Below are 57,671 nucleotides of genomic sequence, written 5' to 3' on the forward strand. Positions count from 1 at the left end.
AAAGTGAAAGCATTTCAAAAGTGGCTGAGCTGCTTTTGAAATGCTTTTTAGTATGTATAAGGGAATAAATCTCGTTAGCCTATTGAGAATCGGGTAGGTAATTAGGAAGGTTCTATCGGAGGGATTTAGAGAGGTCAGTAAGTAGTAAGACAGATGATAGTAAGAGACCTCATGCTAATAAGAAAAATATAGAACGTAGTAATAGAGTGGAATAAGGGGAGGGATGTTTACATATAGTAGACGGGGGATAATTCATATAGTAGTTAAAACAACAAGTTACTATAATAAAAAAATAAATATTTAGAAAATTTACAAAAATACTTTACAAAATCTTAAAAAATAGTAGAATATTAATTAATAAGAATTTTCTGATAACAAAAGTTAGTAGAGAAATTCTAAATGTTAATATCGTACATATAATTGGGGAGGGTACAAAAAATGAAGAGAAAAAAGATGAAAAAATTGACAGCGGTCGTAGCACCAGTTTTAGTAATGAGTATGGCATTAACAGCTTGCTCTGGATCAGGAGATAAAGAGAAGGCAAGCACAACACCAAAAAGCGGTGAAAAAGAAGGTGGAAAATTAGCAGCTAAGCAAGTATTGAATCTAACAGAAGCCCAAGAAATTCCATCTATGGATTCTTCGAAAGCGACAGACCAAGTATCGTTTCTTGCTTTAAATAACGTAATGGAAGGTTTATATCGACTTGATAAAGATAATAAGGCAGCTCCAGGGGTTGCTGAATCATATAAAAAGAGTGATGATGGTAAAAAGTATACATTTACATTAAATAAAAATGCAAAATGGTCAAATGGAGACCCTGTAACGGCGAAGGATTTCGTGTTTGCTTGGAAACGTGCGGTAGATAAAAATACAGCAGCGGAATATGCATACATTATGTTTGATTTAAAGAACGCAAAAGCAATTAATGATGGGAAAGCACCACTTGATACGTTAGGTGTAAAAGCTGTAGATGATTACACATTAGAGGTAGAATTAGAAAATCCAGTTCCTTACTTTGTAGAATTAACTTCATTCGGAACATTCTATCCGTTAAATGAAAAATTCGTAAAAGAAAAAGGTGAAAAATTCGGTTTAGAAGCAGATACAACGTTATACAACGGACCATTTACATTAACAGACTGGAAACATGAAGAAGGATGGAAATTAAAGAAAAATGCACAATATTGGGATAATAAAACAGTTAAGTTAGATGAAATCAACTTTAACGTAGTAAAAGATAGCGGTACACGTGTAAACTTATATGAAAGCGGACAAATCGATCGTGCGGGACTTACATCTGAAATGGTTGACAAATATAAATCAAATCCAGACTTTTATACACAAAAAACACCATCAACGTTCTTCTTACGTTTAAACCAAAAACGTGGTGGGCAAGATACAGTATTAAAGAACAAAGATTTACGTTTAGCGATTGCAAAGGCATATGATAAAAAAGGCTTAACGAACGTTATTTTAAATGACGGATCTACACCAGCAGATTACTTAGTACCAAAAGAATTTGCTAAGAGTCCAGATGGAAAAGACTTCCGTAAAGAAAATGGAGATATTTTAAAAACAGATGTGAAAAAAGCAAAAGAGCATTGGGAAAAAGCGAAAAAAGAACTTGGAAAAGAGCAAGTAACGATTGAGCTATTAAACTACGATAGCGATAATGCGAAGAAAGTAGGAGAATTCTTAAAAGGAGAACTTGAGAAAAACTTACCAGGGTTAACAGTGAACTTGAAAAATCAACCGTTTAAACAAAAATTAAAATTAGAATCAGATTTAGATTATGATTTATCTTACGCTGGTTGGGGCCCTGACTACTTAGATCCAATGACATTCATTGATATGTTCGTTACAAATGGTCCTCATAACCAAACTGGATATTCAAATCCAAAATATGATGAAATTGTAGAAAAAGGTAAAGGCGAGCTATTAACGAAAACGAAAGAACGTTGGGATAGCTTACTAAAAGCTGAGAAAATATTACTTGATGATGCTGTAATTGCACCATTATATCAACGTGGTGATGCTATCGTTCAAAGACAGAAAGTAAAAGGTATTGTTCACCATCCAGTTGGTGGAGACTACAGCTATAAATGGGCATATATTACAGAGGATAAGTAAGATGAGGGGCGTACAATACGCCCTTTTTTCTATGCACTTTTCTTCCGTGCTCGAATATATAAAATAAAAAAGGGAGAATCCCATGAAACGAAACACATACATCGATTTCCTAGCTTATTACGGAATAGGAAGTGCTCATCCTGGTGGCTTTACGTTAACAAAACAATTGTTAGCACAACTGCCTTTTAAATATGGAGCGAATGTCCTTGAGATAGGTTGCGGTACGGGGAAAACAGCGGCGTATATGACGAGGGAATTTGGCTATAAAGTAACAACGGTTGAAAAGAATGAAATTATGATTCAAAAGGCAAAAGATAGATGGTTGTTTGAAGGGTTAGATATACAATTAATTGAAGGAAATGTAGAGAATTTACCGTGTTTGAATAACTCATTTGAGTTCGTACTTGGAGAATCAATCATCGCTTTTACAGACAAAGAAAGGGTTATCTCGGAGTGTTATCGTGTATTACAGCAGGACGGTAAGCTTGTTGTCATTGAAATGATTATTGATAGGCACATTGATAAGGGTGAGGAAGAAAAAATCGCCCAATTATATGGCATGAAAGAACTGTTAACTGAGAAGGAGTGGGTACAATTATTTCAGAAAGCAAATTTTAAAAGAATTACAATTGCGGGTGGTGGCACGATTGCAGAAACAATCTCTGGCTATGTAGAAGAGCCAGAATGGAATGTATCCTCACATATTCCGAATGAGTTATATGAGGCGTGGGCACAGCATGAAAATGTACGGCTTATGTACCAACACATTTTAGGGCATCGTATTTTTATATGTGAAAAATAAAGAAAAAGAGTTGGCTAAAGGTAGCCAACTCTTTACTATGTTAAATGAAAAATAATGCAGCTAATGTAATTCCGAAGATGAAACCAAATCCGAGTTCAACACCCCAGCCACAACCGCCGCCTCCCCAGCCGCCGCAACCACAACTACTACAACCACGACCACCACATCCGCAGCTGCTGAATCCACCACCGCATCCGAATCCACAACTATCACACCTGCTAAGGCCTCCACAAAGGTCACAACCACCGTTTGCATAAGCGTCGTAGTATCCGAACCCTGAATCAAAAGATGAGCGCTGTTGCACCGGTTCGATCCATACAGAGTTTTGTGTCACATCGATTATTTTACCTAAATGTATACGGCCATCACGGTCTTCAATCCGAACAACTTTTCCGAAATAACGTTGGCATGTATCATAACATTTTTGTCTATGCATATTCTTTCCTCCTTCCGCATTACAGTAATACGATATGTAAGGGGGACAAGTGCGGCTTGTACGAATGCCCTATCTATCATAATTGTTATAGGAAAGGGGAAATATAAGAAGAGGATATATAAGGAGGAAAAGGCATGAAATCTACAGATCAGTTTCAGACATACGAAGTACCATGGGAAGATTTTATTGAAGCGTTACGAGAGGAAATGAAGAAGCAAGTAGGGACAGATATTATTGATACAGTAGTTTGCAATTTAGAAGATGGTTTTGAAGTGTATACATATGTGCAGGGGGATTTAGATTTTGAATATAAGGAAGCGCTTGAGAGAAAATACGGAAGTGATGCGAAGACACCTAATGTGTTAACGATAATGTTATTAGCTAGTATTTATAATACAAGTGAAGAGAATATACGCTTGCATGCGGATAATAAAGAGAATCCGATTGTTGAAGTGTATGTAAAGCAATGAAACACGCTGTGGAAGGCGTGTTTTTTATTTGTATGATAAAATGTTAGAAAATTGAGAAAGAAGGTGAAGGATTGGGAATTAAACATCTTAATTTAACAGTTACAGATGTAACAGCAGCTAGAGAGTTTTTAGAGAAGTATTTTGGTCTAATTTGTAGTGGAACAAGAGGGAATGCCTTTGCAGTTATGCGTGATAATGATGGATTTATACTAACTTTAATGAAAGGAAAAGAAGTTCAGTATCCAAAAACATTTCATGTAGGATTTCCACAAGAAAGTGAAGAACAAGTAGATAAGATAAATCGAAGATTGAAGGAAGATGGATTTTTGGTCGAGCCTCCTAAGCATGCCCATGCGTATACGTTTTACGTTGAAGCACCTGGTGGATTTACAATAGAAGTGATGTGTTAAGTCAAAAATCAAACTTTTTGTTATGTGTTTTTAAAATAAAAAGTAGGAAAATTCTGTTTTAAGTGTGGAGCTTAAAACAGAATTTTTTACTTATAGTATGGGATAGAAAACGCTAGAAGGAATAATATTCAGTTCTTATAACTGTTTACATAATAAAATTATGCTGGGTTCGTTGTCCTAAAATACAAGTCATATATCTTGTTTCCTCTCATAAATTTAAACATAGGAATTTGTCTACAAAGGTGGCGAAGCCTCATCATGAAAATCCGAATTTGTGCCACGTTCATGTTGTTTCTATTTATATGTTTACCTTTATCAGCTTTTGCAAAAGGAGAGGAGGCAAAGGAAAGGGTCGTTTCACTTGTATATGACGATTCGGGCAGCATGAGAAATAACGATCGCTGGAAATATGCCAATTATGCTTTGCAAAGTTTAGTTGCGCTATTGGATGAAAAAGATAAATTTTCTTACGTTCCAATGAGTAAGCCGAATGAGCCATTAAACATTTCGTTAACGAAGGATAAAAGGCAAACAGAAATTGAGGGAATTGGAGCATGGAAAACGTATTTAAATACTCCATTTAGCGCGGTAGAAACGGCGATGCAATCTATAAAAAAGGAAGCAGATATAGATGGAAAACGTGAATTTTGGCTTATTGTATTAACTGACGGGGCATTTAATGATTTAGAGAAAGATAAGGTTGGCGGAAAAGAACAAATTTTGCGGAAATTAGCCCAGTTTAAGAAAGAAATGGATGCAAAAAAGATATCGTTACATCCAGTCTTAATTACGATGGAAGAAGATTTAGGACAACAAGAAAAAGAACAACTAAATACGTTCAAGGAAATATGGAAGAAAGAGATAAATGGTGTTACGATGCCGTCAAGCGGAGAAGATGGCATTGTAAAAAGTGTAAATCAAGTGGCAGCATTAGTTGCAAATCGTGATCCATTCTCCTCTGTTGAATCGATTGTAAAAACGAAAGTAGTGGGGAAAAGAGTAGAGATTACAACACCGTTTCCGTTAAAGCGTATGACGCTTGTACGACAATCGCCTTCTCTGCCCGATTATCAGGTCACACAAATTTCTAAACCATTACAATTGCAATCTTCTTTTTCCATACATGCACCAGGAGAAGCAAAATTGTTCGGAAATATAGTTCATATAAGTACGGAAAATGAGGAAGTTATTAAACCAGGAACTTATACGATAGAAGTGGACCAGGACATTGAGAAAGAAGGACTACAAGTACTAGTTGAACCAGCGCTTAATTATACGGTTTCTACTTATGCCAAAGATGATAGTAGTCAAAAAAATGTAGAGAAAATGTATGAAGGTGTTACTGCTGTTATTGAAGCAAAGCCTACGGAGTTGCCAGTTCAGTCTTCTTACTTTCAGGCAGAATTAGAAATAGAAGGAAAACAGTACCCGATGAAGTGGGACGATAAAAGGCATGTGTTTTATTACGAAACGAAGCTTGGTAAAGGGTTAGTACGCGGGAAAGTTCATATGAACATAAAGGGATTTTACAGACAGACGAAAGAATTTAAAATCGAAGTAACGGAAAAACCAAAATTATCACTACAAACGATTACGAAAGATTATGAAGAAAAAGTAACAAATTTAGAGAATAGTAAACCGTTTATTATACAACCACAGTTAGATGGTAAGCCGATGACAGAAGAGGCTGTAAAGAAACTATTAAAATCTACTGGTGTCACATCTAAACAATCAATCAACTATGAAATAAAGCAACATGGAAATCAAATCTATGTTTATCCTCGTCCTTATTACTCCGACACATTTAATTTTACAGATACCGGCACCGTAGAAGCTACCATCGTAATGCAGGATTCAAAGTTACAAGAAGTAAAGAAAAACATAACATTCCATATTCAAGATGCTCCGTTTTATGAAAAATATGCGCTTATTTTTAAGTTTGTCATTCCTATCACTTTATTACTACTAGTAGTAGGAATCATTGTTTTAGGATGGATTGTTCGGCCAAGATTTCACCGGAAAGCACTACTGTATTATGAATGGGATCAAGAGGTAGCGAAAGATTGGCTATATCAATCTGAACCAGAATTACTTCGAAATAAATGGTGGAACCATTATTTTGGTATCCCATTTAGAGCAGAAAGAAAAACAGTGCAATCCGTTACGTTTATAGCGAAGAAAGGTTCGAAATCTGTCTTTGTAGCGAAAGAATCACAAGTAGTTGGAATGATTATTGATGGGATGTTTATAACAAAAGATGAAGTAGGACTGGAACATAAGACACTATATCCAAATGAACTTTTACTAATTGATAGAGGATATGGTAAGGAGATTTACAAGTACGAATGTGAATAGTAGATAGGGAAAAGAAGGGGATGGAGTATGGATTCTCTTTCCCTTTTTTCAAACAAGCAAGAATAGGAAGGTGGTTCACATGACATTACAAGTTCCAACAATATTAATTGGTTTAGGTGGAATCGGTAGTACTGTGACGCATCAAATATATGAAAAATTACCTGAAGAGCGCCGGAAAAAGGTAGCAATGCATGTATTTGATACAGATGTGAATACATTGAGTAAATTTGATCATATTCGAAAGTTTAAGACACAAACGAGTTCTAGTAAAACGCCCAGGGAGTATATTGCAGGAGATCCAACAATCCCAGAGTGGTTTCCGATGGATCCGACTATACTTGATAAACCATTAACAGAAGGAGCAGGACAGTTACGCGTCATTTCACGTTTAGCGTTACGTGCTGCGATGAAAGAAGATAAATTAACGTCCTTTTGGCAAGAAATTGAGAAAATTTTTCCGGTTACAAGTGATCAAACAGAATATGGTGTGCGTGTCATTATAGTAACATCACTAGCAGGCGGAACAGGTTCGGGGATGTTTCTGCAAATTGCATTATATTTACGTGAAATGCTTCGGAAGAAATTGCAGCATCATAACATTTTAATACGCGGTGCATTTTTAATGCCGGATGTTTTAGTAAAGACGAGAACAGTTAGTGCGAAAGAGTTTGAAACGGTGCAAGCGAACGGCTATGCATCGTTAAAAGAATTACATGCTATTACGCTCGGTTCTACTGGAGAATTATCAAAACGCGGCGGTGTAACAATTGAATTAGAGTATCGCCCTGATCAAGTAGATGAAGACGGAAGAACGAATCATACAATTAAACAACATCATTTACCGTACAATTATTGTTTCTTATACGATTATGAAAACCTACATGGACACCATTTACACAATTTATCAGATTATATGGAACAGATGGCAAATACAATTTATTTACAGTTATTTAGCCCGATGTCCACAAGTCATTTTGCACAAGAAGACAATCAAATTCAGCAATTAGCAGAATCAAGCGGAAAAGGACGATATTGCGGGGCAGGAACGGCAAAACTCATTTATCCGTATGAGCATGTGTTAAAATATTGTGCTTTAAAATGGGCTGTGCAAGGTTTAGATGAATCGTGGCTTCATTTAGATCAACTGTTTCAAGAGAAGAAGCAAAGATATGACCAAGATGTAAAACGTGGGATGCAGCGTGAAAAGCCGGAGAGAGGTAAAAGTTATTTAGAGGACTTGGAACATCTTGCTACCCGTCCAGAGCAAGCTCATATTTTCTATAGACAAATGTACAATGAAACACGTGAAGGAGCAGAGGGTGGTAAGCTCGGAGTTGCGAAATCAAAACTGTTTTTAGAAGCTGTAGAAAGTTATGTACAACGAACGGTGCAAAAAGATGAGGAATTAAATCGTTTGCAACATGAGTGTAAAATTTCAGCTGCGAAACTGAAAATGATGGAACAAATGAAAGGTGAAGTGGCAAGAGTGGATCATGCGGTTCGCTTATATGCATATGCGATTCCGAGCCGTGTACATGAACATGTAACGACACTTTTATATGACATGATTGAATCAGACCGCTTTTCACCAAGTGGTTCTGAAGGGCAGTCCTATCAATTAAATACATGGTTTTTAAAGAAAACAGATCCAGTTCATCCAGTAGCAGCACGTTTTATGTTATATGAAATTCGAAAACAGTTAGTGGAAAAAATGAATCGATTACATGAAAATAATGAACAAAAGCGTAATGTAATTCAAAACTACGATAAAAAATTTAATGTAGGTAATATCGATGGCACGGTAACGGCTGTACGCCGAGTAGAAATTGCTCAACAACAAGGCTGGTTTGGAAAAATGATTAATAATCAGCAACGTTTATTCAAAAGAGAATTTGAAGACATCGTAACGCAATATGTACACAAATTAAATGAATATCGAAAAGAAATGCTATTAGAACTTGTATATCAATCGCTATATCAAGCAGTTAATAAAATGATTCAATATTGGGAAAGGTTTTTTGATAATTTACATGAAACACATGAAAATTTATTATTTGAAATCCAAAAGCGCAGTAAGGAATTTGAAGGAAAAACAAACCCGACGAATGTATATGTATTAGCTGAGGAACAGCTGCAAGAAAAGATATGGCAAGATATGCAGCAACATTTAAATTTAGGTGTACTGCCGAAAGATATATCAGCGGAAATTTATATGAGTTTGTACGGGGAATATTGTCGTGATGCGAAAACAGAAGAGATTCAGTCGAAAAAGGTAGAGGATTTCTATCGCGAACATATACTGAGCTATTGTTATGACGAACTGCAAGTACGCTATCGTGATAAATTAGAATTGAATATTATTGAAGCGTTGCGAAAAGAAGCAGATTATAAGAAACGTGATCGCGATGAATACGTGCGTGAAAAAATTGAAGACCTGTTCCATTTAGCAAGTCCGTTCATTCCGAAAGTTGCTCATCATAGGGAATTACAATATTGGGGTATACATCCTTCTTTAAAGAAAGAGCTGCAAGAGGAATTAATTCAAGAAATGTTTAAAGAAAAAGATACAGTACATGAAGCCTTTTCGCCATTTGAAGTGATCTGTTATCGAGCGCATTACGGCTTATCGCTGCAGGACTTTCCTAAATTATCATCAGGACATATTTCAAACGGATTTATGAATGATAAAGGTGACTATTTCCAATCGTATTATCGCCGTGTAAACAAATTAAATAGTAAAAAATCTAGTTTAACGCCGCATTTAGATAAGTATTGGCACTTACCAGCCTTTATGCCAGATTTAAACGCGACTCAAACAAAATTAGATTATGATAAATGTAATCGTGCATTACTATACGCATATATGTATCGCTGGATTAGTTTAGTTGCTGTTGATGGACAGTTTGTGTATCAATATAACGGTGTGGGACGTAGCTTTTTAATTCAGTCGATGGGAAAAAATATTTCAAGCGAAAGTTATAAATTACACAGAGCATTGCTTCATAATCCGTTTATTTATGAAAACATCTTGTCACGATTTGAAGAAGAGCAAGAAAAGGCGATGATACAAGGTGGACATTTATATACACATCCGTTCGTATTAGGAGCCCAAGATGTAAGATGGCTTAGAAAAGAACATGTCCACAATCTTTTAGACATGATTTTAATGTATGACCGTGAAGCGAAGTATGATCCGACGTTAGAAGAAACATCAGATGAATTATTAAGACTATTCCTTGATGAAATCGAGTTGTATTTCCAGAACTATTACGGCACAGGTGCTGATATGGTTGCAAAGAAAGAGAAAGAAATGTTTATTAAACAATTGTGGGATCGCTCGCATGCGAAAGGATATGTAGATCCAAATAGCGCTCCGTATAAAAAATGGCAAAATTTATTAAGTATTCAAGATGAAGAAGAAACGCCAAAAACGAATGTATAGTGAATGAAAAGGGAATCCTTAAAAGTGGCAATACAACTTTAGAAAAGAGGGATTCTGATGCCGTTTTTAGGAAGTGTATATCAAATATTTGGGTTATATCCGGAACTTTATTATGGGATGATTTCAGCAGAGTTGCAAGAGGAAGCTCAGAAGGAGCATCTTGAAAATAGTAGTGCAGAAGCTGAAGTGGAAGAATAAAAAAAGTGCAGATGAAAATCTGCACTTTTTTGTTAGTATTAAAATGGTGAAATAACCTCAAGTGAATTATTATTTTTGAATAATAATTCATTTGAGGTTATTATGATTTTCATTACATTGTATGTAATGAAAATTGTATGAAAATCAATGTAATAAAATGCATATGAATATTAAGGTGGAAAACAACAATGTTTTTGAGAAAATAATTATGTATAAAAATAACATTTGATACATAATCAGCCGATTATTTTTGAGTGATTTATTATTGACAATATAATTAATTGTATGATAAATTCAATCAGCATTCTTAATGGTTTTTTGGTATGGTTAATATTTTGAAAATTCAATACGGTATAAAGAGATTGATTTTTCTGTTTTTATTGAGACGGGTTACTAAGTCTATAGGGGAAGTGAACTATGTATATTTTTATTTTTAAAATAGAACAGTAATAAAGAATGTAACAAGTAAGAGATAAACTTGAAAAAGAGGTTTCAAAGAATGAGTCTTTTCATAAAGAAAGCAATGGATGAAGAAAAGAAAAAAGTATTGAATCAAACTTTAGGAGCGATTGATTTAACTCTTTTAGGTATTGGAGCAATTATTGGTACAGGTATTTTCGTATTAACTGGTATTGTAGCAGCGAAACATGCTGGTCCGGCGATTGTATTATCTTTTGTATTAGCGGCAATTATATGTGCATGTGTAGCTTTCTGTTATGCTGAATTTGCATCTACAGTTCCAGTTTCGGGAAGTGTATATTCATATACATATATGACACTAGGTGAGATTTTTGCATTTATAGTTGGCTGGTGTGTTATGCTGGAGTATTTATTAGCGACTTCTGCGGTTGCAGCAGGCTGGTCAGCATATTTTCAGTCATTGCTACTAGGTTTTAATATTCACATTCCTACGGTTTTTGCTTCGGCACCAGGAATGGGGAAGGGTGGAATCATTGATTTACCAGCAGTTCTTATTATTTTAGTTGTTACATTTTTATTAAGCCGTGGTGCAAAAGAAAGTGCACGAATTAATAATATAATGGTTATTATTAAACTGGCTGTTATTGTAGGATTTATTGTTGTAGGGACACAATATGTAAGACCAGAGAATTGGCAACCATTTCTACCGTTTGGTTTTCACGGTGTTGTAGGGGGCGCTGCTACTGTATTTTTTGCTTTTTTAGGATTTGATGCAGTTGCAACAGCCGCAGAGGAAGTGAAGCGTCCACAACGTAACGTGCCAATTGGGCTACTTGTTTCCTTGTTCATTTGTACCGTTCTATATGTAGGTGTTTCATTCGTGCTAACTGGAATGGTTCCGTTTATGGAATTAAATGTTGCTGATCCGGTTGCATATGCGTTGCGCACTGTAGGAGAAGATAGAATTGCTGGGTTGTTATCGGTGGGAGCGATAGCAGGGCTAACAACAGTTCTGTTAGTAGCTATGTTTGCATTTGTTCGTGTATCTTACTCGATGAGTCGAGATGGACTGTTACCAAAAAGACTTTCAAGTGTCCATAAACGTTTACAAACTCCATTTTTTAGTACGTGGGTTACAGGTATACTAGCAGCTTTATTAGCGGGATTAGTGGATTTGAATTTATTAGCTAATTTAGTGAATATGGGAACGATAACAGCATTTGTGTTTGTATCTATAGCTGTCATTGTATTAAGAAAGACACATCCTAATATGAAGAGGCCATTCCGTGCCCCTCTAGTACCTTTTTTACCTATCGTTTCAATAGTAAGTTGTATATATTTGGCATTGAACCTTTCTAAGCTTACTTTAATTAGTTTTGTGGCATGGATTATAATAGGGGTTTTCATATATTTTGTATATGCTAAAAAACATAGTAATGTTAGAAATAGAAATAAAGTATAGTCCATTGAAATAATACTTGTAATGGAAATGAAAACACGCTACTTATTCATATAAGAACAAGTAGCGTGTTTTTTCTATTTAATAATCCCATTTTCTAAAATTTTAATAGTTGGTGCCACTTTCACATTAGCTTTTGAAAAGGCACTCGGCCAATCATCTTCGACTTGTTTCCATTCTTTATATTGAAACGCTCTCGCATAATCACCAAATCCGAATGGATCAAGTTGCTGTTTTTGAATGTTGTGGATTAAATTGTTCAAATCTTTGTTTAGTTGTTTTGTAATAAGAGAAGTTAATTTCTTTCTATCTTTGTCTATATCCATATTGAATGTAAGTTCAGAGACAGCAATTTTCAAATCCATTTTAACATGAAATTTGAAGTGGTTATCGCTATAATCTGTATGGATATCACGATCCATGCTAAGAACATTTATTGTTACGAAATCGCCGCCATCGGTATCTTTTAAATCACTATTACTTTCAACTGAAGTAGAAGGGATTTTCAATGTAAGCGAAACCGGTGTATTCGCTTTCTTTTGTAACAAAAGAAGAAGGGCGCTTTCATAACGATTTAATGACATTTTATAAATTCCGCGAGAAGTTAATAGCGCGGAACCAGTAACGATAACATCCTTTTTACCTTTTTTTATTTCTGAAATAGCAGGTGTTATACCTTTATTAAACGTTTGCCTGTGAAATTCATGGAATGTCGTAAAAACGGTCCGATTGTACAGTTTGTTCGTATTAATTAAATCTGTTAAATACTCGGGAAGGGCAGGCTTATCTTTAAAGTTATTATATATAACTGAAGAAATTGGACCGTCTACTGCAACCATGCGCATGTTTCCAGTGTTTTTAGGATCACGATACCAAACATCAAGGTAAGGCATAGCCCCTTCTTGTTTTAAAAAATTTGTGCTAAATAAAATGAGCTGTAACTTTTCTGTAGATACTAAACCGCCACTTGAACTATTAAACGTTGCTTTTGCTTCTCGAGGTGTACGTACTTTAGCTTCATGTGTTTCGTACTTTTTTTCTACGTCTTCATTAAAAATAGGATTTACGTGGTACACAATTAATTTTCCTTTTGCTTTTGCATCAAAGCCGTAAATTAATGAAATCGATTGTTTTTCTAAGTCGAGTCGATCTCCACAGCCTGTTAAAAAGGTTATGAGAAAGTAAAGTATAGTGAAATGAATAAAGCGCCTCATTTAAACTCTTCTCCTTTTCCAATGCTGATAAAGTGTCATGTATAAGAGAAATACGACCGGGAATAGAAAAACGATAAAATAACTTGCAGTTCCCCAAAATTCTCGCAACGCACTTATTTGGTAAGAGGAAGGGATATAAAAGAATAAGATGAAGATACACCCGAATAATAAACCATAAATAGGTAATGAACTCCTTTTTTTGTTAAGTAATTGATTGATTCCATCTGAAGCAGTAAAAATATAAGGAATGCAAGAATCAAAAATAATAAAGAGATAAAATGACAAAAAGATAATTTCAAATCGCTCAAGAAATGAGAAGTGAAATGGTGTAACGAGAGAAAGGGTAGGCCATAAAAACTTAGTTATACCATCTGGGCTAAAATAAAGGAAAGAAACGAACGTCACTTGCAGGTAAACGAATAAAGTAATCATATTTGCAATAACAATCCCTTTTTTTGCAGATGATTTATTACTGAGGTAAGGATAAAGGACGAATGCAAACTCAAATCCGAGAAAGGCAATAATAGTTGATTTTACTGTGTTGAAAACTGGTATCCATCCCTCTTTAAGGAGAGGAAGAAGATAGATCCAATGCCCATCTTTAAGTGGGATAAATAATAGTAATGGCATCCAGAGTGTAAATAAGACAGTAAAAACAGCATAGCGGCTAATAATAAGAACACCTTTACATGCGAGCATTACCATTGGAATAGATAATAGCATCATGATTAAAAACATTGGAGATCTAGGCAAAATCCAAATGTGAATAACGTATAAGAGGGAAAAAATTAAAGAAACCGCTGCAAGAACAGCATATAAAATCCAAAAAATCATTCCTACTCTTCCTAACCATTTTCCAAGATAACGAGTTAGCACATCAAGTAAATGGTAACCAGGATGCTTCTCCATGATTTTTACAATACATAGACTGACTAAAGTAGTGATAGCGCATCCTATAATAATAGACATCCAGCCATCTGTATTCGCCCCTTGGGCCACTTCACGTGGCAGTGTAAGTACACCGAATCCTACTTGAACACCACTAATCGTTAAAATGTATTGAAATAAACTAATCTCCCTCTTTACACGCTTTGTCACTTATCTTCCTCCTTTTCTTCTATATCCGGTTGTCGATTTTCTTGTTTTAAGTTAAGGGATAGTGGTCGTTTCTTCATTAGTTTCCATGGCAAACGCACAAGAACGTCTTTTAAATCCGTAGCAAATGATGGAGAAAAAGGACTACCGTAAGGAACACCAAGTGAGTCCATAGAAAGAATATGGATGATGATAACTGACATTCCAACCATAATTCCAATGACTCCGAATAAAGAAGCGATTATCATCATTGGAAAGCGAAGAATCCGAACTCCTGCTGACATTTCCAGATTGGGAATGATAAAAGAAGCGACTGCGGTAATAGATACGACGATAACCATAACATTACTTACGATTCCTGCTTGAACTGCAGCTTGTCCAATGACAATCCCTCCTACGACGCCAATTGTTTGTCCGACGGGACCGGGAAGTCGAACTGCAGCTTCGCGTAGCATTTCAAGTACTAATTCCATCAAAAGTGCTTCTAATATAGGCGGAAAAGGAATTTTGGCTCGAGATTCTCCAATTGTTAACAATAATTTAAGTGGAATTACTTCATAATGAAAGGAAATCATAGCAATATAAAGAGCAGGAGCAAATATTGCAATAAATAGTCCAGTGAAACGAAGGAGTCGTATAAAAGATGGAATCATAGGTCTGAAGCTGTAATCATCTATCGTCTGAAAAAAGAATGAAAAGGTCATAGGTCCTATTAATACGCCTGGTGAGCGATCTACAATAACGGCAATTCGCCCATCTAGAATATGATGTGCTGTTGTGTCAGGACGTTCAGTTATTGATAATTGCGGAAAGAGAGTAAAGGAATTATCTTCAACAAATCCTTCTAATTCACCAGTAGTAAGAATCGCATCAACTTTTACTGACTCGATACGGGATGCCATTTCTTTTACGACATTTTCGTTCGCAACATCTGCTAGATAAAGCAAAAAAACCTTTGAAGTAGCTCGTTCACCAACAGTGAATTCCTTCACTTTCAATTCGCGATTTGGAATATATCGACGAATAAGTGCAAGGCTGTCGCTCGCTACCTCATTAAATCCTTCGTGTGAGCTTTTTATGGAGCTCTCTGTTGTAGGTTCTTCAATGCTCCTTTTTGGTGCCGCTTGCGTATCAAGCTCTAAAGCGGATAGTTGCCCGTTTATAAATAAAATACTTTTGCCGTGTAAAAGAGATTGTTCAATGTCTGTCCACTGTTGAACTTTTTTAATATTTCCGATAGAAACAGAGGCTTCCCAAAAATCGTCTTCATTCCACTCTTTAAATAAGAGAGGACGAAGAATGTTTACGTTAATAACAGTTTTGTCTACAAGTCCTTCCATATATATAAGTGCAGCTTCCTGTCCGTTTTTTAATGGAAAAGTGCGTGTTATTAATTCTGGAATACCGCTAAACAGTTTGGACAAGTGCTTTAAATTAAGGGAAAGGGAAGAAGAGATAGATTTATTTAATGTGTGATTAGCTTGCTCTTGGGTAGAAAAAGATTTTTCACCACGAATCCATTTATTAAAAGACCCCATTTGTTCGCTTACTCCTTGTTATGTTTTATATGGATTATTATGGATAGTTACAAGCTGACATATGCGTAGTTTAAATTTTATATTGTATATTTTTAACTTTAACGCTATAATTATAGTGTTAAAGATGGAATCGTGATATGACCTGTTATGAATCTATCGTTTTATTTATGAATAAATGGATTGGTATTTTAGCAAGATGTGCTAATAAACTACTCCACCATGATGATAGCGTGCCAAAAATGTGGTGCGTATATTTTCGTGGTGGAGTTTTTTTATTCTCAAAAAGGGGGAAAGACCATGAATGACAACATGGTTCATATTACAATTGACGGAAAAAAGTATACAGCGGAGCCTGGTTCGACGATATTGGGTGTTATTAATGAAAACGGGATTGAACATCCGCAAATTTGTTACGTGCCAGAAGTAGATCCTATTCAAACATGTGACACTTGTATTGTAGAAGTTGACGGAAAGTTAATGCGTTCTTGTTCGACGATAGCAACGGAAGGTATGAACATTGAACGTGCTTCTGTTCGCGCAAAAGAAGCACAAACAGAGGCGATGGATCGGTTACTAGAAAATCATTTATTATACTGTACAGTATGTGACAACAACAATGGGAACTGTAAACTGCATAATACAGCAGAATTAATGGAAATCGAACATCAAAAATATCCGTATGAACCGAAAGTAGATGTAAGTGAAGTTGATATGACGCATCCGTTTTATCGCTATGATCCTAATCAATGTATTGCATGCGGTCAATGCGTTGAGGTGTGTCAAAACTTACAAGTAAATGAAACGTTATCGATAGACTGGGAAGCGGAACGCCCACGAGTTATTTGGGATAAAGGAGTAAATATTAATGATTCTTCATGCGTTAGCTGTGGTCAATGTGTAACGATTTGTCCTTGTAACGCTTTAATGGAGAAAACGATGCTCGGTGAAGCTGGATTTATGACGGGATTAAAACCAGATATTCTTGAACCGATGGTAGATTTAATTAAAGAAGTTGAGCCTGGGTATAGCGGTATTTTTGCGGTATCAGAAGTGGAAGCGGCCATGCGTGATACTCGTACGAAGAAAACGAAAACAGTATGTACATTTTGTGGTGTAGGTTGTTCGTTTGAAGTGTGGACGAAGGGGCGTAAAATCCTTAAAGTACAGCCATCTTCAGATGCACCAGTTAATGCAATTTCCACTTGTGTAAAAGGGAAATTTGGTTGGGATTTCGTAAATTCTAAAGAACGAATAACAAAACCTTTAATTCGTAAAAATGGAACGTTTGTTGAATCTACATGGGAAGAAGCACTGAATGTAGTTGCAAATAAATTAGGCGCTATTAAAGAAGAGTACGGTAAAGGTTCTATTGGATTTATTTCTTCCTCTAAAATTACAAATGAAGACAATTATGTAATTCAAAAATTAGCTCGACAAGTATTTGGAACGAATAATATTGATAACTGCTCACGTTATTGCCAATCACCAGCAACGGATGGTTTGTTCCGTACAATTGGTATGGGCGGTGATGCCGGAACGATTAAAGATATTGCGCAATCTGGTCTTGTTATTATTGTGGGATGTAATCCGACAGAAGGTCATCCTGTTCTAGCTACACGTATTAAACGTGCACATAAATTACACGGACAAAAGTTAATTGTAGCTGATCTTCGTAAAACCGAAATGGCAGAGCGATCAGATGTCTTTATTAGTCCAAAACAAGGAACAGATCAAGTATGGTTAATGGCTGTTACGAAATATATGATCGATCAAGGTTGGCATGATCAGGAATTTATTAATGAGAATGTAAACTTCTTTGAAGATTTCAAAGAGAGCCTAGAAGAATATACACTTGAATATGCAGAAGAAGTAACAGGTATTTCAAAAGAAACACTTATTCAAATGGCTGAAATGATTCGTGATGCAGATGGTACATGTATCCTTTGGGGTATGGGGGTAACGCAAAATACAGGTGGTTCTGATACTTCCGCTGCAATTTCAAACTTACTTCTTGCAACAGGGAACTATCGTCGTCCAGGAGCAGGTGCATACCCACTTCGAGGTCACAATAACGTACAAGGTGCTTGTGATATGGGTACTTTACCAGGATGGCTTCCAGGATATCAGCACGTTACTAACGAAATGGAACGTGTGAAATTTGAAACTGCTTACGGAGTGAAAATTGATAGTGAACCAGGTCTTAATAATATTGAAATGCTTCACGCAATTGACGAAGGAAAAATGAAAGCAATGTATCTTGTCGGAGAAGATATGGCTCTTGTAGATTCTAATGCAAATCATGTACATGAAGTGTTATCTAGCCTTGATTTCTTCGTTGTGCAAGATGTTTTCCTTTCTAAAACTGCTCAATATGCAGATGTTGTATTACCAGCAGCGCCATCTCTTGAGAAAGAAGGTACTTTCACAAATACAGAGCGCCGTGTCCAAAGATTATATCAAGTGCTTCCTACGCTAGGAGATGCGAAACCAGACTGGTGGATCGTCCAGGAGGTTGCGAATAAACTAGGGGCAAACTGGAATTATAGCCACCCAAGTGAAATCTTTGCTGAAATGGCAAGTTTATCACCATTATTCTCGCAAGCGAACTATGAAGTGCTTGAAGGATGGAACAGTTTCCATTGGGGAAGTTTTGATGGAACAAATACACCACTTCTGTTCCAAGATGGATTTAACTTCCCAGATAAAAAAGCTCGTTTTGCGATTGCTGACTGGGTACGTCCAGCTGAATTTCCAGCTGAGTTCGACCTTCACATTAACAACGGTCGTATGCTTGAGCATTTCCATGAAGGGAATATGACAAATAAATCAACAGGTATTCAAACGAAAGTACCTGGTGTTTTCGTTGAAATCTCTCCAGACCTTGCAAAAGAACGTGGCGTAAAAACAGGTTCGTTAGTTCGTCTTGTCTCTCCTTTTGGAGCATTAAAATTACGTGCACTCGTTACAGATCGTGTAAAAGCGAATGAGTTATATTTACCGATGAACTCTACAGATAACGAAACGGCAATTAATTTCTTAACAGGTCCTGCTGTGGATGTACGTACGAATACACCTGCGTATAAACAAACGAAAGTACGTATGGAAGTGTTAGAAGTTGACGGCGAAAATCCGATGCCAAAAGCGAACCCACGCAATAAAAAACGTCACCCTCAAGCTGGCATTGAGGTACATCGTAAGTGGGCACGTCCAGGGTATGTGCATTTAACGGATAAGTAGGAGGAGAAAACTATGGCTGCACCTATAAAAATGATTCAAAAACAAGAATTAACTGAGGAAGAAATAAAACAGCAAAAGTTAGATGATTTAAAAGAGCTTCTAACTAATAATGAGGAAGCTCTAAATCAGATGTTTAATATAGTAGGAGAATTAAATGACATTGGAATGCTAGAAGCTGCAAATTCAATGTTAAAAGCGAAAGAACCAATTGCGAAAATTGTTCTAGGTCAAGTAACTCGTGAGCCTGTTACAAATTTAATTAATAATATGATGGGTGCTGCAGGTGCGTTAACTGAACTTGACCCAGAACTTACGAAAAAGCTTATAGGTAGTTTATTAGTCGGACTAGAAGAAGGTAATGAACATCTAGAAAGTAATAAAAAAGTAGGGGTATTCGATCTTATGAAAGTATTGAAAGACCCAGATATTAACCGTGCTATCGGGTTTGGGCTTCATTTCTTAAAAGGTATGGGGAAAGGGTTAAAAGACGAATAAACTTCATGAAGTGAACCTTTCTGCCCAAATATTTGTACGAAATAGTTTGGGCGGAAGGCTCATTTTGGTAAAATATATAATAAAGTAAAATGAGGCTTTTGGGAGGTATAATTGTATGTCAAAAAAAGTACATGAATTTAATGATATGATACGAAAACTTCGAAAGGAACTTTTCGGAAAAGGACCAGAACGAATTCATACTGTTTTTGCGGAAAATATGGCTATAGCGACTCTTTATGGAAACTTAACACCTACTGAAAAATTTATTTCAAGTACGATGGACGGTGCGGAAATGGTTCATATGGCTAGAACGAAAATGATTCAAGAAGTGTATGCTGTGAATTCACGTGAACATTTGGAGGAACTTGTTGGAGCGAAATTAGTGAATTTGTTTTCAGATATGAAAGTAGAAGAAGATATTGCAGTTTCTGTATTTGTTTTTGATAAAAATATAACGTGAGAGAAGGATACTGATCGTGAAACCGATACAGGTAGAAAGAGAAATCTTTCGTTATGAACAAGGAGCATTTAAACATATAGAGGACAGCATTGTAACAGAGTTTCCTGTCACCATTAAAATGAACGGACAGGAGTTTGTTACAATGGTTAGTACTCCAGAATATATAGAAGATATGGTAATAGGCTTCTTAGCGTCTGAAGGAATCATTCGGAAGTATGAAGATATTGATAGTGTATGGGTGCAGGAGAAAGAAGGATTTGTGCATGTAACAACGACAAAAGTAAATCCGTATTATGAACAAATGCAAAATAAACGCTATATTACGTCTTGTTGTGGTATGAGTAGGCAAGGGTTTGTTTTTGCAAATGATGCACTAAGTGCAAAAAAAATGAAGGGTGTCCATGTACAGGTTGCTGCAGAGGATTGTTTTCGGTTAATGAAAGAAATGCAGCAATCTGCGGATACGTTTCATCATACTGGTGGGGTTCATAATGCAGCTTTATGTGATGTGAATGGTATTATTTTAAGTCGAATGGATATTGGTAGGCATAATGCATTAGACAAAATTTACGGTTATTGTTTAAGAAACGATATTTCTATAAAAGATAAAATCATTGTTTTTAGTGGTCGTATTTCTTCGGAAATATTATTGAAAGTTGCAAAAATCGGTTGTGAAATTATACTATCAAAATCAGCTCCAACTGAGTTAGCTTTGCAACTAGCGGAAGATTTAGGTATTACGACAATAGGATTTATTCGTAATCACTCCTTAAATGTATATACCCATCCAGAACGTGTTTTAAATATAAAATAAAAGTGAGGCAATGAAGATGAAATCAGTTACATTAGACAAGTTGCAACGTCCGTTAAAGGATTTACGTATTTCAGTTACTGATCGCTGTAATTTTCGCTGTCGATATTGTATGCCAGAAGAAATATTTGGTCCTGATTACTCGTTTTTGTCTAATGATAAAATTTTATCTTTTGATGAAATTGAAAGGATAACACGTATTTTCGTTTCTTTAGGTGTGAGAAAATTACGGATTACGGGCGGAGAACCGTTACTTCGAAGAGGGCTTCCAAAGCTTATTGAGCGCCTTAATAAAATTGATGGTGTAGAAGATATCGGTTTAACAACCAATGGATCGTTACTTAAAAAGTTTGCTCCTGATTTATATAAGGCGGGACTATCACGTGTAACAGTTAGCTTAGATTCCTTAGAAGAAGAGCGGTTTTTCTATTTAAATGGTAATAGGAGCAAAGTGCAAAGGGTTCTGGAAGGAATACAGGCTGCAGCTGAAGTTGGAATGAAAATTAAAATAAACATGGTCGTTCAAAAGGGAAAAAACGAACAGGACATTTTGCAGATGGCGCAATATTTTAAGGAAAATAAGCATATTCTTCGTTTTATTGAGTATATGGATGTTGGAAATTATAATGGTTGGGATTTAAAAGAGGTCGTCTCTAAACAAGAAATAGTAGATACGATTCATCAAGTTATGCCGTTAGAACGGATAGAAGCAAATTATTCTGGTGAAGTGGCTACTAGGTATCGTTATATAGGAAGCGATGAGGAAATAGGTATTATTTCATCAGTAACAGATTCTTTTTGCTCATCATGTACGAGAGCTCGTATTTCTGCAGAAGGAAAATTATATACTTGCTTATTTGCTTCTAAAGGAAATGATTTAAGAGAATTGCTTCGTTCTGAACATACAGATGAGGACATTACAGATGTAGTACGCGATATATGGAATAATAGGGAAGATCGTTATTCAGATGAACGCTTAAATCATACAAATAAGAAAACAATACCTAAAATTGAAATGTCACATATCGGTGGTTAATATATAAAGCTAGCTTCATAGTGAAAAATGGAAAATTTACAAGAGTTGTGGATTTTCTATTTTATAGTAAAAGTGATGATTGATATCTCTGTAAAAGATGTGCAGAGAAATTAAGCAGCATTCAAAAACCTTTATTTTGAGGAGGTTTTTTGAAGCTGCTTTTTTATTTGGAGAAAATGGAGGAATGGGTAATGGCATTTCATAAGCCGGAACAAATTGCTGAGCTTGTCATTGAGGCCGGTGTTCAAAAAGTAAGACAGACATTGCCAGCGATGCTTATTCTCGGTTTTTTAGGAGGAGCGTTTATTGCGATAGGTTTTTTACTTAACATTCGAGTTTTAGGGAATTTACCTGAGCGCTGGGGAAGTCTAGTGAATGTTTTAGGAGGAGCAGTATTTCCTGTTGGACTCATGCTCGTAGTATTAGCAGGAGGAGAATTAATTACGGGAAATATGATGTCACTGTCTATGGCGCTTTATGCAAAGAAAATTACATTGATAAGTGTACTGAATAACTGGGTTTGGATTACTCTTATGAATTTTATTGGGGCAATTTTCGTTGCGTATTGCTTTGGACATCTTGGCGGATTAACAGAGGGAGAGTATTTAAATAAAACGGTAGCGATAGCGGAAGGGAAGTTACATGAATCATTTGGGAGAACTTTGATTTTAGCAATTGGTTGTAATTGGCTCGTTTGTCTTGCTCTTTGGCTCGCTTACGGGACGAGTGATTTTGTCGGAAAAATCATCGGAATTTGGATTCCAATTATGGCATTTGTAGTGATTGGATTTCAGCAAGTAGTAGCAAATATGTTTGTCATTTCCGCTGTTATTTTTGCTGGTCATCTAACGTGGATGGATCTGGCTAAAAATTTTGTTCCTGTTTTTATCGGAAATGTAATTGGAGGAGCTGGGTTTGTTGGTTTTGCTTACTTTGCTTGTTATCAGAAACAACATTCTAATATGAAATAGAGTTCTTGAGAGGAAGGGTATGTAATGGCTGATCGGTATTCACGACAACAGTTGTTCAAACCAATTGGGAGTAAAGGACAAGAAAAAATTCGAAATAAACATGTGTTAATTGTAGGGGCAGGCGCATTAGGAAGTGCAAGTGCCGAAAGTTTCGTACGTGCAGGTGTTGGCAAGTTGACGATTATTGATCGTGACTACGTTGAATGGAGTAATTTACAAAGGCAACAATTGTACTCTGAACAAAATGCGAGAGAGAAAATGCCGAAAGCAATTGCTGCAAAAAATCGGCTAGAACAAATTAATTCGGAAGTACAAATACATGCTTTCGTAATGGATGCAACTTCAGAAAATATGGAAGGTCTATTAAAAAATGTAGATGTAATCATTGATGCAACAGATAATTTTGATATTCGATTTGTAATAAATGATTTATCACAAAAACATAATATTCCGTGGGTATATGGTTCTTGCGTTGGATCGTATGGTATGAGTTATACAATTATTCCACAAGAGACACCGTGTTTACATTGTATGCTTAAAAATATTCCTGTTACAGGTGTGACATGTGATACCGCTGGAATTATTAGCCCTACTGTTCAAATCGTCGCAGCATATCAAGTGGCAGAAGCACTCAAAATTTTAGTGGAAGATTTCTCAGCAATTAGAAAAACATTTTTCATGTTTGATATATGGAGTAATCAAAATCATTTTATAAAATTAGGGAAAATAAAAACAGACGCTTGTCTCTCATGCGGTTCAAATCGAACTTATCCTTATTTATCATACGAAAATCAAACGAAAGCAGCTGTTTTATGCGGAAGAAATACAGTTCAAATTAGAACAGTAGACAATAGGAAATACAATTTTGATGATATAGAAAAAGTATTACAAAAACTGGGGAAAGTAGATCGGAATCCGTATTTACTATCTTGCCAATTCGATGATTACCGCGTGGTTGTTTTTCGAGATGGTCGTGTTTTTATTCATGGTACAAATGATATTTCGAAAGCGAAACAACTATATTATCGCGTATTCGGTTAATAGAGAGGGTGTCAACAATGGAAAGAAGAGTGCCAATTACGGTTGAAGAAGCTGTTCGTAAAGTGATGGGATTTGCTGATAAAGGCTTAAAGGAGCTATTACCAATTGAATTAGCTTATGGACGTATATTAGCAGAGGATTTAGTAGCTGACCATGATGTACCGTCATTTAATCGTTCGCCATATGACGGATTTGCTATTCGAGCAGAAGATACTAATTTAGCAAGTTATGAAACGCCAATTGTATTTGAAGTAATGGGTGAAATTGGCGCAGGATCGCTATTCCATGAGAAAGTAGGTCCGTTTCAAGCAGTTCGAATTATGACGGGAGCACAAATTCCGAATGGGTGTGATGCGGTTGTTATGTTAGAGCTGACTCGTCAATATGAGAAGAATGGCAACAATTATATGGAAGTGAAGCGGTCATTCAAAACGGGCGACAATATTTCTTTTCAAGGTGAAGATGCTCGTAAAGGAACAGTTCTTGCAAAGAAGGGATCGTACATTAATCCAGGTATTTCAGCTCTTCTTGCTACATTCGGTTATAGTGAAGTACCAGTTGCGAGAAAGCCTGTAATTGGACTGTTAGCGACTGGGAGTGAATTACTGGATGTCAATGATTCATTACAGCCAGGGAAAATCCGAAACAGTAATACGTACATGATATTGTCTCAAATTCGAAGAGCGGGCGGAAGAGTAAAATATTTTGGGAAGTTTAGTGATGATTTTAATACGTGTTTTACAGCTGTGAAAGAAGCGCTTGGCCAAGTAGATATGTTAATTACAACGGGCGGTGTATCAGTAGGAGATTATGATTATTTACCAGCTATTTACGAAAAGTTAGGTGCATCTGTTCTTTTTAATAAAGTTGCAATGCGACCAGGAAGTGTTACGACTGTAGCACAATTAAATGGCAAGTTATTATTTGGTTTATCAGGAAATCCATCAGCTTGTTATGTAGGGTTTGAATTGTTTGTAAGACCTTGTATTCGAGCTTATATGTTTAGTGAAAAACCACATGCAAAAAGAGAAAAAGCATTATTAGGAGAAGATTTTCTGAAACCAAATCCATTTACGAGATTTGTACGAGCAAAACTGACATATAACGAAGGGCAATTAATTGCTTATCCGTCAGGGTTTGATAAATCTAGCTCGGTTTCTTCATTAGCAGAGACAAATATATTTATTGTACTTCCAGGTGGTACAAGGGGTTATAAAAAAGATATGTTCGTAGATATTCTCTTGCTGGAAGATAATGAAGGTAGTGAATGGCCTGGGACATTTTATAAAGTGAGAGGTGTTTCTAATGGGACAAGCACTGTTTGAAATTGTAGATATACCGATTGTAGTTGAAGAAGTAACGAATAAAGTCGCAAGAAGAGAAGCAGGTGCAATTACAACATTTATTGGTACGGTGAGAGAACTTACAAAAGGAAAACGAACGCTACATTTAGAGTACGAAGCATATAAACCGATGGCAGTAAAACAACTTACAAGAATTGGTGAAGAAATAAATGAAAAGTGGCCGGACGCAAAAGTAGCAATTACGCACCGTGTAGGGCGGCTAGAAATCATGGATATTGCGGTAGTCATTGCAGTTTCATCACCGCATCGTAAAGTAGCTTATGAAGCGAATGAATACACGATTGAACGTATAAAACGAATCGTCCCAATTTGGAAAAAAGAATTTTGGGAAGATGGAACGATGTGGATTGGAGATCAGCTTGAAAATACGGCATATCCAGAAGGAAAACCGAAGAAGGAAGAATGAGAAGATGATTACAATTTTATTGTTCGCAAATTTGCGTGAGGAAGTCGGATCGGATCGATTCGTAATTTTAGAAAAACAAGAAATGACAGTTCAGCAATTAAAAGAATGGCTCAAAGCAAGCTATTGTTTACAATCGCTTGATAGAGTGATGGTGGCAGTTAATGAAGAGTTTGTAACGAATGAAGAGATGATAAAAGCTGGAGATATAGTCGCATTCATTCCACCTGTTAGCGGAGGGTAATAAGCTTTTTCACGAGATGAAGCGCTAAGAAGATGTTGTATATAAATTCGAACACGAGAAGGGATGAGTGCTATGATTACTCAAGAACAAATAATGAACGCATTAAAACATGTAGAGGATCCGGAGCTACACAAAAGTATTGTAGAATTAAATATGGTTAGAGATATACAAATAAATGGAACAAAGGTTAAACTGGAAGTAGTGTTAACGATTCAAGGTTGTCCGTTAAAAGCAAAAATTCAACAAGACGTGGAAGAGTCTCTGCATGCAATTGGTGCATCTAAAGTAGATGTGACATTCGGTTCTATGACACAAGAAGAACGAGCTGCGCTAACAGAAAAGTTAAAGAAAAATAGTAGAACAGAAACTGGTATGCCGAGCATGCTTCGACTTGATTCAGGGGTACGATTTATTACTGTAACGAGCGGGAAAGGTGGAGTGGGAAAATCAACAGTGACAATCAATCTTGCAACTGCTTTAGCTCGTATGGGCAAAAAAGTGGGGATATTAGATGCAGATATATATGGTTTTAGCATTCCAGCTATGATGGAAACGAATCAAAAGCCAACGATGATTGATCAAACAGCAATTCCAGTCGTTAGTCACGGTGTAAAAATCATGTCGATGGGATTTTTTACGGAAGGAAATAACCCGGTTATGTGGCGCGGGCCGATGTTAAATAAATGGATTCAAAATTTCCTTGTGAATACACACTGGGGAGAATTAGATTATTTACTTCTTGATTTACCACCTGGTACAGGGGATGTTGCTATTGATGTTGCTGCAATGATCCCGCAGGCACAAGAAATTATCGTTACAACACCACACAATGTAGCTTCATTCGTAGCATCTAGAGTAGGTGTAATGGCAAAACATACGAAACACGAGATTTTAGGGATTGTAGAAAATATGGCTTATTATGAAGAACAAGATGGATCGAAAAATTATCTCTTCGGAAAAGGTGGGGGCGAAATGCTTGCAGAACAATTGCAAACAGAAGTGATCGCGCAAATACCTTTTGCAAAACGAGAAGAAAACAACGGTTCATCTGTATATGATGAAGAATCTCTTGTAGGAGAAGTGTTTACATCGTTAGCGGAGGATATTATTTATAAAGGATAAAGGAGAGATTTTTTATGGCTTGTAATATCGATCATACTATGGAAGATGTAATGAATAAGCTGGAAAGTCAGAAGAGTTTTTTACCGGAAGGGATTTTTACAGAATTGAAGGGGTTTTTGCAACGTAATCATTCGCAGGAAATATTAAACGAAATCTTTCATCTTTTAAAAAAGTATGACTTAGTTAATGAAGAAGAAAGAGAGACGAGAAATACTCAATTATTGCTGATTATAAAATAAATATTTTTTGCTTTGTTTTTTTCAGGAGGGGTAAATGTAATGGATATGAGAAAGATGGTTGAAACAATAGAGGCAACAAAAGTGACTGAAGAAGAATTATCGATTTCTCATTTACATCAAAAACTTGTGACGTTATATAGCCAAGAAAATGTTGTTCATTATACAAAGCTATTAAAATATATATTATCATTATCCGTGCAACTGAAGCTGAATCTCGTATTGAAATACTTTGGCGTGCGACCGCTTGTTGCCGCCGATGAGCGTATGCAATTTCAAGAGATATTTAAATGTTTAGCTAACAAAGATGATAATGGCGAATGGTTTCTAAATTTCGTTTCTTTATATGTAGGGTTAATCGTAGTTCTTCATTTTGATGAAAAAGAGATTGAGAGAAGTTTTTTCAATGATATGGTAGTGGGTGAAGGGAATGAAATATAAGGTTCTGCTTATAACATCTTTCTGTTTAATTGGCTATATAAATTATGAAGGTAACTAATTAATAAAAAGCGTTCTTCAGTTGTTTCCGTCGTTTTTTCATGTTACCATTAAGCGAATTTTTCATAGGGAGAGAAAGCGATGAAATGGATTTATTTTATTATTATTAACGTTATAGCTTTTAGCCTTATGGGGCTTGATAAACGAAAAGCGAAGAAAAAACAGTGGAGAACGCCAGAAAGTACGTTGTTTTTATCAGCGGCAGCTGGAGGAGCAGTTGGTGCTTGGATCGGTATGTATATGTTTCACCATAAAACTCATAAAAAGAAATTTGTTTTCGGTATACCATTACTTGTCATTATAACAGTATGTTTACTTTTTGCTGTATGAGAAATGTCGAAAGAATTGCAGATTGATTATTGGTAAAGTGAGCATGCGGGACCGTATAATGGAGAAAAATGAGAAGAGGAGAAAAAGGAAGATGGGGAGTCAATCAGCACAGCAAAAAAAAGGGATACTATATGCGGCTGGTGCGTATACGATGTGGGGAATTCTACCAATCTATTGGAAATGGGTTGAGGAAGTTCCTGCAGATGAAATATTAGCACACCGCATCGTTTGGGCGTTCGTTTTTATGTTACTTGTATTAGGTGTTACGAAAAGGTTTCGCCAGTTTATTGGGGAGTTTGTGAATCTTTTTAAACGACCTAAATTATTAATGTCATTAACAATAGCTTCGGTTTTGATTAGCGGAAACTGGTTTGTTTACATATGGGCCGTGAATCATAATCATGTCATTGAAGCAAGTCTTGGGTATTATATTAATCCGCTTATTAGTATTTTACTTGGTACAGTCGTTTTAAAGGAAAAGTTAAACTTCTGGCAATATGTTGCAGTTGGTTTAGCTGGAGTGGGGGTTATCATTTTAACAGTACGTTTCGGGGCTATCCCGTGGGTTTCTTTATCACTTGCCTTTTCATTTGGATTATACGGATTAACGAAAAAATTGTTAAACTATGATGCAACAATTGGGCTTACGATGGAAACGATGTTAGTGACGCCGTTTGCAATTATTTATCTTATTATGACTGGAGCACATGGCTTCGGTTCATTTGGATCTATTTCCATGTTATCGACGCTATTATTAATAGGAGCGGGCATTGTCACTGCTTTACCACTTTTTTATTTTGCAAAAGGAGCACAACTTATTCCGCTTTATATGGTCGGATTTTTACAATATATTGCGCCAACGATTAGTTTAATTTTAGGTGTATTCGTATTTGGTGAACATTTCACCTCTACTCATATGATTGCATTTTTCTGTATATGGGTTGCATTATTTGTATTCTCGGTAGCGAAAACAAAGTTCTTAGTGCAGAAACAACCGAAATTTATAAAAAATAAATCAGCAAAAGTATCATAATGCGTAGTATTTTCTACGCATTTTTCTTTATACTGATACTATATAGGATTTCCATTATAGCTAGTAGGGAGCTGAGAACGTGGAAACAATTTTACATAATGATCCGCTTATGGCCGCTGTAATTTCATGGTTTTTAGCACAATTAACGAAAGTAGTCTTTAAATTGGTTAAAACGGGTGAATTTGATTTTGCAAAGTTTTTCGCTTCAGGTGGGATGCCAAGTTCTCATGCTTCAACTGTTACAGCACTCGCGACAGGTGTTGGCGTTGTGGAAGGCGTGGAAAGTTCCATGTTTGCGATTGCTGCTATTTTTGCCATTATTGTTATGTATGACGCCTCAGGAGTAAGGCTTGCGGTAAGTAAACAAGCAAAAATTTTGAATGAGTTTTTTCACGGTAGACAAACAGAGTATAAGAAATTAAATGAACTTGTTGGGCATACACCGTATGAAGTAGTAGTTGGTGCTTTAGTAGGGATAATTGTCGGAGTGGGATATTGTTTATGAGCAGAACATTTTATATGTTCTGCTTTTCTTTGTTTTCATACATATTCAGCTCCCTTTTTGAATATCGTTATACGGATTTCGAAAGGGTGGGTGAGTAAGTTGTTATTATATGAAAAAGTGCATGAAGAAATAGCGAGGCGAACAACGGCCCTTCAAACGATGCAACAGCGAGATGGAACGTGGCGGTTTTGTTTTGAAGGGGCACCATTAACAGATTGCCATATGATTTTTTTATTAAAATTATTAGGTAGAGATAAAGAGATAGAACCGTTTGTAAAAAGGTTAGCATCACTTCAAACAAATGAAGGAACATGGAAATTGTATGAAGATGAGGTGGGAGGTAATTTATCAGCTACCATTCAATCTTATGCCGCCTTACTTGCATCGGAAAAATATACAAAAGAAGATGCGAATATGAAGCGAGCGGAAATGTTTATAAATGAGCGCGGTGGGGTAGCACGTGCTCATTTTATGACGAAGTTTTTATTAGCGATTCATGGAGAATATGAATATCCTTCTCTTTTTCATTTGCCAACACCAATTATGTTTCTGCAGAATGATTCCCCTCTCAGTATATTTGAATTGAGTAGCTCAGCACGTATTCATTTAATTCCAATGATGTTGTGTTTAAATAAAAGGTTTCGAGTAGGGAAAAAGTTATTGCCAAATTTAAATCACATTGCAGGCGGGGGCGGAGAATGGTTTCGAGAGGATCGGTCTCCAGTTTTTCAAACGTTAGTAAGTGACGTGAAGAAAATTATAACGTATCCACTTTCTTTGCATCATAAAGGATATGAGGAAGTAGAACGTTTTATGAAAGAGCGTATTGATGAAAATGGAACATTATATAGCTACGCAACTGCCTCGTTTTATATGATTTATGCTTTACTTGCATTAGGACATTCTATTCAATCACCAATTATTGAGAAGGCTATAATGGGAATTACATCTTATATATGGAAGATGGAGAGAGGGAGCCATTTGCAAAACTCTCCATCAACTATATGGGATACAGCTTTACTCAGTTATGCTTTGCAAGAAGCTCAAGTTCCGAAAGCAAGTAAAGTGATTCACAATGCATCAGCATATTTACTAAGAAAACAGCAAACGAAGAAAGTAGATTGGAGTGTACATGCACCGGATCTCTTCCCGGGTGGTTGGGGCTTTTCGGATGTGAATACGACGATTCCAGATATTGATGATACAACTGCTGTGTTAAGAGCATTGGCGCGAAGTAGAGGGAACGAAAATGTAGATAATGCTTGGAAGCGAGCGGTTAATTGGGTTAAAGGATTGCAAAATAATGATGGTGGTTGGGGGGCTTTTGAAAAAGGGGTAACGAGCCGTATATTAGCAAATTTACCAATCGAAAATGCAAGTGATATGATTACAGACCCTTCTACACCAGATATTACAGGAAGAGTGTTAGAATTTTTCGGAACGTATACGCAAAATGAATTGCCCGAGAAACAAAAACAAAGTGCGATAAATTGGTTAATGAATATACAAGAGGAAAATGGATCGTGGTATGGGAAATGGGGAATTTGTTATATATATGGTACGTGGGCAGTGTTGACTGGTTTACGGTCACTAGGAATACCATCTAGCGATCCATCATTGAAACGAGCAGCTTTATGGCTTGAACATATACAGCATGAAGATGGTGGCTGGGGAGAATCTTGCCAAAGTAGTGTAGAAAAAAGATTTGTTACTTTGCCATTTAGTACACCATCCCAAACAGCATGGGCGTTAGATGCCCTCATTTCTTACTATGATAAAGAAACGTCAGTTATTCGAAAAGGTATTTCATATTTGCTCTCCAACCCTTATATAAATGAAAAATATCCTACTGGAACAGGTTTACCAGGTGGGTTTTATATTCGTTATCATAGTTATGCTCATATATATCCGTTGCTTACTTTGGCTCATTATGCAAAAAAATATAGAAAATAAACCGAGAGATGTCTCTCGGTTTATTTTGTTGGGTAGTAGGTCCCTTTTGAAAAGAATAAGGGTGTGATGTACCTTATTTTTCGGTTGGTTGGCGCTTTTGACGTGCATCAGCGGCATTTGCACGTGCGTTTGCTTCTAAGTCATTGTGGTCAGCGAGTTCGCGAGAGAACTCAACATCAATGCCATCCGTTGCTTTGCTTTGTTTGAAATTCTTTTTATTCATTCGACACAATCTCCTTGCACTTTATCCCGCATAACGGGTAGTAAAACTCCAACCTTAAAACTCAGATGGAACAAAGAAGCTAGGTGGGAGATTAACTGCCCGTAAATGCCCGATTGGTGAGGGCTGATAATCAGTGGGGGATGAACAAACTTCCCACTAATTAAAGTTTCACTTTATGCGACGTTGCAAAGTTAGTTTGACACAAATAGACTTTTTTATACAAAGAGGAATTGAAAAGCAAAAAGCCGAAATATACAGTATAAGTAATAGAAATGGGGGATAGGAATGGAGTTTTTAAATGGGAAAACAGCTGTTGTAACAGGAGCTGCACAGGGAATTGGAAAAGAGATTGCAAGGGTTTATGCAAAACTAGGGGCGAAAGTATTAATTAGCGATGTAAATGAAGAGAATCTACAAAAAACGACACGTGAGTTATCAGATGAAGGATATGAAGTGTGCTCATATCGATGTGATGTGAGTAATCAAAATGAAGCGAAGTCGTTAATTGAATATGCGGTTCAAAAATTCGGTACATTACATATTTTGGTGAATAACGCCGGAATTACAAGAGATGCAATGTTACATAAAATGGAGAAGTCTGCTTGGGAACAAGTATTACAAGTGAACTTAACTGGTGTTTTTTATTGTATGCAACCAGCGCTTCTTTACATGAGACAACAAGGGTATGGACGCATTATTAATATATCTTCAATTAGTAGAGAAGGAAACATAGGTCAAGCAAATTATGCAGCTACAAAGGCAGGAGTTGTCGGTTTAACGAAAACAGCAGCGAAAGAAGTTGGAAGCTTCGGTATTACTTGTAATGCGATTTGTCCGGGTTTTATGGATACAGATATGACAAAAACGATACCAGATAAAGTGAAAGAAAAGATGGTTGGCGCTATTCCAGTTGGTAGAATTGGAACGCCAGAAGATATTGCGAACGCAGCAGCTTTTTTAGCATCAGAATACGCATCTTATATTACAGGTGAAGTATTAAATGTGAGCGGAGGACTGCAAGTTTAAAGGAATACATAATGAAAAGAACCTGACCGGATAGGTCAGGTTCTTTCTCATTAATTTAAGTTAAGCCAAACGCTCTTTACTTCTGTATAGTTATTTAATGCATAAGATCCCATTTCACGGCCAAGACCAGATTGTTTAAATCCTCCAAATGGAGATGCTGCATCAAACACGTTATAACAGTTTACCCACACTGTACCTGCACGTACTTTACTTGCAACATAGTGTGCTGTTTTAACATTTTCTGTCCACACACCAGCCGCTAAGCCGAATTGTGATTTATTTGCACGTTCAATTACTTCATCAATATCGTTAAATGGTATTGCAGAAATAACTGGACCGAAAATTTCTTCTTTTGCGATCGTCATTTCATCATTTACGTCAGCGAATACTGTAGGAGAAACGAAGTAGCCTTGATCGAATGGATTACTTCCTCCGCAAAGTACTTCAGCGCCTTCTTCAATCCCTTTTTCAATGTAGCCCATTACACGTTTTTGTTGTTCTTCAGAAACGAGAGGACCAATTGTTGTTTCAGGGTTAAGACCGACACCTTGATTTAGTTTTTTAGAATAGAGGACGAGATCAGCCATGACATTATCATACATTTTCTTCGGAACAAATAAGCGTGATCCAGCAGAGCATACTTGTCCTTGGTTAAACATAACACCAGAAAGTGCACCAGGAATCGCGCGAGATAAATCAGCATCCGGCAAGATGATATTTGGTGATTTACCGCCTAACTCAAGTGTAACGCGTTTTAATGATTCGGATGCTTGTCGCATAATTTGTTTACCGACAGGAGTAGAACCGGTAAATGCAATTTTATCAACGAGTGGATGATTAACGAGAGCTTGTCCAGCTGATTCACCGAATCCAGGTACGATATTAATAACACCTTTCGGGAATCCAGCTTCTTCAATTAATTCAGCTAAGTATAGAGCAGATAGTGGAGTTTGTTCTGCAGGTTTTAAAACGATTGTACATCCTGTAGCAAGCGCTGCTCCCATTTTCCACATTGCCATAAGAAGCGGGAAGTTCCAAGGAATAATTTGACCAACGACACCAACAGCTTCATGGCGTGTATAGTTAAAGTAATCACCGGAAACAGGAATTGTTTGACCAACGATTTTCGTAGCCCAGCCAGCGTAATAGCGCATATGCTCAATTGCAAGTGGGATGTCTGCTGCCATTGTTTCACGGATTGGCTTTCCGTTATCTAATGTTTCGAGCTGTGCAAGCTCTTCTTTATGTTCTTCCATTAAATCAGCTAACTTGTACATGAGACGGCTTCGCTCAGCAGTGCTCATACGAGACCAAGGACCTTCGTCAAAAGCCATACGAGCTGCGACTACAGCTTTATGAATATCTTCGCGACCAGCTTCAGAAACGACGGCAAGTGTTTCGCCAGTTGCTGGGTTAGGTGTTTTAAATGTTTTACCGGAAGCGCTTTCAATGAAAGATCCATTCACATATAACTTTTTTGTACCTTGAAGAAACTTCGCTACCTTTTCATGAAGATTTACAGCTAGTTGACTCATTGTATAACCCCCTTGAAAATATAATGTAAACGCAGTACGAGACGGCGCTTATTCCGAAATCAAGGATGTGGAAACTAGATGGAAAGCCTCTAATTAAAATCATAATTAATAAATACTGAAAATTCAAATTTCATTTGTGTTACAATTGTAAAAAATATGTAATGTAAGAGAAGCTTCTATATGATTATAAAAAATCCTGCTTGTTTTTGCTTTCTAGTAGGAAAAACTAGAAGAACAATGGTACAATAATACATCGTGAGAGGAGGGGTAAAAATGAAAGATTATCATGATGATCCACGCTTTCGAATAGCCCATAGAGAAGCGTTAATTGGTCTTGGACTTGCTATTATTAATTTTATAATTTGGTATGGATTTGCTTATGGGCTTGGTAGTAAAAATCCGAATGAATATACATATGTATTAGGTTTTCCCGCATGGTTTTTTTATAGCTGTATCGTTGGATTTATCGTTATGGTTATTTTACTTAGTTTAGTTGTTCGTTTTGTATTTCAAGATATTTCACTCGATGAGGAAGAAAAAAGTGAGGAATAATAGATGAATTGGTATGTAATCATTCCAATGATAATTTCGTTTATCGTTGTATTTTTAATTGGTGTATATGCTTCAAGACGCGTGCAAGCAACTGCTCATAATAAATTTTTGCAAGAATATTTTCTTGGTGGGCGTGAGCTAGGCGGTTTATTATTAGCGATGACAATGATTGCTACGTACGGTAGTGCAAGTAGCTTTATTGGTGGCCCTGGTATTGCTTACAATATGGGTCTTGGATGGGTACTGTTATCTGCGATTCAAGTTGTAACAGGGTATATCGTTTTAACGGTTATCGGTAAAAAGTTTGCAATTATCGCTAGGAAGATGGAAGCAATTACTCTTATCGATTATTTAAAAGGGAGATACAATAATAAAGCAGTTGTTATACTTTCTGCGTTATGTATTATTATCTTTTTATTTTCAGCGACAGTAGCCCAGTGGGTCGGTGGTGGACGATTAATCGAGTCACTAACGGGGCTATCGTATACAACAGCACTATTTTTATTTACTTTTTCTGTACTTGTGTACGTATTAATTGGTGGATTTCGTGCAGTTGCTCTATCAGATACATTATTAGGAATCATTATGTTAGTTGGAACAACAATCATTTTAATTGCTACTGTCATTGCTGGTGGTGGAATTGAAAAGATTATGCAGGAACTTGTTCAAATTAATCCAAAGTTAATTACACCATTCGGAGCAGATGGCAGTTTAACGAAATCATATGTTACATCATTTTGGATTTTAATTGGAATTGGCGTTGTTGGTTTGCCGCAAATTAGCGTGCGTGCCATGTCTTATAAAAATTCAAAAGCGATGCATCAAGCGTTAATAATTGGGACGATTGTTGTAGGTACAATTATGATCGGTATGCATTTAACGGGTGTATTTGCAAGAGTAGTACTTCCAGGTATAACGGTACCAGATAAAGTAATGCCGCTACTTGCGATGGAAGTGTTGCCACCTTGGTTAGCTGGAGTTTTCTTAGCTGCACCGATGGCAGCGATTATGTCTACAGTAAATTCTTTATTATTACTTGTAAGCTCGTCAATTATTAAAGATATATACGTAAATTACATAAATAAAGATGCAGCAGACAGTACGATAAAAAAAGGAAGTTTGTGGATTACTGGTATTGTAGGACTACTCGTTTATGCAGCGGCAATTAAACCACCAGATTTTTTAATATGGCTAAATTTATTTTCTTTCGGTGGATTAGAAGCTGCATTCATTTGGCCAATCGTATTAGGGTTATATTGGAGGAAAGGAAATGCTACAGGAGCGCTTGCGTCTATTTTAGTTGGGGTAGGCTCATATATGTGTATTCATCTTTTCTATCCAAATCCGTTCGGTATACATACAGTTGTCTTCCCGATTTGTTTTGCGTTTATCGCTTACATCATTGGAAGTATGAGTGCTGTAAAAAAAACAGTATAGGTTAGCTGAAGAACGTAGTCCTTATAAGACTGCGTTTTTTTGTGTGAATTTGTTCATTTTTTATTCTGTATATCCACGGTTATTCATAAATTAATAACAACTGAGGGGATGGAGTTGAGGTCGATGAAAAAAGTATTATTTTTAGGAGACCCAGGAATTGATGACTCTTTAGCAATTATGTATGGATTGTTGCATCCTGATATTGATATTGTTGGTGTAGTTACAGGATATGGAAATGTAACGCAAGAAAAGGCGACAAGTAATGCGGCATATTTATTACAGTTAGCAGGTAGGGAAGATATACCTGTTATTAATGGTGCGAAAATCCCTTTATCTGGAGATATTACAACGTATTATCCAGAAATTCATGGGGCGGAAGGTTTAGGACCAATTCGACCACCGAAAAATCTTTCTCCAAATATAAAGCCTTTTTGTGAGTTTTTTGACATTCTTGAAAAATATAAAGGAGAATTAATAATAGTCGATGCTGGTAGATCAACAACATTAGCGACAGCATTTATTTTAGAAAAGCCAATGATGAAGTATGTAAAAGAATATTATATAATGGGGGGTGCTTTCTTAATGCCAGGCAATGTTACACCAGTCGCAGAGGCGAATTTTCATGGTGATCCGATTGCGTCGCAATTAGTCATGCAAAATGCCAAGAATGTGACACTGGTGCCGCTCAATGTTACATCTGAAGCTATTATTACGCCGGAAATGGTAAAGTATATTACGAAACATTCTAAAACAAGTTTTAATAAATTAATTGAACCGATTTTTACGTATTATTATAAAGCTTATAGAAAATTAAATCCGAAAATAAAAGGAAGTCCAGTACATGACGTCGTTACAATGATGGTTGCCGCAAATCCTTCAATATTGGATTATGTGTATCGCCGTGTCGATGTAGATACAGTGGGAATAGCAAAAGGAGAAAGTATTGCAGATTTCCGTCCTCAACCTGATGCAAAAGCATTAAAAAATTGGGTGCGAATTGGTTGGTCATTACATTATAAAAAATTCCTTGAGGATTTTGTGAAAATCATGACGTAGACATAATAGGAGTATACAAGTTAAAATAATGGAGATGGTTATTTAAATAACCATCTCCATTATTTTGTTTTTTAAAGATAGAGAGAAGAGTTACACAATAGGAGAGGAATTTTACTTGAAAAAAACTATAGTATGCGCAGTGGTTGTGGGTATTTTCGTTTTGCTAATATCGGGTAACTTTTTAGTGAAAAAAGTGTGGAGTTCAAATAATGATGATGCACAGTATATTGCATCTTTTATTGAAGAACATAAAGATGAAAAAAATAGTGCGCTTCTAGTAAAGAGAAATGATAAAGTTGTCTATTCTGTAAACCCAAATGTTGTATTGCCAGTTGCTAGTACGATGAAATTAATTGTGGCGCTTGAATATACGAAACAAGTTACTGAAGGGAAAATTGATTCGTCTAGTTTCGTATCGATTAATGATGTGAATCGCTATTATGTACCGAATACAGATGGTGGTGCACAAGATAGATGGCAAAGGTATTTGGAGAAGACGGGCAAGATAACTGAAGGAGCGGTTTCTTTAGAAGAAGTGGCAAAAGGAATGGTTAAGTTTAGTTCGAATGCAAATGCTGAATACTTAATGGAATTGTTAGGATTAGATAACATCAATCGAAATTTACAAAGTTTATCACTTCCTGCACATCAACCACTATTTCCAATCGTTTCATCTTTGTATATTCCGGGATATTTGCATAAAGAATTACATGTTCCAAAATATAAAATAGAGAAAAAGTTAAAAGAAATGTCTCAAGAGCAATATCGTGAATATGCGATGGTTATTCATGAACGCTTAAAGAAGAAGGGACCATTATTACAGAAGGAAATTCCGCTTTATTTAGAGGAACGTTACGACAAAATTTGGTCAGATAGATTACCAGCAGCTTCTGCAAATGATTATATGGTATTACTTCAAAAGGCAAACCATAAAGGTGGCTTGACAGAGGCTGAAGAAAAAGTGTGGGCAAATATCGTTGAAACAGACATGAGTGCCAAAAAATACCGTAAAACATTCAGACATGCTGGGCAAAAGAATGGTTACACACCTTGGACGGTTACAAAAGCAGTTTACGCTATGGATAAACGTGGAAACTGTACGGAGATTGTGTTTTTGGCGAATAATTTAAATGAAGACGATAGTGCAGAAATACGGAAACATTTAGCAAACTTACATTTCCAAGTGTTGCAAAGTGATAAGTATGATGCGACTTTTATTAAATAAACTCGGTGCAGAGAGCACCGAGTTTATTTTTATGTACAAGCACTTTTTTTCTATCTCTGGGTATGATGGGTAGTAATACTTAGGTGAGAGGGGAAAAGGTGATGAAACAGAGTAAAGAAGAGTTTATAAAGAGTGAAGGCGCTGATTTCCCTGGAAAAACATATGTGGATTGTGTATTACAACATGTATTTAATTTTCAACGAAATTACTTATTGAAAGATATGTTTCAAGTGCATAAAGCACATATTGCGATGCTGACGGAAGAAAATTTAATGAAAAAGGAAGAAGCTAAAGTTATATTACACGCATTAAAAAAGGTAGAGGGAATTCCAGAAGAGCAATTGCTCTATACAGAGCAGCATGAAGATCTCTTTTTTTTAGTCGAACATTTAATTTCTCAAGAAGCGAAATGCGATTTTGTAAGTAATATGCATATTGGTAGAAGTAGAAATGATATGGGTGTAACGATGTATCGCATGAGTTTAAGGCGATATGTATTACGATTAATGGAACATCATTTGTTATTGCAAGAAAGTGTACTACAACTTGCTGCTGATTATAAGGAAACAATCATGCCAGCTTATACACATACACAACCGGCACAGCCAACAACATTTGGTCATTATACGTTAGCAATTTATGATACGATGCAAAGAGATTTAGAACGAATGAAAAAAACGTACCAGCTTTTAAATCAGTCTCCAATGGGGGCGGCTGCACTCTCTACAACAGGTTTCCCGATTAAACGAGAACGAGTTGCTCATCTACTTGGATTTGCAAATGTAATTGAGAACTCATATGATGCTGTTGCTGGAGCGGATTATTTATTAGAAGTTAGCTCGCTACTTATGGTAATGATGACGAATACGAGTAGATGGATTCATGACTTTTTGTTGTTAGCAACGAAAGAATATGACGGTATTACTGTTGCAAAGCCATATGTACAAATCAGTAGTATTATGCCGCAAAAACGAAATCCGGTTTCAATTGAGCACGCTCGTGCAATTACGAGTAGTGCTTTAGGAGAAGCATTTACAGTATTTCAAATGATTCATAATACACCATTTGGTGATATTGTCGATACGGAAGATGACTTGCAGCCATATTTATATAAAGGGATTGAAAAGGCAATTCGTGTTTTTTGTATGATGAATGCAGTGATCCGAACGATGAAAGTAGAAGAAGAAACGTTAAAAAGTCGTTCATATAAACATGCAATAACGATAACGGATTTCGCCGATGTTTTAACAAAAAACTATGAAATTCCATTTCGGCACGCTCATCATGCAGCAAGTGCTATTGCAAATATGTCATTGGAACAGAAAAAAGAACTACATGAATTACACTTCAAAGAGGTAAATATGTACTTGCAAGAACATTTTAAAATAAATTTATTAGAAAAAGAGTGGAAAGAAATTATATCGCCAGAAGCTTTTATTCAAAAAAGAAATGTATACGGTGGACCGAGTAAAAAAGAAATGAATCGTATGATTCAAAATCGAAAAGAGTCATTTCGAAAAGAAGAAGATGTATTTGAAAAGGAAAAACAGAGGATTTTACAAACTGAAAATGATTTGAATATATTAGTTTCTAATATTATAGAATTGTAAAAGAAGGATTTAATGAATTAATCGCCAATATTTAATTAAAATATAAATAGAGAGAAGAGATTGTCGATGATTCAATTACATGTATATGAAGAGATTCTTCATTTTAAAGAAGATGTTACACTATTTCTAGAAAAGAATGAGCAGGAAAACAATCTCATATTAGGTGTATTACAAATGGTCCAAGAACCGATATTTATGGGGATAGCGAAACAAGGAGAAGAAATTGCGGTTGTATTTCTACAAACAGAAGAGAAGAAACAAATCATTGTTGCAACTTCTGAAATTTCGGGAGTAGCTATTGAGGAACTTGCAAAAGAGTTAACGAAAGTATACCCGGATATTCCTGGATTGATCGGTAATAAGAAAATTGTACAGAAATTAGCGGAAGAGATTGCGGTATTAGAAAATAAGAAAACGAATATTACAATGGAACAAGGTGTGTATGAGCTCAACAGAGTAAAGAAGAAGTGTAATGCGGATGGACTTTTCCGGGCGGTAAATAATGATGAATTACCGTTAATAGAACAGTGGATATATCAATTTTGTGAAGACGTAAAGCTTCCTAATACGAAAGAAGAAGCAAAACAAACTGCGTATACATTAATAACTACAAATCGACTGTTTGGTTTGGAAGTGGATGGGAAACTCGTTTCTGTAGCTGCAAAAACGAGACCAACTAAAAATAATATAACAGTCAATTTCGTATATACGCCGAAAGAAGCAAGGAAAAAAGGGTATGCATCTCATTGTGTAGCAGCACTTAGTCAACGTATGTTAGATGAAGGCTACCAGACGACTACGTTATATACTGATTTAGCGAATCCGACATCTAATAAAATTTATCAAGAAATTGGTTATGAACAAATTGCGGAATCTGTGCTCATATTTTTAGAGAAGTAAAACAAAAAGGCGTGCTATTTTAGCACGCCTTTTTGTTATTCATCAATTCTAATAACCTCGCCTTGAGGGAATTCCTCAGTTTCTAGTAAGTTACGAATAGCTTTCGCAACATATTCAGGTGATAATAGCTTTCCTTCTTCTTTTAATGCAATGAAGCGGTCTAAATTTGTGAAGTCTTCTTTATTTGTTTCACGAATTTGTGCTTGCATATTTGTATCAACAACACCGGGGGCAAAAGCGACGATTTTTACTGGATACTCTTTTTCCACTTCTTCAGTTGCTACGCATTGTGTAAACATATTTACACCAGCTTTCGTCGTACAATAAGCGCCCCATCCGAAATAAGGATTTTTTCCTGCACCAGATGAAATATTTATAACGCGTTTATCTACTTTCCATTCTTTCGTATGTTTCATAAACGTAGATGTAAGAATCATAGGTGCAAGTAAATTAATGTGAACGTTCGTAATGAATTGTTCACTTTCTGCTTTTTCAATCGGCTTCATAGGTGCAACTGTACCTGCATTATTAATTAAATGAATAGAGGATACATTGTCTTCTTTAATGGATGAAATGATTTCTTTAAAGTTAGTTTCTAAGTTATGTACATCTTGAAGATCTAAGGAATGAAAAATGCAATTGCTGTTATATTGCTCTGCAAGTTTAGTAAGTTCTCTATTTTCTCTTCTAGAAATAGAGATGACAGTTGTACTTTCTTCTAACAATTGAGTGGCAATAGCCTCACCTAAACCTTGTGAAGTTCCTGTTATGATAACGTAGCGCATAGTTTTATAAACTCCTCTCGTATGTGCGGAATTTTGTTGGACAACGTACATTGCATAGTTTGTCTACATTTTATAGTATAGAGCACTTTTTACTATAAATGAAATGAGATGATTGTGTGCCTTTTATAAACCGTTTTACAACAACAGTACCTGGTGCCGTCACGTTCACTGGGAACACGTTAGGGCTTAGCCCTACATCACCTGCGCCAGGTAATATTTTTGGTACACTTGCTGTATTTACTACGGTAAATACAGCGCTGCAAGTACCAGGGTTCCCAGCAGGAACGACGGATGAATGGCAATTGAATTCTTCAAGTGCAATTTTAAATCTTCCGGCGGGGAGTAGTGTGCTATATGCAGAGTTAGTTTGGGCTGGTACTTTTCGGACTGATACGGAAGATGTTTTACCATTTTTAAATGATGATATTACATTTACAACACCATCAGGGACGTTTGCTGTTACGCCAGATCCCGCTACCGCGCAGCAAGGTTCAGTAGGAAATCAGTTTTATTATGCTCGCTCTGCTAATGTAACGAATCTTGTTAGTGCAGGTGGGGCAGGCACATATACAACAGGTGCTGTGCCCGCTGCAAGAACTTCAGCTGATCCAACAATCAGTCGTTCAGCTGGCTGGACGCTTGAGGTTGTATATCAAAATGCAAGTTTACCTCTTCGGAATTTGTCAGTTTATGCAGGCCAAGAAATTATTGATGCTTCATCCCCGCCTGTTGATGCTACTATTTCAGGATTTGCTACGCCGGCAACAGGAGCTGTTACAGGAAGAGTGCTCGTAACTGCTCAAGAAGGCGATTCTAACATTGTTGGAGATCAACTTCGCTTTGGACCGAATGCAAATGCTACAGTTGCATTATTCGGACCGAGAAACCCTGCGAATAATTTCTTCCAGTCTCAAATTTGTAATGACATTGGAGAGTTAGATACAACCGGGACATTTGGAGATTTGAATCAGCCGTTAGGGATAGCTTTAGCTGTCCGAAGACAAGGGTGGGATATTACGAATGTAAATGCCTCTGCATCATTAGTAAATAATCAAACGTCAGCAACGGTTCGATTTGTTACAAATGGAGATGGATACGCTGCAGCTGGTTTTGGTGTTCAAATTGATGCAACAGGTCCAATTATTAATCCTGTTAAATCAGTTAATAGAACAGTCGCAGGGGTAGGGGATACCCTCACTTATACGATTACGGTCCCAAATACAGGAACAGGAAGTGCAGAAAACGTTGTATTACGTGATAGTATTCCGAACGGAACGACGTTTGTTGCAGGTAGTGTTACGGTAGGGGGAGTAACACAGCCGAATGCAAACCCTGCTAATGGAATTAATTTAGGTACAATCCCAAATAACACGCAAAGAATTGTTACATTTCAAGTTCGAATAACATCATTCCCGAATCCCAATCCTATTTTAAATCGTGCAATGGTGTCATATCAATTTCGTCCTTTCGTTGGTAGTCCTCCTATTACAAGTACGTCTTCTTCAAACACAGTACAAACGACAGTGAATCAAGCAACTATAAGTATGCAGAAATCTGTAGATTTACAGACGGCAACGCTTAATGATGTATTAACGTACACAGTTAATGTCACAAATAATGGAAATGTCACTGCGAGCAATGTTATTTTTGTTGATAGTATCCCTGCTGGAACAACATTTGTCGCAAATAGCGTTACGGTAAATGGAGTAGCACGTCCAGGAGCGAATCCAGCAAGTAGTATTAATCTAGGAAGTATTAATGCTTCGCAAACGACTGTAGTGCGCTTTCAAGTTCGAGTAACATCGAACCCTCTTGTCAATCCAATTCCAAACCGTGCAAGTGCAACATTTACTTTTACCCCAGTGCCTGGTCAACAACCAGTTTCAGGGCAAGCGACAAGTAATACTGTAGTTACGACAATTAATATAGCTGATATAACAACGAGAAAAACAGTGGATAAAGCTTTTGCAACGGTTAACGACGTTCTTACGTACACGGTAACAATTCAAAATACAGGAAATGTACTTGCAACGAACGTTATTTTTCAAGACCCAATCCCAATTGGAACGACTTTTATCGCAAATAGTGTGACTGTGGACGGGGTTTCACAACCTGGGGCAAATCCAGCGAGTGGGTTTACGGTAGCTAATATATCTCCTGGCGGAAGTAGGACTGTTACATTTCAAGTACGAGTAACATCTACGCCGTCAGGAGGTACGATTCCGAATCGCGGAAATGTGTCTGCTAATTTTGTCGTTATTCCAAATCAGCCACCGATAACAATTAATAGACTAACGAATACAGTTGTGACACAAGTTAATACAGGTGGTTTGAATGTAATAAAAGAAGTGAATACAATGCAAGCAGCAGTAGGGGATACTTTAACATACACAATTGCCGTCCAAAATACAGGGAACGTTCCGTTAACAAATGTATTTTTCCAAGACCCTATTTCTTCTGCTGTTTCATTTGTTGCAAATTCTGTAACAATTAATGGAGTACAGCAAAGTGGACTAAATCCGAATACAGGATTTTCTCTTCCGAATATTCCTGCGGCTCAAACAGTTGTAGTCACATTTGACGTGTTAATTGTACAGGATCCAGAAAATGAAGATATTTTAAATCAAGCGAATGTAACAGCAAGCTTTCAAGTGAATCCGAGTGAACCACCAGTGACAATTAATGTTCCGAGTAATGTTGTGAATACGACAGTACAATCAGGAAACTTTGAAGTTGTGAAATCAGTGAATACAGATGTTGCGACGGTAGGAGATGTTTTAGTATATACAATCGAAGTTATAAATGCAGGTAGTGTACCAGCTACAAATGTATTTTTTCAAGATTCAATTCCACAAGGGACATTATTTATTGAAAATAGTGTATTGGTTAATGGTGTTTTACAAGAGGGGGCAGATCCAGGACTTGGATTCCCATTAAATGATTTACCTACTGGCGCCAGTGTTATTGTTACGTTTGAAGTATTAATTGATGAAATTCCCCAAGGAAATAATGTCGTAAATAATGCGAATGTAACTGGAGATTTCCTTGTAAATCCAACAGAGCCACCGATTACTGTAACAGTACCAAGTAATACTGTTATGACGGTCGTGAATTCTTCAGGGTTAAATGTAAGGAAAAGTGTAAGTGCTACTGAAGCCGGTGTAGGAGATACGTTAACGTATACAGTCCGTATACAAAATAGTGGAACGGTGGCAGCGACAAATGTATCATTCCTTGATCCGATTCCAGTTGGAACCACTTTTGTAGCGAATAGTGTAACAATAAACGGGACACCTCAACCAGGTTTAAACCCGACAACTGGATTTCCACTTGCTAATATTCCAGTAGGAGGTATGGTGACGGTCACTTTTCAAGTGACAATCACGAGTATACCACCAAATAGAGTTCTTCCGAATAATGCGAATGTCACTGCTGATTTCCAAGTAAGTCCTCTCCAGCCACCAATTACAATTGTAACGATTAGTAATATTGTTGTGACGCGAGTGAATGTAGGATCACTTAATGTAATGAAGAGTGTAAATACACCACAAGCCGGTGTAGGAGATACGTTAACGTATACGATTCTTATTCAAAATACAGGAACTGTTCCTGCAACGAATATTGTTTTTCAAGATCCAATTCCGTCTGGTACTGCCTTTGTATCAAATAGTGTGACGATAAATGGAGTCGTTCAGCAAGGTGCGGATCCTATGGTAGGTTTCCCAGTACCAAATATTCCGGTCGGGCAAACATCTACGATTACGTTTCAAGTTACAGTGACGAGTATTCCGAGCGGTGGAAATATAAGAAACCAATCGAACGTTACTGCAAGTTTTCTTATAAATCCAGCAAACCCTCCAATAACGACTGTTACAAATAGTAATTTTGTAGTGACGCAAGTAAACACAGCACAGTTAAATATACAAAAATCTTCATCTGTACAACAAGCAGCACTTGGAGAAACTTACACGTATTCTGTTGTCATTCGAAATAACGGTACAGTAACAGCAACGAATGTCTCTTTCCTTGATCCAATTGCTTTAGAAACACCATTTGTAGCAAATAGTGTAACGATAAATGGAACGCCTCAACCTGGATTTGATCCAAATATTGGTTTCCCGCTTCCTAATATTGCAGCTGGAACATCATTGACAGTAACGCTCCAAGTTACGGTAGTTGCACCGTCTACACGTGGAGCAGTATTAAATACAGCATCTGCTACAGCCACTTTCTTATTGAATCCTTTACAACCACCTGTAACAACAACGAATTCAAGTAATACAACGGTAGTTACAATACCGTTACCTCCTCCTGGTGAAGTAACAGCAACAAAAACAGTTGATGTTGCAACTGGGGCTGTCGGGGATGTATTAACTTATACAGTGCTAATAACGAATGTAGGAATTATCCCTGTTACAGATGTACTCTTCCAAGATGTCATTCCAGAAGGGACGACGTTTGTTGACAATAGTGTAACGATAGGTGGAGTGCAGCAACCAGGATTAAATCCAGAAATAGGATTTACAGTTACTCCATTATTAATCGCTGGTGGAAGTATTGAGGTCACATTCCAAGTGACGATTACAGAAATTCCAGATAATGAAGTCATATTAAATGATGCAGATGTTACATTTACTTCACAACCAAATCCGCAGGAACCACCGATTACGGAAACGATATTAACAAATTTAGTCGTTACGACAATTAATATAGCGTTTATTTTTCCATTGAAACTAGTAGATAAAGAAGTAGCGACGGTAGGAGAAATATTAACGTATGATGTATTGATTTTTAATTTCGGAACAGTGCCAGCGACGAATGTTCAATTTATCGATACTACTTCCGCGGGTGTAGCATTTGTACCAGGAAGTGTGAGCATAAACGGGGTACCAGCACCAGGATTAAATCCTTTCATTGGTTTTACAGTTCCAGATATACCTGTCGATGATTTTGTACTTGTCACATATCAGGAAGTGGTTACAAGCATACCAGAAGGTGGAACGATTGTTAATTTTGTAGACGTTACAGCTACATTTGCTGTAAGTGAAACAGAACCGCCTATTACGGAAACAACGACAAGTAATACGACATTAACAGAAATCAATGAATCTGGTTTGAATGTTTTAAAATCAGTAAGTCAGCCGGTTGTTGCAGTAGGCGATACAATCACATATACAACAGTAGTTCAAAATACGGGAACAGTGATAGCGACGAATGTTCAATATAGTGATGTATTACCATCCTCTATAACATTCGTACCAAATAGTGTAACGATAAACGGTGTGTTACAGCCTGGATTAGACCCTAACACTGGCTTCTCACTTCCCGATATAACTCCAGGTGAAAGTGTAGAAGTCACATTCCAAGTAACAGTTGTTAGCGTTCCGTCAAACGGAACAATTGCCAATACGGCAAATGTTACTGGAAGCTTTATTTTAGTACCAGGAGAACCACCAGTTATAGTAAATCAGCCAAGTAATACAACACTCACAACTGTAAATAGAGGACGCTTTAATGTTATTAAACAAGTAAATAGAGCCGCTACTCTAGTTGGAGATGTATTGACGTATACAGTGCAAATAACGAATACAGGAACAGTAACAGCTAACAATGTTCAGTTTATTGATACGATTTCAACAGGTGCGTCATTTTTACCAAATAGTGTAACAATAAATGGAGCCCCGCAACCAAACTTAAATCCGATTACTGGATTTGGAGTTGGAGATATTCCAGTTGGTGAAACAGTTATAGTGACGTTTCAAGCGACAGTTACAAACATCCCGTCATCAGGAACAATTACGAACGTTGCAAATATAACAGGAAGCTTTACTTTAGTGTCAGGAGAGCCACCGGTTATAGTAACAGAGCCGAGTAATACGACGATAACTAGAGTGAATAGAGGACGATTCAGCGTTATAAAATCTGTAAATAAAGAAGCGACACGATTAGGAGATACGTTAACGTATAGTGTGCAAGTTACAAATACGGGAACGGTAACAGCGACGAACGTTCAGTTTAGCGATGTTCCATCACCTAGTTTAGAATTCGTTCTTGGAAGTGTACAAATAAATGGGATTCCGCAAGTAGGTTTAGATCCATTTATAGGCTTTGCATTGCCTAATCTTGCAGTAGGGGATAGCGTATTAATTACATTTGAAGTAAATATAATCGCAGTTCCGCCTTCTAGTAGCATTATGAATACAGCAAGAGTAACGGGTGATTTCGAATTGATTCCAGGAGAACCTCCGTCTACAATTACAAATTCAAGTAATACGACAGTCACACCAGTAAATAGAGGCAGTTTAGATATGCAAAAAGAAGTAGATCATTCAATTGTTGGAGTAGGAGAAACAGTAAAGTATACGGTTCGAATATTAAATACTGGTACTGCTGATGCGATGAATATTCAATTTATCGATGTCCTATCTCCGGAAGCTGTTTTTGTACCAAATAGTGTAACTGTAAATGGAGTAGCTCGTCCGGGAGTGAATCCGCAGGTTGGATTTACGATTGTAGACATTCCAGTCGGTGAGACGGCGATTGTAACATATGAAGCTACGATTACGAGCTTTCCAGATGGTGGTACAGTAGTGAACGTTGCTGGGGCGTTAGCAGAATATATTTTAGTACCAGGGGAGCCGCCAGTTACAGTGATGGATACGAGTAATACAGTTATAGTGACGGTAAATACTGCAATCTTATTTGTTGCAAAAGGAGCAAACTTTGAAGTAGCAATGATAGGGGATGTTGTCACTTACGGAATCGCTGTTATAAATGATAGTACAGTTCCTGTGACCAACATTGTGTTAACAGATATCATTGATCCGAATACGCTATTTATAAATGGCACGGTAACGGTAAATGATGTACCTCTTCCATTTGCTAATCCGAATACCGGTATTCCGTTAGGTGATTTTCAGCCAAATGACGCAGCAATTATTAATTTCCAAGTTGTAATAACAGGAGGACAAATAAATAATTTAGTTACAAATACTGCTATAGCAAATGGGCTCGCAACTGTAAATCCGAATGAGCCGCCAGTAGTAGTTGAAGGTGATAGCAATACAGTTGTTATCCCGTTTATTCCTCAAAATGTCTCAACGACAGTCGTAAAAACGGCAAATTTACAGGCAGCAACAATTGGCGATGTTATTACGTTTACGACAGTTATTACAAATACGGGGGATACAGCAATACAAAATATTCGTTTTCAAGATATGTTAGATAGTAGTGTTCAATTTGTCCTTGGAACTGTAACGATTGATAATACGCCAGTGCCAAATGTAAACCCAGTATCAGGTTTTATTATAGGAAATTTAAATCCAGGTGAAGCACGGACAGTTTCGTTCCAAGTAGTAGTGCAGAGCGCGCCAAATGGTTCAGGAAATTATATAAATCAAGCGAGTATTCGTTTCGAACATCAAGTAGGCACAGTATTGCCACCTGTTACACAAATGGTAGAAAGTAACATAGTTGTCATTCCATTTGTTCCAACGATAGAACAAATTTGTGAAACGAATCTTAATTGCTTAAGGAAAATTCCTTTTCAATGTTCTCCGTGTAATCATTTGCAAATAAATAAAAAATAAATACAGAAAGAGCATCCGGAAAAAAGGATGCTCTTTCTGTATTTATCATGTAGATTCTTTTTCGGGTGAGGTGAAAAATTCGTCGATTTTGTCGGAGAGTAGTAATGGAATGGCTCCTTTTATAACAGAAATGTCCCAGTCCCACCATGCGAGATTCTCTAGTTTGTCAATCGTTTCTTGTGGGAAACGATATCGAACAAATTTTGCAGGATTACCAGCCACAATTGCATATGGAGGGACGTCTTTTGTAACAACACTTTTTGCACCAATAATGGCACCGTTACCAATTGTAACACCAGATAAAATGCAGGATTGATAACCAATCCATACATCATTGCCGACTACGATATCACCTTTTGAAGAAGGGTGACCAGTAATATGTGCTCCTTCATCAAAAAGTGCATTAAATGGATAAGTTGTTATCCAGTCTGCGCGATGTTCACCGCCAAGTATGAAAACGACTTCTTCTGCTAATGAACAAAACTTACCTATTTTTAATTTTGTTTCATCGTTCCAAGAAAAAATGGTTGGCCCTACTTTACTATAAGTATAATCACCAATATCATATTTATTATATTCAGGTTTTTGATTTAAATATAACATGCTTCTTCAGCCTCCTTTCTCAATTAAGTGATACGTATGGAATATTATATGCAAGATGTAGTAATGTGAACTGTATTAATAGGTGAAATGAACAAAAGGAAGTGGGATGTATGCGATACGAAATGGGTCTATATAATAAACCGTTTCAGTCAATTCAATCAGGAAAAAAAGTATATGAAGTACGCCTATACGATGAAAAACGTCAACTAATAAACAAAGGCGATGAAATCGTATTTACGAATCTTACGACAAAAGAAATGATGACGGTAAAAGTAACGGAAATAAAGCGATACGAGAGCTTTAAAGCCATGTATGAACAAATCGATAAAAAATTATTGGATTGTGAAAATGATAGTTTAGAGGAAATGTTAGAAAGTACATACAAAATATATACGAAAGAACAAGAAAAAGAGTGGGGAACAGTTGCGATTTGTATTGAGGTAATAAAATGATAAGAAATCGCGGGGCGGCTATCATTGTACAGGAAGGAAAAATCGCTCTTATAAAACGTATTCGAGAAGAGGAAACATATTATGTTTTTCCGGGCGGAGGGATTGAGGAAGGTGAAACGCCTGAAGAAGCAATGAAAAGAGAGGTATACGAAGAATTAGGGGTACATATAAAAGTGGAGCACCTCATTGCAAAGGTAAAATATAAAGGAAATGAATATTATTATGCTGCCTATATTACAGGCGGAGTGTTCGGAAGCGGAACAGCTGAGGAATTTCAGTGGGAAGGTAGAGGAAGTTATATTCCGTTATGGCTACCGATAAACGAGTTGGAAAAAGTGAATATAAAACCTTATGAAGTGGTCGAAAATATATTTAGTCATTATAAAATATAACGTCTGACAACATACAAAAAAAACCATTGACATAGGCTTCTGATTTAAGTATTGTATTCGAGTATGTTTATAATCAGGAGGTTTATATGAGCAATCAAACTACTACACATCATGTGAAAATGACAACAGCGGATCCATCTGGAATTGGTCTATTTGGATTAGCGATGGTAACACTTGTAGCATCATCTCAAAAGTTAGGCTTAACAGATGGCGTTTCACTTGTATTACCATGGGCAATCTTTTTAGGAGGATTCGCACAAATCTTTGCTTGCATTCACGATGCAAAGCATAACAATACATTCGGTACAACAGCATTCGGTGCGTACGGTCTATTTTGGCTAGGTGTTGGAATGACTTGGTTAATTCAACTTGGAGTATTTGGCGAAAAATTAGCACAAGCTGCAGATTCAAAACAGCTTGGTGTAGCCTTTATCGGATATTTGATTTTCACAATCTTTATGACAATTGGTGCAATGGAAACACATAAAGTATTATTTATGATCTTCGTCCTTATTGATTTCTTATTTATCGGTCTTTCATTAAGTACTTTAGGTGTTATGCCGCATGCAATGCATAATTTAGCAGCATATTCTGAACTTCTTATTTCATTATTATCTTTCTATGGTTCAGCAGCAGCAGTGTTAAACACACACTTTGGAAAAGTTGTTTTACCAGTTGGAAAGCCGTTTGGTATTTTTAAAAAGTAATAAAAAAGCACAGATGATTGTATAGTCATCTGTGCTTTTTTATTTATTCCGCTCTTTGTGGGCTGTCTGAAAAAGCTTGATTGGTGAGGACTCATTAAACTTTCACTTTATTTGAAATAAGTAATGTGAAATGTAAATAAAAGTAGAAAAAAATAATTGAAATTGATTCTCATTATTAATATAATGAGAATGAGAATCATTTATTGTTAGAGGGGGATGCCAAAGTGGCAAAGATTTTAATAGCTTATGCAAGTATGTCAGGAAATACAGAGAGTATTGCTGATTTAATTAAAGTTAGTTTAGATGCTTTTGATCATGAAGTAGTATTGCAAGAAATGGAAGGCATGGATGCTGAAGAATTATTAGCTTATGATGGAATCATTTTAGGATCTTATACGTGGGGCGATGGTGAATTACCATTTGAAGCGGAAGATTTTCATGATGACTTAGAAAATATAGATTTAGCTGGGAAAAAGGTAGCGGTATTCGGATCGGGTGATACGGCGTATGAACTGTTTTGTGAAGCGGTAACGATATTTGAAGAACGTCTTGTGGAACGCGGTGCAGAGCTTGTACAAGAAGGGCTGAAAATTGAATTAGCTCCAGAAGATGAAGAGGATGTTGAAAAATGCAGTAATTTTGCAATTGCATTTGCTGAGAAGTTCTAAGAATGGGAGTGTCAACGTGGAGACAATGTTAAGTGCAACTGCTATTACAAAGTTAAGAGATGGAAAACTGTTGTTAGCTACTACATATAATGGCTTATTTGTTGAACAAGACGGAGAATGGAAACGAATTTTAAATGGTTTTCAAAAACGAATTAGGGATTTACATAGCGAAGATAATGTAGTTTATGGTGTAGGTGACGAAGGGATTTTTATTCGTAGTATGAATGGTGGAGAGAATTGGACAATTCAGCGTTTTCCAACAAAAGCAACGAGTTGGAATGTATGTAGCAATGTACAAGGAACTGTTGTTGCTCATGGAGAAAAAATGCTGTATCTTTCTAATAATTTCGGTTCGACATGGGAAACTATTCATCCGTTTCTTGAGTATGGCAGTGCGGCACCGTCTATTCGATCGTTATTTTTATATAAACATTACTTATTTATTGGTACGAAAATTCATGCTAAATATGGTGGTGTTTGGCTCTTTGATTTGAAGACACGTAAATTAAAGAGGATTAAAATTGCGATGAATCAAATGATCTCTGCGTTGACTTTACACAATTCTTATTTAGTAGCGGCAAGTGGATCGTGCAAGGGAGTTAGCGGGAATATTTCTTATTGTAAAATAGATGAAAGTATTGCAAGTGAAAAAATATATTGGCACACATGTCAAAGTGAGCAGAAAGCAAGTAGTTATTTAGACTTAAGTGTAGATCAACATATTTTATATACAACTTCAACGCAAAATAAGGCGGGTATTAGTAGTGTGTGCCGTGTGCTTCTTGAAGAAGGTATTGTTACAGTATGTGATTCGGTTAAAGGGCACGGATGGCGCATTGTTAATCAAAAAGATGGCTATGTAGTAGCCGGATCAGGTGAATTAAAAGCAATGCAGTGGGAACAAAAAATAATTTAAGAAAAAAACTTTACTTTTATTATATTGATATGATATAGTATATTTAAACCATTTTACTTTTAATAATATAGAGATTTAAATGAGCTGTAACTTCCGAGGAGGATAGCAATGTTAAATCTCCTCAGGGGTTGCAGTTTTTTAATATCTGGCTTATTATTGTAAGGTGGTTGAAAATGAATATGTACATATAGGTACATTGTAGGAGGATTTTTTTCATGCAAAACGGTAAAGTAAAATGGTTTAACTCAGAAAAAGGTTTCGGTTTCATCGAAGTTGAAGGCGGAGAAGACGTATTCGTTCATTTCTCAGCTATCCAAGGCGAAGGCTTCAAAACTTTAGAAGAAGGTCAAGAAGTTACTTTCGAAGTAGAACAAGGTAACCGTGGACCTCAAGCTACTAACGTAAACAAGAAGTAATTTTTGAAAAAAGAAGGGCTCGCCCTTCTTTTTTTTTGCACTTTTATAGATGTCCTCCTACTTACATATCATAACAAGACTGAATTTTCATTTATTTATTCGGAGTATTTTTGTATAAAGTACATGAATAAATAAATACTGAAAATAAAGTGTTTGTGTGAAAAGGAATTTAGAAAGAGGTAAATAAATTGAAAAACGCTACACATTTCATTGTGTTTGATATTGAAAGGAATTTCAGACCGTATAAATCAGAAGATCCATCAGAAATAGTTGATATCGGAGCTGTAAAAATAGAAATAGGTACAATGAAGATAATTGAAGAATTTTCGGAGTTAGTAAAACCAAGTGCACGATTAACTCGTCATACAACAAAATTAACCGGTATTACGAAAAAAGATTTAATGGGTGTAGAAAAATTCCCTCAGATTATAGAGAAATTTATTCAGTTCATCGGCGAAGGTTCTATATTTGTTTCATGGGGAAAAGAAGATTATCGCTTTCTATCTCATGATTGTACATTATATGGTGTTGAATGCCCAAGTATAGAAAAAGAAAATAGAATTGATTTGCAAAAATTTGTTTTCCAAGCATATGAGGAATTGTTTGAACATACGCCAAGTTTACAATTTGCGGTAGAACAGCTCGCTTTAACGTGGGAAGGAAAACAGCACCGTGCTTTAGCAGATGCTGAAAATACAGCAAATATACTTCTTAAAGTGTATAGCGAGAGAGATATTAATAAGCGATACAAAAGACATGGTGAACTTGAACTTGTAAAAAACGGAAAACTAACAGAAAAAGCGAAAAAAAAGATGCGAAAATGGGTGTTTAAAGAACTAAAGAAAAATACAGAACGCCCTTTTGAATGGAGTACATTTGAAAGTGGTGACACGTGGGAAAGTATAACGGAAAGATATTATATAAGTGAAAATACAGTAGAACTCCTGAAAAAACATTTTCGTACAGCAGTGAGAAAAGCGGAACGACAGATTAGGTATTTGGCTGAGATGGAGGAGAATACAGAGGTTAAATGAATTGCTCCTCCATCTCTAACTACATACATGTAATAACAGCGTATTGATATTAAATAGGCATCAACTTGTTGTTGTGATTGTACATTATAATTGCTTTGGGAGTGTTAAGACGTAATAAGAGTTTTAAACTGTATTAATAAAATAAAAATATATATAAAGAAAAGAGTGTAGTTTAATGGAAACAATCTTTAACATTTTAACTGTTTTAGTTTTTGGGATAATATTTACCACACAATTAGCATTAACTACACTTTCTTTCATAGTAAAGAAGAATTGGAAAAAACTTAATATCTCTTTAAGTTGTGGTGTATTAAAGTTTAAAATAGAAGAGTAAGATTGAGTTTTGTACAAGGGAGGTATGCTAGTGGTAGACTTGGATATTAAAGATGTCACAGTAAAGATGGAATTAAACGGTGTCTTTTGGAATGAGGATCGGATTGCTGAAATGAAGGTGACTACAAAAGAAGAGCATTCTGTTATTCTTCGTCTAGTAGTTGATTTAGAAAGTAAAACTATTAGGGCGACGAGTGCGGAAATAGTGAATGGATTCTGCCCTCTGTGCAAACAGAAAAGGGACGAATGTAGTGAACTTAATGACTTGCAAAACAAAATGGAAATTTTAGAAGAAGCCTACGATTGGGTGAGAGAACATCCGGAATATCGTTTTCAATTATCTTTTTACGAGTACAATAAATTTGAGGTAGTAAAGTGAAATTTGCATTTTAACAACTTATAGAAGGACTTGGTCAACTAGAAATATTGAAGTAGATATTTCTAATAGAAATAAGCTTGTATAACAAGGAAGGGATATATTTGATTCTGCAACAAATGTCATCTTGCATCAAAAAAATTTGAAAATAAGCATGTTTTATTATAAAGCAGAAAAATCGATTCTTAGTAGAATCGATTTTTAATATAAATAAAAGAGCGCTTATTAAAAGCGCCCAGTAACAACAGTTATATGGAAGTATTTATCCCGTAAAAGCCCGATTGGTGAGGGCTAATAATTAGTGGGGATGAACAAAACCCCACTGATTAAAGTTTCACTTTATTCAATACCGCTCGGATCAAACGAATACTGCTGCTTATTCTCAATCCGCTCAATCACATCTTGCAGCTCATCCGGCTTCAGAAACTCAATAGGAGAGAAGCCTTTTTCAAATGTAAGTGTGTCTGCTTCAATCATAAGTACGTATCGATCATTTACCTTCGCAATATGTATTTGATCCCCGAAATCCGCAAGCAACGCCTTCACAGAGATATGATCGGCTTTTAGTTTTAATTCCACTTCAGGAGCATGCTCGACGATTTGAGCGGTTGCTTCCATTACTTCTTCGGTTGAAAATTGTTCCATAATTTCGCGTTTCGGACTGGCAGCCCATACTTCCATCGCTTGGTCGAATTGTTCGCGTTCTTCCGTACCTTCTTCAAATACATCTTCAATTTGGTCGTATACCATGTCCATTACTTGTGTTTTCATAATTTCAGGCATAGAGCGTTCATATTCGACGAATTTTAAGAAGTCTTCAAAGTAGCGGGCATGTGATGCTTGATGTATTTTTAGTTCGCCTACTTCAGCCATCCCTTCTTCAGGCATGTACGGATATTGGATAGATTTCATATTCTTTGTTGTGATGGCCATTTCAACGTTACGAATCAGTGTTGATTCATCAGAAATAGAAGCAACCTTTGGTTCGAAGTCGCATTTCATTACGAATACAAATGGATCATCAAAGTATTTGCGTAGTTTTGCCTGAGCAATTAAAAATACACCACCACGTACAGCGCTTGTGTCAAGATATGTATAAACGAGAGGTTCGCTCATATCTTTAAAGTTTTCTTTTGTTTCTGCAAAGCGAATACGATTAAAAAGGTTGTAATGAGGGTTTGAATCAAGTTCGTGCCCTTCTTCTACAATAAAGCGACCAATTTTTGTTGGGGCTTGTTCTGTTTTTGCATGACGTTCTACTTTTCGCTTCGATATTTTTAATAACTCACCATTCAAAAATTCTTTTAAGGAACTATCTTCATATTCTTCAGCGTCTAAAGTTTGAAAATGTTTGTAGCGTTTATCAACTGCTTCACCTTTTCCTTCTACTTGTACAACATAAAAGGAAAGATAATTTATTTCAAAATCCATATTTATCACCTTGTTTCATTTCATTAACTCTTATCAGTATAGAGATGGAAAAAACTTTCGTCAATTTATATAAGGAAGGGGAAGCCCCTTCCTTTATATAATCTTTATTTTCTCGATTAAAATCCGTCTTCTAATGCTGCGAATGGAATGTTTAGTCTGTTTTCTACTGTGCGTAAACGTTGGTTTAAGCGGTTTAGTCTACGTGTATGGCGCTCAACTGTATTTTCTAGTTGACGAACTCTTTGTTCAAGCTCATTTACGCGTCTTTCTAATTGACGATTTCCAGTGCCAGGAAAAGAGATTGGAAGTTGGAATTGTCTATTTTGGTCATATGGATTCGTATGCTCTGCTTGATCTATATAAGATTGATATTGTGTTTGTAAGTCATACTGTGGTTGTTGGTACGCATATTGATTATATGGATCATATGGATTGTAGGGATACATAATAACATCCTCCATTTCTTTAAAATAGGTTGAATTCACCATAATGTATGTGCAAAAGCGGAGCGGTGGCACGGCAAATACCTATTTATGTTGACGGGATTTCTCTTTATCCCGCTATTTGCTGGGCAATAAGACCCCCACTGATTACAGTTTCACTTTATAAAAAATAGCTTGAGGGTTTTTGATTTGTATTTCTTTTGTGTAATGGTATATACTGGATAAAAGGGAGAGTTTACATAAAAGTTACA

General features: G+C 36.4%; 52 protein-coding genes (1 of these 52 cut by a window edge). 42 read left to right on the top strand and 10 right to left on the bottom strand.

The features are described from left to right. The 3 genes from ACTFR8_RS14765 to ACTFR8_RS14775 all read left to right on the top strand — a co-directional run. On the top strand, positions 1–2 hold a 2-nt sliver of the coding sequence (locus ACTFR8_RS14765) for a peptide ABC transporter substrate-binding protein (RefSeq protein ID WP_000823428.1). It extends 1,714 nt beyond the left edge of the window; just 2 of its 1,716 coding nucleotides fall inside the window; its start codon lies beyond the left edge, outside the window; only part of the stop codon is in view: it crosses the left edge, with 2 bases visible at positions 1–2. Positions 3–438: 436 nt separating this feature from the next. Further along, the gene (locus ACTFR8_RS14770; protein ID WP_000823439.1) at positions 439–2,133 is read left to right on the top strand and encodes a peptide ABC transporter substrate-binding protein; all 1,695 of its coding nucleotides are present in this window, start codon (positions 439–441) and stop codon (positions 2,131–2,133) included. Between the two features lie 82 nt (positions 2,134–2,215). Further along, the gene (locus ACTFR8_RS14775) at positions 2,216–2,935 is read left to right on the top strand and encodes a class I SAM-dependent methyltransferase (protein ID WP_065703484.1); all 720 of its coding nucleotides are present in this window, start codon (positions 2,216–2,218) and stop codon (positions 2,933–2,935) included. Between the two features lie 40 nt (positions 2,936–2,975). Here the strand turns inward: ACTFR8_RS14775 and ACTFR8_RS14780 are convergent, their stop codons facing one another. Beyond that, positions 2,976–3,371: a hypothetical protein gene (locus tag ACTFR8_RS14780; protein ID WP_000554977.1), complete on the bottom strand. Its 396-nt coding sequence runs from the start codon at positions 3,369–3,371 to the stop codon at positions 2,976–2,978. A gap of 134 nt (positions 3,372–3,505) precedes the next feature. Between ACTFR8_RS14780 and ACTFR8_RS14785 the strand changes: the two genes are divergently transcribed. The 6 genes from ACTFR8_RS14785 to ACTFR8_RS14810 all read left to right on the top strand — a co-directional run bounded on the left by ACTFR8_RS14785 (position 3,506) and on the right by ACTFR8_RS14810 (position 12,128). Beyond that, positions 3,506–3,841 carry a hypothetical protein gene (locus tag ACTFR8_RS14785; RefSeq protein WP_000842888.1) on the top strand — a complete coding sequence of 112 codons (336 nt, stop codon included), beginning with the start codon at positions 3,506–3,508 and terminating at the stop codon, positions 3,839–3,841. 71 nt (positions 3,842–3,912) lie between these two features. After that, complete coding sequence (locus tag ACTFR8_RS14790) at positions 3,913–4,251, top strand: VOC family protein (protein ID WP_000511519.1); 339 nt, start codon at positions 3,913–3,915, stop codon at positions 4,249–4,251. A 258-nt stretch (positions 4,252–4,509) separates the two neighbouring features. After that, positions 4,510–6,606 (top strand): vWA domain-containing protein, encoded by a 2,097-nt coding sequence (locus ACTFR8_RS14795; protein ID WP_221825965.1) that lies wholly within the window; start codon positions 4,510–4,512, stop codon positions 6,604–6,606. Between the two features lie 79 nt (positions 6,607–6,685). After that, entirely contained in the window at positions 6,686–10,048 is a 3,363-nt protein-coding gene (locus ACTFR8_RS14800; protein ID WP_252209660.1) for a tubulin-like doman-containing protein, read from the top strand. A 57-nt stretch (positions 10,049–10,105) separates the two neighbouring features. Then, on the top strand, positions 10,106–10,246 hold the full coding sequence (locus ACTFR8_RS14805; protein ID WP_001116193.1) for a hypothetical protein: 141 nt from the start codon (positions 10,106–10,108) through the stop codon (positions 10,244–10,246). Between the two features lie 499 nt (positions 10,247–10,745). Continuing rightward, positions 10,746–12,128 carry an APC family permease gene (locus tag ACTFR8_RS14810; RefSeq protein ID WP_044584747.1) on the top strand — a complete coding sequence of 461 codons (1,383 nt, stop codon included), beginning with the start codon at positions 10,746–10,748 and terminating at the stop codon, positions 12,126–12,128. Between the two features lie 74 nt (positions 12,129–12,202). Here ACTFR8_RS14810 and gerSC read toward each other — a convergent pair whose 3' ends face one another. The 3 genes from gerSC to ACTFR8_RS14825 are packed head-to-tail and all read right to left on the bottom strand — an operon-like array spanning position 12,203 to position 15,972. After that, positions 12,203–13,339, bottom strand: coding sequence for a spore germination protein GerSC (gene gerSC, locus ACTFR8_RS14815; protein WP_098300463.1), 1,137 nt, complete (start codon positions 13,337–13,339; stop codon positions 12,203–12,205). Further along, complete coding sequence (locus tag ACTFR8_RS14820; protein WP_000167067.1) at positions 13,340–14,437, bottom strand: endospore germination permease; 1,098 nt, start codon at positions 14,435–14,437, stop codon at positions 13,340–13,342. After that, on the bottom strand, positions 14,434–15,972 hold the full coding sequence (locus ACTFR8_RS14825; protein ID WP_252209659.1) for a spore germination protein: 1,539 nt from the start codon (positions 15,970–15,972) through the stop codon (positions 14,434–14,436). The genes ACTFR8_RS14820 and ACTFR8_RS14825 overlap by 4 nt, the downstream gene beginning before the upstream one ends. Positions 15,973–16,269: 297 nt before the next feature. Between ACTFR8_RS14825 and fdhF the strand changes: the two genes are divergently transcribed. The 17 genes from fdhF (at position 16,270) to ACTFR8_RS14910 (ending at position 31,711) form a co-directional block, all read left to right on the top strand. After that, entirely contained in the window at positions 16,270–19,209 is a 2,940-nt protein-coding gene (gene fdhF / locus ACTFR8_RS14830) for a formate dehydrogenase subunit alpha (protein WP_000999401.1), read from the top strand. Positions 19,210–19,221: 12 nt separating this feature from the next. After that, positions 19,222–19,704, top strand: coding sequence for a DUF1641 domain-containing protein (locus ACTFR8_RS14835; protein WP_000729897.1), 483 nt, complete (start codon positions 19,222–19,224; stop codon positions 19,702–19,704). Between the two features lie 115 nt (positions 19,705–19,819). Next, the gene (locus ACTFR8_RS14840) at positions 19,820–20,164 is read left to right on the top strand and encodes a DUF2294 domain-containing protein (RefSeq protein WP_000039583.1); all 345 of its coding nucleotides are present in this window, start codon (positions 19,820–19,822) and stop codon (positions 20,162–20,164) included. A gap of 16 nt (positions 20,165–20,180) precedes the next feature. Beyond that, complete coding sequence (gene fdhD, locus ACTFR8_RS14845) at positions 20,181–20,978, top strand: formate dehydrogenase accessory sulfurtransferase FdhD (RefSeq protein ID WP_000802689.1); 798 nt, start codon at positions 20,181–20,183, stop codon at positions 20,976–20,978. A 16-nt stretch (positions 20,979–20,994) separates the two neighbouring features. Continuing rightward, positions 20,995–22,011, top strand: a complete 1,017-nt coding sequence (moaA, locus tag ACTFR8_RS14850) for a GTP 3',8-cyclase MoaA (protein WP_000844124.1) — start codon at positions 20,995–20,997, stop codon at positions 22,009–22,011. A 191-nt stretch (positions 22,012–22,202) separates the two neighbouring features. Beyond that, positions 22,203–22,982 carry a formate/nitrite transporter family protein gene (locus ACTFR8_RS14855; protein ID WP_000863998.1) on the top strand — a complete coding sequence of 260 codons (780 nt, stop codon included), beginning with the start codon at positions 22,203–22,205 and terminating at the stop codon, positions 22,980–22,982. 24 nt (positions 22,983–23,006) lie between these two features. Next, entirely contained in the window at positions 23,007–24,023 is a 1,017-nt protein-coding gene (locus ACTFR8_RS14860) for a molybdopterin-synthase adenylyltransferase MoeB (RefSeq protein WP_000785270.1), read from the top strand. A 17-nt stretch (positions 24,024–24,040) separates the two neighbouring features. Beyond that, positions 24,041–25,348: a molybdopterin molybdotransferase MoeA gene (locus ACTFR8_RS14865; protein WP_252209658.1), complete on the top strand. Its 1,308-nt coding sequence runs from the start codon at positions 24,041–24,043 to the stop codon at positions 25,346–25,348. Continuing rightward, positions 25,329–25,793, top strand: a complete 465-nt coding sequence (moaE, locus tag ACTFR8_RS14870) for a molybdopterin synthase catalytic subunit MoaE (RefSeq protein WP_139893311.1) — start codon at positions 25,329–25,331, stop codon at positions 25,791–25,793. The genes ACTFR8_RS14865 and moaE overlap by 20 nt, the downstream gene beginning before the upstream one ends. 4 nt (positions 25,794–25,797) lie before the next feature. Next, on the top strand, positions 25,798–26,034 hold the full coding sequence (gene moaD / locus ACTFR8_RS14875; RefSeq protein WP_119781570.1) for a molybdopterin converting factor subunit 1: 237 nt from the start codon (positions 25,798–25,800) through the stop codon (positions 26,032–26,034). A gap of 72 nt (positions 26,035–26,106) precedes the next feature. After that, a complete protein-coding gene (locus ACTFR8_RS14880; RefSeq protein ID WP_119781572.1) occupies positions 26,107–27,156 on the top strand; it encodes a P-loop NTPase in 1,050 nt (349 codons plus the stop codon). A gap of 14 nt (positions 27,157–27,170) precedes the next feature. Then, positions 27,171–27,395 (top strand): group-specific protein, encoded by a 225-nt coding sequence (locus tag ACTFR8_RS14885; protein WP_119781574.1) that lies wholly within the window; start codon positions 27,171–27,173, stop codon positions 27,393–27,395. Positions 27,396–27,434: 39 nt separating this feature from the next. Continuing rightward, positions 27,435–27,833: a hypothetical protein gene (locus tag ACTFR8_RS14890; RefSeq protein WP_252209657.1), complete on the top strand. Its 399-nt coding sequence runs from the start codon at positions 27,435–27,437 to the stop codon at positions 27,831–27,833. A 138-nt stretch (positions 27,834–27,971) separates the two neighbouring features. Continuing rightward, entirely contained in the window at positions 27,972–28,220 is a 249-nt protein-coding gene (locus ACTFR8_RS14895; RefSeq protein ID WP_098293784.1) for a DUF1294 domain-containing protein, read from the top strand. 91 nt (positions 28,221–28,311) lie between these two features. Next, a complete protein-coding gene (gene rarD, locus ACTFR8_RS14900) occupies positions 28,312–29,253 on the top strand; it encodes an EamA family transporter RarD (protein WP_119781578.1) in 942 nt (313 codons plus the stop codon). Between the two features lie 79 nt (positions 29,254–29,332). Continuing rightward, on the top strand, positions 29,333–29,758 hold the full coding sequence (locus tag ACTFR8_RS14905; protein WP_048527641.1) for a divergent PAP2 family protein: 426 nt from the start codon (positions 29,333–29,335) through the stop codon (positions 29,756–29,758). A 99-nt stretch (positions 29,759–29,857) separates the two neighbouring features. After that, positions 29,858–31,711, top strand: coding sequence for a terpene cyclase/mutase family protein (locus tag ACTFR8_RS14910; protein WP_119781580.1), 1,854 nt, complete (start codon positions 29,858–29,860; stop codon positions 31,709–31,711). 73 nt (positions 31,712–31,784) lie between these two features. On the opposite strand, the gene ACTFR8_RS14915 is transcribed toward ACTFR8_RS14910, so the two are convergent. Beyond that, positions 31,785–31,934, bottom strand: coding sequence for a YfhD family protein (locus ACTFR8_RS14915; RefSeq protein ID WP_001035813.1), 150 nt, complete (start codon positions 31,932–31,934; stop codon positions 31,785–31,787). 285 nt (positions 31,935–32,219) lie between these two features. Between ACTFR8_RS14915 and fabG the strand changes: the two genes are divergently transcribed. Next, the gene (fabG, locus tag ACTFR8_RS14920; protein ID WP_000395038.1) at positions 32,220–32,960 is read left to right on the top strand and encodes a 3-oxoacyl-ACP reductase FabG; all 741 of its coding nucleotides are present in this window, start codon (positions 32,220–32,222) and stop codon (positions 32,958–32,960) included. 50 nt (positions 32,961–33,010) lie between these two features. On the opposite strand, the gene dhaS is transcribed toward fabG, so the two are convergent. Next, positions 33,011–34,495 (bottom strand): aldehyde dehydrogenase DhaS, encoded by a 1,485-nt coding sequence (dhaS, locus tag ACTFR8_RS14925; protein ID WP_000080265.1) that lies wholly within the window; start codon positions 34,493–34,495, stop codon positions 33,011–33,013. A 273-nt stretch (positions 34,496–34,768) separates the two neighbouring features. Here dhaS and ACTFR8_RS14930 point away from each other — a divergent pair, with 273 nt between their 5' ends. The 6 genes from ACTFR8_RS14930 (at position 34,769) to ACTFR8_RS14955 (ending at position 41,275) form a co-directional block, all read left to right on the top strand. After that, positions 34,769–35,047 (top strand): YhdT family protein, encoded by a 279-nt coding sequence (locus ACTFR8_RS14930; RefSeq protein WP_000656239.1) that lies wholly within the window; start codon positions 34,769–34,771, stop codon positions 35,045–35,047. A 3-nt stretch (positions 35,048–35,050) separates the two neighbouring features. Continuing rightward, positions 35,051–36,484 carry a sodium/pantothenate symporter gene (gene panF / locus ACTFR8_RS14935; RefSeq protein ID WP_001104815.1) on the top strand — a complete coding sequence of 478 codons (1,434 nt, stop codon included), beginning with the start codon at positions 35,051–35,053 and terminating at the stop codon, positions 36,482–36,484. 108 nt (positions 36,485–36,592) lie between these two features. Next, a complete protein-coding gene (locus ACTFR8_RS14940; RefSeq protein ID WP_080451403.1) occupies positions 36,593–37,540 on the top strand; it encodes a nucleoside hydrolase in 948 nt (315 codons plus the stop codon). A gap of 115 nt (positions 37,541–37,655) precedes the next feature. Beyond that, positions 37,656–38,765, top strand: a complete 1,110-nt coding sequence (locus tag ACTFR8_RS14945; RefSeq protein ID WP_000751377.1) for a serine hydrolase — start codon at positions 37,656–37,658, stop codon at positions 38,763–38,765. A 101-nt stretch (positions 38,766–38,866) separates the two neighbouring features. Beyond that, positions 38,867–40,375: an argininosuccinate lyase gene (gene argH, locus ACTFR8_RS14950; protein ID WP_000813991.1), complete on the top strand. Its 1,509-nt coding sequence runs from the start codon at positions 38,867–38,869 to the stop codon at positions 40,373–40,375. Between the two features lie 66 nt (positions 40,376–40,441). Beyond that, entirely contained in the window at positions 40,442–41,275 is an 834-nt protein-coding gene (locus ACTFR8_RS14955; protein WP_098300468.1) for a GNAT family N-acetyltransferase, read from the top strand. A 35-nt stretch (positions 41,276–41,310) separates the two neighbouring features. Here the strand turns inward: ACTFR8_RS14955 and ACTFR8_RS14960 are convergent, their stop codons facing one another. Next, on the bottom strand, positions 41,311–42,060 hold the full coding sequence (locus tag ACTFR8_RS14960; protein ID WP_001271050.1) for a (S)-benzoin forming benzil reductase: 750 nt from the start codon (positions 42,058–42,060) through the stop codon (positions 41,311–41,313). Positions 42,061–42,176: 116 nt separating this feature from the next. Here ACTFR8_RS14960 and ACTFR8_RS14965 point away from each other — a divergent pair, with 116 nt between their 5' ends. Next, on the top strand, positions 42,177–49,649 hold the full coding sequence (locus tag ACTFR8_RS14965; RefSeq protein ID WP_200509793.1) for a DUF7507 domain-containing protein: 7,473 nt from the start codon (positions 42,177–42,179) through the stop codon (positions 49,647–49,649). Positions 49,650–49,694: 45 nt separating this feature from the next. Here ACTFR8_RS14965 and ACTFR8_RS14970 read toward each other — a convergent pair whose 3' ends face one another. After that, positions 49,695–50,252 (bottom strand): CatB-related O-acetyltransferase, encoded by a 558-nt coding sequence (locus tag ACTFR8_RS14970; protein ID WP_000966304.1) that lies wholly within the window; start codon positions 50,250–50,252, stop codon positions 49,695–49,697. A 110-nt stretch (positions 50,253–50,362) separates the two neighbouring features. Here ACTFR8_RS14970 and ACTFR8_RS14975 point away from each other — a divergent pair, with 110 nt between their 5' ends. The 8 genes from ACTFR8_RS14975 to ACTFR8_RS15010 all read left to right on the top strand — a co-directional run bounded on the left by ACTFR8_RS14975 (position 50,363) and on the right by ACTFR8_RS15010 (position 55,549). Then, entirely contained in the window at positions 50,363–50,704 is a 342-nt protein-coding gene (locus tag ACTFR8_RS14975; protein WP_001268347.1) for an ASCH domain-containing protein, read from the top strand. After that, positions 50,701–51,096 (top strand): NUDIX hydrolase, encoded by a 396-nt coding sequence (locus ACTFR8_RS14980; RefSeq protein WP_000620827.1) that lies wholly within the window; start codon positions 50,701–50,703, stop codon positions 51,094–51,096. Before ACTFR8_RS14975 ends, ACTFR8_RS14980 begins: the two co-directional genes overlap by 4 nt. An 86-nt stretch (positions 51,097–51,182) precedes the next feature. After that, positions 51,183–51,803, top strand: coding sequence for an acetate uptake transporter (locus ACTFR8_RS14985; RefSeq protein WP_000070938.1), 621 nt, complete (start codon positions 51,183–51,185; stop codon positions 51,801–51,803). Positions 51,804–52,027: 224 nt separating this feature from the next. Further along, positions 52,028–52,471: a flavodoxin gene (locus ACTFR8_RS14990; protein ID WP_001062752.1), complete on the top strand. Its 444-nt coding sequence runs from the start codon at positions 52,028–52,030 to the stop codon at positions 52,469–52,471. Positions 52,472–52,487: 16 nt separating this feature from the next. Then, complete coding sequence (locus ACTFR8_RS14995) at positions 52,488–53,387, top strand: WD40/YVTN/BNR-like repeat-containing protein (RefSeq protein ID WP_000449493.1); 900 nt, start codon at positions 52,488–52,490, stop codon at positions 53,385–53,387. A gap of 215 nt (positions 53,388–53,602) precedes the next feature. Then, the gene (gene cspB / locus ACTFR8_RS15000) at positions 53,603–53,803 is read left to right on the top strand and encodes a cold shock-like protein CspB (RefSeq protein ID WP_001179150.1); all 201 of its coding nucleotides are present in this window, start codon (positions 53,603–53,605) and stop codon (positions 53,801–53,803) included. A 188-nt stretch (positions 53,804–53,991) separates the two neighbouring features. Next, positions 53,992–54,837 carry an exonuclease gene (locus ACTFR8_RS15005; RefSeq protein ID WP_000786417.1) on the top strand — a complete coding sequence of 282 codons (846 nt, stop codon included), beginning with the start codon at positions 53,992–53,994 and terminating at the stop codon, positions 54,835–54,837. Positions 54,838–55,201: 364 nt separating this feature from the next. Continuing rightward, positions 55,202–55,549, top strand: a complete 348-nt coding sequence (locus ACTFR8_RS15010; protein WP_000227983.1) for a hypothetical protein — start codon at positions 55,202–55,204, stop codon at positions 55,547–55,549. Positions 55,550–55,885: 336 nt separating this feature from the next. Here ACTFR8_RS15010 and ACTFR8_RS15015 read toward each other — a convergent pair whose 3' ends face one another. Beyond that, positions 55,886–56,977, bottom strand: coding sequence for a DUF3900 domain-containing protein (locus ACTFR8_RS15015; protein WP_000345039.1), 1,092 nt, complete (start codon positions 56,975–56,977; stop codon positions 55,886–55,888). 116 nt (positions 56,978–57,093) lie between these two features. After that, the gene (locus ACTFR8_RS15020; RefSeq protein WP_000283715.1) at positions 57,094–57,423 is read right to left on the bottom strand and encodes a hypothetical protein; all 330 of its coding nucleotides are present in this window, start codon (positions 57,421–57,423) and stop codon (positions 57,094–57,096) included. Positions 57,424–57,671 lie beyond the last annotated feature (248 nt).

Origin of the sequence: Bacillus cereus group sp. MYBK15-3 (assembly GCF_051916765.1) — a bacterium.
Lineage (GTDB): Bacteria > Bacillota > Bacilli > Bacillales > Bacillaceae_G > Bacillus_A > Bacillus_A cereus.

Bases quoted from the DNA above. Each gene is read 5' to 3' on its own strand.
- ACTFR8_RS14890 (WP_252209657.1), top strand. From the start codon at position 27,435: ATGGATATGAGAAAGATGGTTGAAACAATAGAGGCAACAAAAGTGACT.
- moaD (WP_119781570.1), top strand. From the start codon at position 25,798: ATGATTACAATTTTATTGTTCGCAAATTTGCGTGAGGAAGTCGGATCG.
- ACTFR8_RS14825 (WP_252209659.1), bottom strand. From the start codon at position 15,972: ATGGGGTCTTTTAATAAATGGATTCGTGGTGAAAAATCTTTTTCTACC.
- ACTFR8_RS14885 (WP_119781574.1), top strand. From the start codon at position 27,171: ATGGCTTGTAATATCGATCATACTATGGAAGATGTAATGAATAAGCTG.
- ACTFR8_RS14880 (WP_119781572.1), top strand. From the start codon at position 26,107: ATGATTACTCAAGAACAAATAATGAACGCATTAAAACATGTAGAGGAT.
- ACTFR8_RS14930 (WP_000656239.1), top strand. From the start codon at position 34,769: ATGAAAGATTATCATGATGATCCACGCTTTCGAATAGCCCATAGAGAA.
- ACTFR8_RS14970 (WP_000966304.1), bottom strand. From the start codon at position 50,252: ATGTTATATTTAAATCAAAAACCTGAATATAATAAATATGATATTGGT.
- ACTFR8_RS14770 (WP_000823439.1), top strand. From the start codon at position 439: ATGAAGAGAAAAAAGATGAAAAAATTGACAGCGGTCGTAGCACCAGTT.
- ACTFR8_RS14805 (WP_001116193.1), top strand. From the start codon at position 10,106: ATGCCGTTTTTAGGAAGTGTATATCAAATATTTGGGTTATATCCGGAA.
- ACTFR8_RS14980 (WP_000620827.1), top strand. From the start codon at position 50,701: ATGATAAGAAATCGCGGGGCGGCTATCATTGTACAGGAAGGAAAAATC.
- ACTFR8_RS15015 (WP_000345039.1), bottom strand. From the start codon at position 56,977: ATGGATTTTGAAATAAATTATCTTTCCTTTTATGTTGTACAAGTAGAA.
- ACTFR8_RS14840 (WP_000039583.1), top strand. From the start codon at position 19,820: ATGTCAAAAAAAGTACATGAATTTAATGATATGATACGAAAACTTCGA.
- ACTFR8_RS14785 (WP_000842888.1), top strand. From the start codon at position 3,506: ATGAAATCTACAGATCAGTTTCAGACATACGAAGTACCATGGGAAGAT.
- cspB (WP_001179150.1), top strand. From the start codon at position 53,603: ATGCAAAACGGTAAAGTAAAATGGTTTAACTCAGAAAAAGGTTTCGGT.
- ACTFR8_RS14865 (WP_252209658.1), top strand. From the start codon at position 24,041: ATGGAAAGAAGAGTGCCAATTACGGTTGAAGAAGCTGTTCGTAAAGTG.
- ACTFR8_RS14975 (WP_001268347.1), top strand. From the start codon at position 50,363: ATGCGATACGAAATGGGTCTATATAATAAACCGTTTCAGTCAATTCAA.
- ACTFR8_RS14895 (WP_098293784.1), top strand. From the start codon at position 27,972: ATGAAATGGATTTATTTTATTATTATTAACGTTATAGCTTTTAGCCTT.
- ACTFR8_RS14940 (WP_080451403.1), top strand. From the start codon at position 36,593: ATGGAGTTGAGGTCGATGAAAAAAGTATTATTTTTAGGAGACCCAGGA.
- ACTFR8_RS14860 (WP_000785270.1), top strand. From the start codon at position 23,007: ATGGCTGATCGGTATTCACGACAACAGTTGTTCAAACCAATTGGGAGT.
- fabG (WP_000395038.1), top strand. From the start codon at position 32,220: ATGGAGTTTTTAAATGGGAAAACAGCTGTTGTAACAGGAGCTGCACAG.
- ACTFR8_RS15020 (WP_000283715.1), bottom strand. From the start codon at position 57,423: ATGTATCCCTACAATCCATATGATCCATATAATCAATATGCGTACCAA.
- rarD (WP_119781578.1), top strand. From the start codon at position 28,312: ATGGGGAGTCAATCAGCACAGCAAAAAAAAGGGATACTATATGCGGCT.
- ACTFR8_RS14855 (WP_000863998.1), top strand. From the start codon at position 22,203: ATGGCATTTCATAAGCCGGAACAAATTGCTGAGCTTGTCATTGAGGCC.
- ACTFR8_RS14800 (WP_252209660.1), top strand. From the start codon at position 6,686: ATGACATTACAAGTTCCAACAATATTAATTGGTTTAGGTGGAATCGGT.
- ACTFR8_RS14960 (WP_001271050.1), bottom strand. From the start codon at position 42,060: ATGCGCTACGTTATCATAACAGGAACTTCACAAGGTTTAGGTGAGGCT.
- dhaS (WP_000080265.1), bottom strand. From the start codon at position 34,495: ATGAGTCAACTAGCTGTAAATCTTCATGAAAAGGTAGCGAAGTTTCTT.
- fdhF (WP_000999401.1), top strand. From the start codon at position 16,270: ATGAATGACAACATGGTTCATATTACAATTGACGGAAAAAAGTATACA.
- ACTFR8_RS14955 (WP_098300468.1), top strand. From the start codon at position 40,442: ATGATTCAATTACATGTATATGAAGAGATTCTTCATTTTAAAGAAGAT.
- ACTFR8_RS14915 (WP_001035813.1), bottom strand. From the start codon at position 31,934: ATGAATAAAAAGAATTTCAAACAAAGCAAAGCAACGGATGGCATTGAT.
- gerSC (WP_098300463.1), bottom strand. From the start codon at position 13,339: ATGAGGCGCTTTATTCATTTCACTATACTTTACTTTCTCATAACCTTT.
- moaA (WP_000844124.1), top strand. From the start codon at position 20,995: ATGAAATCAGTTACATTAGACAAGTTGCAACGTCCGTTAAAGGATTTA.
- ACTFR8_RS14985 (WP_000070938.1), top strand. From the start codon at position 51,183: ATGAGCAATCAAACTACTACACATCATGTGAAAATGACAACAGCGGAT.
- ACTFR8_RS14795 (WP_221825965.1), top strand. From the start codon at position 4,510: ATGAAAATCCGAATTTGTGCCACGTTCATGTTGTTTCTATTTATATGT.
- ACTFR8_RS14780 (WP_000554977.1), bottom strand. From the start codon at position 3,371: ATGCATAGACAAAAATGTTATGATACATGCCAACGTTATTTCGGAAAA.
- ACTFR8_RS14775 (WP_065703484.1), top strand. From the start codon at position 2,216: ATGAAACGAAACACATACATCGATTTCCTAGCTTATTACGGAATAGGA.
- ACTFR8_RS14835 (WP_000729897.1), top strand. From the start codon at position 19,222: ATGGCTGCACCTATAAAAATGATTCAAAAACAAGAATTAACTGAGGAA.
- moaE (WP_139893311.1), top strand. From the start codon at position 25,329: ATGGGACAAGCACTGTTTGAAATTGTAGATATACCGATTGTAGTTGAA.
- ACTFR8_RS14810 (WP_044584747.1), top strand. From the start codon at position 10,746: ATGAGTCTTTTCATAAAGAAAGCAATGGATGAAGAAAAGAAAAAAGTA.
- panF (WP_001104815.1), top strand. From the start codon at position 35,051: ATGAATTGGTATGTAATCATTCCAATGATAATTTCGTTTATCGTTGTA.
- argH (WP_000813991.1), top strand. From the start codon at position 38,867: ATGAAACAGAGTAAAGAAGAGTTTATAAAGAGTGAAGGCGCTGATTTC.